Source organism: Ureibacillus sinduriensis BLB-1 = JCM 15800, from assembly GCF_000772955.1.
Classification (GTDB): Bacteria; Bacillota; Bacilli; order Bacillales_A; family Planococcaceae; genus Ureibacillus; species Ureibacillus sinduriensis.
Genome location: NZ_JPVO01000052.1, coordinates 1 through 57671, shown reverse-complemented (window position 1 = coordinate 57671; position 57671 = coordinate 1). Strand labels below are relative to the sequence as shown.

At 36.1% G+C, this 57671-nt stretch carries 58 protein-coding genes, 3 pseudogenes and 1 other annotated feature (1 of these 62 running past the window's edge); of the genes and pseudogenes, 37 read left to right on the top strand and 24 right to left on the bottom strand.

Features of this window, described 5'->3' with window-relative positions; genetic code table 11:
• Positions 1–1708 carry the 5' portion of a leucine--tRNA ligase gene (leuS, locus tag CD33_RS11940; RefSeq protein WP_036201082.1) on the bottom strand. 710 nt of this gene lie to the left of the window's left edge, so only the first 1708 of its 2418 coding nucleotides appear in the window; the start codon lies at positions 1706–1708; its stop codon lies off the left edge, out of view.
• A gap of 41 nt (positions 1709–1749) precedes the next feature.
• Positions 1750–1973, bottom strand: a binding site (T-box leader).
• Between the two features lie 429 nt (positions 1974–2402).
• Here leuS and CD33_RS11935 point away from each other — a divergent pair.
• Entirely contained in the window at positions 2403–3641 is a 1239-nt protein-coding gene (locus tag CD33_RS11935; protein WP_036201080.1) for an IS110 family RNA-guided transposase, read from the top strand.
• A 178-nt stretch (positions 3642–3819) separates the two neighbouring features.
• Here the strand turns inward: CD33_RS11935 and CD33_RS19490 are convergent, their stop codons facing one another.
• The 3 genes from CD33_RS19490 to CD33_RS11920 form a co-directional block, all read right to left on the bottom strand.
• The gene (locus tag CD33_RS19490; RefSeq protein WP_156967310.1) at positions 3820–4047 is read right to left on the bottom strand and encodes a hypothetical protein; all 228 of its coding nucleotides are present in this window, start codon (positions 4045–4047) and stop codon (positions 3820–3822) included.
• Positions 4048–4516: 469 nt separating this feature from the next.
• Positions 4517–4711 carry a hypothetical protein gene (locus tag CD33_RS11925; RefSeq protein ID WP_036201078.1) on the bottom strand — a complete coding sequence of 65 codons (195 nt, stop codon included), beginning with the start codon at positions 4709–4711 and terminating at the stop codon, positions 4517–4519.
• 246 nt (positions 4712–4957) lie between these two features.
• Entirely contained in the window at positions 4958–5953 is a 996-nt protein-coding gene (locus CD33_RS11920) for a DGQHR domain-containing protein (RefSeq protein WP_036201077.1), read from the bottom strand.
• Positions 5954–6090: 137 nt separating this feature from the next.
• Between CD33_RS11920 and CD33_RS11915 the strand changes: the two genes are divergently transcribed.
• The 11 genes from CD33_RS11915 (at position 6091) to CD33_RS11865 (ending at position 15610) form a co-directional block, all read left to right on the top strand.
• Positions 6091–6444, top strand: coding sequence for a helix-turn-helix domain-containing protein (locus CD33_RS11915; protein ID WP_036201075.1), 354 nt, complete (start codon positions 6091–6093; stop codon positions 6442–6444).
• A gap of 128 nt (positions 6445–6572) precedes the next feature.
• The gene (locus CD33_RS11910) at positions 6573–7757 is read left to right on the top strand and encodes a hypothetical protein (RefSeq protein ID WP_036201074.1); all 1185 of its coding nucleotides are present in this window, start codon (positions 6573–6575) and stop codon (positions 7755–7757) included.
• Positions 7723–8310 carry a hypothetical protein gene (locus CD33_RS11905; protein WP_036201073.1) on the top strand — a complete coding sequence of 196 codons (588 nt, stop codon included), beginning with the start codon at positions 7723–7725 and terminating at the stop codon, positions 8308–8310. Before CD33_RS11910 ends, CD33_RS11905 begins: the two co-directional genes overlap by 35 nt.
• Positions 8310–8924: a hypothetical protein gene (locus CD33_RS11900; protein WP_036201072.1), complete on the top strand. Its 615-nt coding sequence runs from the start codon at positions 8310–8312 to the stop codon at positions 8922–8924. Before CD33_RS11905 ends, CD33_RS11900 begins: the two co-directional genes overlap by 1 nt.
• Positions 8925–9085: 161 nt before the next feature.
• Positions 9086–9814, top strand: a complete 729-nt coding sequence (locus CD33_RS11895; RefSeq protein WP_084591338.1) for a DUF72 domain-containing protein — start codon at positions 9086–9088, stop codon at positions 9812–9814.
• A complete protein-coding gene (locus CD33_RS11890) occupies positions 9814–10635 on the top strand; it encodes a sulfite exporter TauE/SafE family protein (RefSeq protein ID WP_036201071.1) in 822 nt (273 codons plus the stop codon). The genes CD33_RS11895 and CD33_RS11890 overlap by 1 nt, the downstream gene beginning before the upstream one ends.
• An 88-nt stretch (positions 10636–10723) precedes the next feature.
• A complete protein-coding gene (locus CD33_RS11885) occupies positions 10724–12085 on the top strand; it encodes a bifunctional metallophosphatase/5'-nucleotidase (protein ID WP_036201070.1) in 1362 nt (453 codons plus the stop codon).
• A 58-nt stretch (positions 12086–12143) separates the two neighbouring features.
• Positions 12144–13247, top strand: coding sequence for an HD-GYP domain-containing protein (locus CD33_RS11880; protein ID WP_036201068.1), 1104 nt, complete (start codon positions 12144–12146; stop codon positions 13245–13247).
• A 42-nt stretch (positions 13248–13289) separates the two neighbouring features.
• Positions 13290–14075, top strand: coding sequence for a sporulation protein YunB (yunB, locus tag CD33_RS11875; protein ID WP_235863250.1), 786 nt, complete (start codon positions 13290–13292; stop codon positions 14073–14075).
• 219 nt (positions 14076–14294) lie between these two features.
• The gene (gene lipA / locus CD33_RS11870) at positions 14295–15215 is read left to right on the top strand and encodes a lipoyl synthase (protein WP_036201066.1); all 921 of its coding nucleotides are present in this window, start codon (positions 14295–14297) and stop codon (positions 15213–15215) included.
• 44 nt (positions 15216–15259) lie between these two features.
• On the top strand, positions 15260–15610 hold the full coding sequence (locus CD33_RS11865; RefSeq protein WP_036201064.1) for a YutD family protein: 351 nt from the start codon (positions 15260–15262) through the stop codon (positions 15608–15610).
• 123 nt (positions 15611–15733) lie between these two features.
• On the opposite strand, the gene CD33_RS11860 is transcribed toward CD33_RS11865, so the two are convergent.
• Positions 15734–16000, bottom strand: coding sequence for a DUF3055 domain-containing protein (locus CD33_RS11860; RefSeq protein WP_036201062.1), 267 nt, complete (start codon positions 15998–16000; stop codon positions 15734–15736).
• Positions 16001–16086: 86 nt separating this feature from the next.
• Between CD33_RS11860 and CD33_RS11855 the strand changes: the two genes are divergently transcribed.
• Together CD33_RS11855 and CD33_RS11850 are read left to right on the top strand one after the other, a co-directional pair.
• Complete coding sequence (locus tag CD33_RS11855) at positions 16087–16548, top strand: DUF86 domain-containing protein (RefSeq protein ID WP_036201060.1); 462 nt, start codon at positions 16087–16089, stop codon at positions 16546–16548.
• Positions 16535–17293, top strand: coding sequence for a TIGR01457 family HAD-type hydrolase (locus tag CD33_RS11850; RefSeq protein WP_036201058.1), 759 nt, complete (start codon positions 16535–16537; stop codon positions 17291–17293). The genes CD33_RS11855 and CD33_RS11850 overlap by 14 nt, the downstream gene beginning before the upstream one ends.
• A 59-nt stretch (positions 17294–17352) precedes the next feature.
• Here the strand turns inward: CD33_RS11850 and CD33_RS11845 are convergent, their stop codons facing one another.
• Positions 17353–17589, bottom strand: coding sequence for a YuzB family protein (locus CD33_RS11845; protein WP_036201056.1), 237 nt, complete (start codon positions 17587–17589; stop codon positions 17353–17355).
• 193 nt (positions 17590–17782) lie between these two features.
• On the opposite strand from CD33_RS11845, the gene CD33_RS11840 reads away from it, so the two are divergent.
• Positions 17783–18856, top strand: a complete 1074-nt coding sequence (locus tag CD33_RS11840) for an NAD(P)/FAD-dependent oxidoreductase (RefSeq protein ID WP_036201054.1) — start codon at positions 17783–17785, stop codon at positions 18854–18856.
• A gap of 112 nt (positions 18857–18968) precedes the next feature.
• Here CD33_RS11840 and CD33_RS11835 read toward each other — a convergent pair whose 3' ends face one another.
• On the bottom strand, positions 18969–19298 hold the full coding sequence (locus tag CD33_RS11835; protein WP_036201051.1) for a YuzD family protein: 330 nt from the start codon (positions 19296–19298) through the stop codon (positions 18969–18971).
• A gap of 82 nt (positions 19299–19380) precedes the next feature.
• On the opposite strand from CD33_RS11835, the gene CD33_RS11830 reads away from it, so the two are divergent.
• A complete protein-coding gene (locus tag CD33_RS11830) occupies positions 19381–19617 on the top strand; it encodes a NifU family protein (RefSeq protein ID WP_036201050.1) in 237 nt (78 codons plus the stop codon).
• Positions 19618–19880: 263 nt separating this feature from the next.
• Here CD33_RS11830 and CD33_RS11825 read toward each other — a convergent pair whose 3' ends face one another.
• Positions 19881–20582, bottom strand: coding sequence for a DUF2225 domain-containing protein (locus CD33_RS11825; RefSeq protein WP_036201048.1), 702 nt, complete (start codon positions 20580–20582; stop codon positions 19881–19883).
• Positions 20583–20798: 216 nt separating this feature from the next.
• Between CD33_RS11825 and CD33_RS11820 the strand changes: the two genes are divergently transcribed.
• The 4 genes from CD33_RS11820 to CD33_RS11805 all read left to right on the top strand — a co-directional run bounded on the left by CD33_RS11820 (position 20799) and on the right by CD33_RS11805 (position 25047).
• Complete coding sequence (locus CD33_RS11820; protein ID WP_036201047.1) at positions 20799–21173, top strand: HesB/IscA family protein; 375 nt, start codon at positions 20799–20801, stop codon at positions 21171–21173.
• A gap of 172 nt (positions 21174–21345) precedes the next feature.
• Entirely contained in the window at positions 21346–22374 is a 1029-nt protein-coding gene (locus tag CD33_RS11815) for a tyrosine-type recombinase/integrase (protein ID WP_036201046.1), read from the top strand.
• Positions 22375–22533: 159 nt separating this feature from the next.
• Positions 22534–23103 carry a recombinase family protein gene (locus tag CD33_RS11810; RefSeq protein WP_036201045.1) on the top strand — a complete coding sequence of 190 codons (570 nt, stop codon included), beginning with the start codon at positions 22534–22536 and terminating at the stop codon, positions 23101–23103.
• Positions 23104–23949: 846 nt separating this feature from the next.
• Positions 23950–25047 (top strand): hypothetical protein, encoded by a 1098-nt coding sequence (locus tag CD33_RS11805; RefSeq protein WP_036201043.1) that lies wholly within the window; start codon positions 23950–23952, stop codon positions 25045–25047.
• Between the two features lie 290 nt (positions 25048–25337).
• Here CD33_RS11805 and CD33_RS20940 read toward each other — a convergent pair.
• A pseudogene (locus CD33_RS20940) lies at positions 25338–25424 on the bottom strand (hypothetical protein); the annotation flags it as partial.
• 140 nt (positions 25425–25564) lie between these two features.
• On the opposite strand from CD33_RS20940, the gene CD33_RS11800 reads away from it, so the two are divergent.
• The 6 genes and pseudogenes from CD33_RS11800 (at position 25565) to CD33_RS11780 (ending at position 31729) form a co-directional block, all read left to right on the top strand.
• Positions 25565–25864, top strand: coding sequence for a hypothetical protein (locus CD33_RS11800; RefSeq protein ID WP_036201042.1), 300 nt, complete (start codon positions 25565–25567; stop codon positions 25862–25864).
• Between the two features lie 565 nt (positions 25865–26429).
• Positions 26430–28277, top strand: a complete 1848-nt coding sequence (locus CD33_RS11795; protein WP_036201041.1) for a DUF262 domain-containing protein — start codon at positions 26430–26432, stop codon at positions 28275–28277.
• 468 nt (positions 28278–28745) lie between these two features.
• On the top strand, positions 28746–29942 hold the full coding sequence (locus CD33_RS19480) for a putative phage abortive infection protein (protein WP_052130189.1): 1197 nt from the start codon (positions 28746–28748) through the stop codon (positions 29940–29942).
• Positions 29943–30469: 527 nt separating this feature from the next.
• Positions 30470–30571 (top strand): annotated as a pseudogene (locus CD33_RS20725) (iron-sulfur cluster assembly accessory protein); the annotation flags it as partial.
• Between the two features lie 140 nt (positions 30572–30711).
• Positions 30712–31209 (top strand): NUDIX domain-containing protein, encoded by a 498-nt coding sequence (locus CD33_RS11785; RefSeq protein ID WP_036201039.1) that lies wholly within the window; start codon positions 30712–30714, stop codon positions 31207–31209.
• 190 nt (positions 31210–31399) lie between these two features.
• A complete protein-coding gene (locus CD33_RS11780) occupies positions 31400–31729 on the top strand; it encodes a YuiB family protein (protein WP_036201038.1) in 330 nt (109 codons plus the stop codon).
• Between the two features lie 157 nt (positions 31730–31886).
• Here CD33_RS11780 and CD33_RS11775 read toward each other — a convergent pair whose 3' ends face one another.
• On the bottom strand, positions 31887–32363 hold the full coding sequence (locus CD33_RS11775; RefSeq protein ID WP_036201036.1) for a divergent PAP2 family protein: 477 nt from the start codon (positions 32361–32363) through the stop codon (positions 31887–31889).
• 235 nt (positions 32364–32598) lie between these two features.
• Between CD33_RS11775 and CD33_RS11770 the strand changes: the two genes are divergently transcribed.
• A complete protein-coding gene (locus tag CD33_RS11770; RefSeq protein ID WP_036201035.1) occupies positions 32599–34107 on the top strand; it encodes a leucyl aminopeptidase in 1509 nt (502 codons plus the stop codon).
• Between the two features lie 97 nt (positions 34108–34204).
• On the top strand, positions 34205–34432 hold the full coding sequence (locus tag CD33_RS19885; RefSeq protein WP_309299202.1) for a hypothetical protein: 228 nt from the start codon (positions 34205–34207) through the stop codon (positions 34430–34432).
• Positions 34433–34486: 54 nt separating this feature from the next.
• Here the strand turns inward: CD33_RS19885 and mnhG are convergent, their stop codons facing one another.
• Genes mnhG through CD33_RS11735 form a run of 7 tightly spaced genes read right to left on the bottom strand, consistent with a single transcriptional unit; the run spans position 34487 to position 40251 of the window.
• Positions 34487–34855 carry a monovalent cation/H(+) antiporter subunit G gene (gene mnhG, locus CD33_RS11765; RefSeq protein ID WP_036201034.1) on the bottom strand — a complete coding sequence of 123 codons (369 nt, stop codon included), beginning with the start codon at positions 34853–34855 and terminating at the stop codon, positions 34487–34489.
• The gene (locus tag CD33_RS11760; protein WP_036201032.1) at positions 34839–35120 is read right to left on the bottom strand and encodes a Na(+)/H(+) antiporter subunit F1; all 282 of its coding nucleotides are present in this window, start codon (positions 35118–35120) and stop codon (positions 34839–34841) included. Before CD33_RS11760 ends, mnhG begins: the two co-directional genes overlap by 17 nt.
• Complete coding sequence (locus tag CD33_RS11755; RefSeq protein WP_036201031.1) at positions 35117–35596, bottom strand: Na+/H+ antiporter subunit E; 480 nt, start codon at positions 35594–35596, stop codon at positions 35117–35119. Before CD33_RS11755 ends, CD33_RS11760 begins: the two co-directional genes overlap by 4 nt.
• On the bottom strand, positions 35597–37087 hold the full coding sequence (locus CD33_RS11750; protein WP_036201030.1) for a Na+/H+ antiporter subunit D: 1491 nt from the start codon (positions 37085–37087) through the stop codon (positions 35597–35599).
• Entirely contained in the window at positions 37080–37421 is a 342-nt protein-coding gene (locus tag CD33_RS11745) for a Na(+)/H(+) antiporter subunit C (RefSeq protein WP_036201029.1), read from the bottom strand. The genes CD33_RS11750 and CD33_RS11745 overlap by 8 nt, the downstream gene beginning before the upstream one ends.
• Positions 37421–37843, bottom strand: coding sequence for a Na(+)/H(+) antiporter subunit B (locus CD33_RS11740; protein ID WP_036201028.1), 423 nt, complete (start codon positions 37841–37843; stop codon positions 37421–37423). The genes CD33_RS11745 and CD33_RS11740 overlap by 1 nt, the downstream gene beginning before the upstream one ends.
• A complete protein-coding gene (locus CD33_RS11735) occupies positions 37840–40251 on the bottom strand; it encodes a Na+/H+ antiporter subunit A (protein WP_036201026.1) in 2412 nt (803 codons plus the stop codon). Before CD33_RS11735 ends, CD33_RS11740 begins: the two co-directional genes overlap by 4 nt.
• A 170-nt stretch (positions 40252–40421) precedes the next feature.
• On the opposite strand from CD33_RS11735, the gene CD33_RS11730 reads away from it, so the two are divergent.
• Complete coding sequence (locus tag CD33_RS11730) at positions 40422–40985, top strand: DUF5366 family protein (RefSeq protein ID WP_036201025.1); 564 nt, start codon at positions 40422–40424, stop codon at positions 40983–40985.
• Positions 40986–41137: 152 nt separating this feature from the next.
• On the opposite strand, the pseudogene CD33_RS11725 reads toward CD33_RS11730, so the two are convergent.
• The 3 genes and pseudogenes from CD33_RS11725 to CD33_RS11715 form a co-directional block, all read right to left on the bottom strand.
• A pseudogene (locus tag CD33_RS11725) lies at positions 41138–42143 on the bottom strand (IS1182 family transposase); the annotation flags it as partial.
• Positions 42144–42498: 355 nt separating this feature from the next.
• A complete protein-coding gene (locus tag CD33_RS11720; RefSeq protein ID WP_036201024.1) occupies positions 42499–44346 on the bottom strand; it encodes a transglycosylase domain-containing protein in 1848 nt (615 codons plus the stop codon).
• Positions 44347–44450: 104 nt separating this feature from the next.
• Complete coding sequence (locus tag CD33_RS11715) at positions 44451–45668, bottom strand: MFS transporter (RefSeq protein WP_036201266.1); 1218 nt, start codon at positions 45666–45668, stop codon at positions 44451–44453.
• 225 nt (positions 45669–45893) lie between these two features.
• On the opposite strand from CD33_RS11715, the gene CD33_RS11710 reads away from it, so the two are divergent.
• Both CD33_RS11710 and CD33_RS11705 read left to right on the top strand, forming a co-directional pair.
• Positions 45894–46481, top strand: coding sequence for a peptidylprolyl isomerase (locus CD33_RS11710; RefSeq protein ID WP_036201023.1), 588 nt, complete (start codon positions 45894–45896; stop codon positions 46479–46481).
• Between the two features lie 22 nt (positions 46482–46503).
• Positions 46504–46725 (top strand): hypothetical protein, encoded by a 222-nt coding sequence (locus CD33_RS11705; protein WP_036201022.1) that lies wholly within the window; start codon positions 46504–46506, stop codon positions 46723–46725.
• 115 nt (positions 46726–46840) lie between these two features.
• On the opposite strand, the gene CD33_RS11700 is transcribed toward CD33_RS11705, so the two are convergent.
• On the bottom strand, positions 46841–48022 hold the full coding sequence (locus CD33_RS11700) for a MalY/PatB family protein (RefSeq protein ID WP_036201021.1): 1182 nt from the start codon (positions 48020–48022) through the stop codon (positions 46841–46843).
• A gap of 74 nt (positions 48023–48096) precedes the next feature.
• Here CD33_RS11700 and CD33_RS11695 point away from each other — a divergent pair, with 74 nt between their 5' ends.
• On the top strand, positions 48097–48357 hold the full coding sequence (locus CD33_RS11695; protein ID WP_176400076.1) for a DUF1871 family protein: 261 nt from the start codon (positions 48097–48099) through the stop codon (positions 48355–48357).
• A gap of 162 nt (positions 48358–48519) precedes the next feature.
• On the opposite strand, the gene CD33_RS11690 is transcribed toward CD33_RS11695, so the two are convergent.
• Entirely contained in the window at positions 48520–48732 is a 213-nt protein-coding gene (locus CD33_RS11690) for a helix-turn-helix domain-containing protein (RefSeq protein ID WP_373906695.1), read from the bottom strand.
• 237 nt (positions 48733–48969) lie between these two features.
• Between CD33_RS11690 and yugI the strand changes: the two genes are divergently transcribed.
• The 4 genes from yugI (at position 48970) to CD33_RS11670 (ending at position 54631) form a co-directional block, all read left to right on the top strand.
• Positions 48970–49341 carry a S1 domain-containing post-transcriptional regulator GSP13 gene (gene yugI, locus CD33_RS11685; protein WP_036201019.1) on the top strand — a complete coding sequence of 124 codons (372 nt, stop codon included), beginning with the start codon at positions 48970–48972 and terminating at the stop codon, positions 49339–49341.
• A 980-nt stretch (positions 49342–50321) separates the two neighbouring features.
• A complete protein-coding gene (gene pruA, locus CD33_RS11680) occupies positions 50322–51869 on the top strand; it encodes an L-glutamate gamma-semialdehyde dehydrogenase (RefSeq protein WP_036201018.1) in 1548 nt (515 codons plus the stop codon).
• Between the two features lie 238 nt (positions 51870–52107).
• A complete protein-coding gene (locus tag CD33_RS11675; protein WP_036201017.1) occupies positions 52108–53352 on the top strand; it encodes a Glu/Leu/Phe/Val family dehydrogenase in 1245 nt (414 codons plus the stop codon).
• 115 nt (positions 53353–53467) lie between these two features.
• Positions 53468–54631 carry an iron-containing alcohol dehydrogenase gene (locus tag CD33_RS11670; protein WP_036201016.1) on the top strand — a complete coding sequence of 388 codons (1164 nt, stop codon included), beginning with the start codon at positions 53468–53470 and terminating at the stop codon, positions 54629–54631.
• A 43-nt stretch (positions 54632–54674) separates the two neighbouring features.
• On the opposite strand, the gene CD33_RS11665 is transcribed toward CD33_RS11670, so the two are convergent.
• Both CD33_RS11665 and CD33_RS11660 read right to left on the bottom strand, forming a co-directional pair.
• Positions 54675–55676 carry a cation diffusion facilitator family transporter gene (locus tag CD33_RS11665; protein ID WP_052130188.1) on the bottom strand — a complete coding sequence of 334 codons (1002 nt, stop codon included), beginning with the start codon at positions 55674–55676 and terminating at the stop codon, positions 54675–54677.
• A 12-nt stretch (positions 55677–55688) separates the two neighbouring features.
• The gene (locus CD33_RS11660) at positions 55689–56414 is read right to left on the bottom strand and encodes an MgtC/SapB family protein (protein WP_036201014.1); all 726 of its coding nucleotides are present in this window, start codon (positions 56412–56414) and stop codon (positions 55689–55691) included.
• A 113-nt stretch (positions 56415–56527) separates the two neighbouring features.
• On the opposite strand from CD33_RS11660, the gene CD33_RS11655 reads away from it, so the two are divergent.
• Entirely contained in the window at positions 56528–57439 is a 912-nt protein-coding gene (locus tag CD33_RS11655) for a DMT family transporter (protein ID WP_036201262.1), read from the top strand.
• The last annotated feature ends 232 nt before the right edge of the window (positions 57440–57671 follow it).

The window sequence follows — 57671 nt, the reverse complement described above, 5'->3', positions numbered from 1 at the left end:
TCATTCCTTGATTATATAACTTTTGAAAAGGCTCTTTTGTTTCCACTACACCAATATCATAAAGTACTTTATGCCAAAAGCGAGCGTATAGTAAGTGAAGTACAGCATGCTCCACCCCACCGATATACATATCAACAGGCAACCATTCTTTTAAAAGTTCTTTATCTGCTATTGCAGAGTGATTATGTGGATCTATATAGCGTAAATAATACCAACACGAACCAGCCCATTGGGGCATTGTATTAGTTTCACGACGACCTTTCATACCTGTATCTGGATCGACTACATTTACCCACTCGTGAATATTGGCCAATGGTGATTCACCAGTACCCGAAGGATGAATATCATCTGTTTCTGGTAACATTAACGGTAATTCCTCTTCAGGAACAGTTGACATCGTTCCATCTTCCCAGTGAATTATAGGGATTGGTTCACCCCAGTAACGCTGGCGCGAGAATAACCAGTCTCGCAAACGATAGGAAACTTTCTTTTCACCCACATTATTTTCTTCTAGCCATTGAATTGCTTTAGTAATTCCCTCTTCTTTATCTAATCCGTTTAAGAAATCTGAATTAATGTGCAGCCCATCACCTGTGAACGCCTCTTTCTCTAGATTGCCTCCTTCTAAGACAGGCAAGATTCCAAGATTGAACTCTATTGCGAATTCATAATCACGTTCATCATGTGCAGGTACAGCCATAATTGCTCCAGTTCCATAAGAAGCTAATACATAATCAGCAATCCAAATTGGCACTTCTTTTCCGTTGATAGGATTTACTGCATAACTGCCTGTAAATACACCTGTTTTAACCTTAGCTAAATCTGTACGTTCTAAATCGGATTTTAAAGAAACTTGCTCTAAATAAGTTTCAACTGCCTCTTTTTGTTCTGGAGCTGTAATATCAGCTGCTAATTTATGCTCAGGAGCTAAAATCACGTAGGTTACGCCAAATAAAGTATCTGGACGAGTTGTAAAAACGTTAAACTGTTTATCGTAATCCTTCACTTTAAAAGTAATTTCAGCACCTTCAGAACGACCAATCCAATTTCTTTGAATCTCTTTTAAACTCTCTGGCCAATCTAAATCCTCTAAATCTTCAAGTAATCGATCTGCGTAGTCTGTAATTCGTAGCATCCATTGTTTCATAGGTTTTTTTACAACAGGGTAATCCCCACGTTCACTTTTACCATCTATCACTTCTTCGTTTGCTAATACAGTTCCTAATTCTTCACACCAATTGACCGAAACTTCGTCCATATAAGCTAAACCTTTTTTATAAAGCTTTAAGAAAATCCATTGTGTCCATTTATAATAATTAGGGTCTGTTGTATTTACTTCTCGATCCCAATCATAAGAGAATCCTAAACTTTTAATTTGACGTCGGTAAGTATCAATATTTTGTTTCGTTATTGTTTTAGGATGTTGTTTATTTTGCATAGCAAATTGTTCAGCTGGTAAACCAAATGCATCCCATCCCATTGTGTGCAGCACGTTAAAGCCTTGCATGCGTTTCATACGAGCTACAACATCTGTTGCCGTATAGCCTTTCGGATGTCCGACATGTAATCCTGAACCTGACGGATAAGGAAACATATCCAAAATATAATATTTAGATTTTGTGTTGTCATAAGCGTCTGTAGCAAATATCTTATTTCTTTCCCAATAATCTCTCCACTTTTTTTCGATTTTTATAAATTCATTTGTCATACAATCAACTCCCTTATAAAAAATAAAAAACTCCGTCTCATAAAAGAGACGAAGTTTGAATTCGCGTTACCACTCTAATTAGCTTTAAAAAGCTCACTCTGCAGGATTTTTATAATCCTCACTGATAACGGCAGCAACCGTTTGTGCCTACTTTTTTCAACACAAATACTCATGGACGAGTTGGGGAACTTATTCGCTGTTTTTCACCAACCAACAGCTCTCTATACAATAAGTTATCCTTAATACTTCCAGTCATCATATGGAAAATTTAGTTAAAAAAATAATAGCCGAAGGAGGCAATTTTGTAAAGTTATAATTTTAAATAATGTGAAAATTATTTCCTTTTTTAATAAAATAAATAATCTATTAAGAGTTCTAGTTAATTCAAGTATTTACCCACACTAGTTTCGACTATACATGATTATTCAATAAAAGCGCCCGATCGTAATATAAGGTTAGCCAGATTTTTCTGGTTGACCTTTTTCTTTTAGGTCTTATTATAACGGTAGTCGGGGTAGAACGTAGCGCCCGTGGGACTCGATCCCGTCAGCAAAACTGTTCACCCCCTACTTGTATAAGCATGTTTCGAGCTGGTTGGGACAAGGATCCCGTTTAACAAGCGAACCTATGATATTACAAGCAGCTTTAGGGGTTACCGACTAATTTATAGTTTCTTAGAGGAGGAGATTTCATTATGAATCCAGTCGTTGGTCTGGATGTTTCAAAAGGAGAAAGTCAGGTTCAAGCCTTTTTGGATAAAGGTCAGCCTTATCGTAAGAGCTTTAGTATTAAACATACTCTTGATGGTTTAGGAAGTTTACTAGAATTTCTAAGGGATATTGAGAAATTGGCTGCTGGAAAGCAACCTTCGGTTATTTTAGAATCTACAGGCCAGTACCATATGCCTGTCATTCAATTTTTGGAGGAGCAGCAATATGTCTATATTATTGTTAATCCACTTATCTCTCATCGGGCCAGAAGTACAAATTTACGAAAGGTAAAGACAGATGCGATTGATGCCTATCGTCTATGTGAATTGTATTATAAGGAAGAGTTAGAACCATACAAAAAAAGAGGAATCCAACTCTTAAATCTTCGTAATCTCACGAGACAACAAGAAACGATATCAAGCACAGCTGCCCAAACCAAATTACAGCTACAATCGATTTTAGATCAGGTATTTCCTGAATATAGAGGTGTCTTTGGGAATCTCTATTCAAAAATTTCGTTACAGATTCTATCAATCTTCCCAACCTCCAAAGAGGTTTTAAGTGTTAGCGAATCAGATCTTACTAATAAAATTGCGGAATTATGTACAACCCGTTCAGAAAAATGGGCAAAAGAAAAAGCAATTAAATTGAGAGAAGCTGCATTACGTAATCCATTTCAAAACAACTTGTACCAAAGCCATATCTTTAACCTAAGAATGTTTATTAACATTGTTCTTCAATATCAAGAGCATTTATCAAAGCTAGCAACAGAAATTGATGCGCTCGCTAAAGAAATTGAAGAATATGAGATAATCCAGTCTATCCCTGGTGTTGGAGAAAAGATTGCGGCAACAATCATCTCTGAAATTGGAGAGATAGAGCGGTTTAATCATCCTAAAAAGCTAGTAGCATTCGCTGGAATAGATCCTAGCGTTTACTCTTCAGGTAGATTTACTGCTTCCATAAATCGCATAACCAAAAGAGGTTCTAGCAGGTTAAGGCAAGCATTGTTTATGGCTGTACAATGCGGTATAAGAGATGCACGTAAGCAAAAAACAAGTGATGAAATACTCCCTAGAAATAAGAAATTAAGAGAGTTCTACGATAAAAAACGAGAAGAAGGAAAACCTTTTAGAGTAGCAATAATTGCTTGTGCTAATAAGCTTTTACATTGGATTTATGCTCTACTAAAAAGGAAAATGCCCTTCCAAAATACGGCTTAAAAATCATATCTAAGAATATAAAACAAAACCTTCCAATCTTATAAAGGAAGGCTTATTTGGTATACCCTTTTTTAGTATATCATGTAGGTTTTATATTTTTTATTGAAAAATCTTGACAACTATTAGCTGGTTTTGTTGAAGATTGTTATTAACTAAACACTTGTTAGTTAAAGAGATATTATAACTTTAACACTTCAATATCTCTGAAGCGAATTATTATGGTTGTATTAGAAGCAAGCAATATCTCGTGGCAAAGGTATTCACTATCATAAGCTGTTAATTCATCGGCCATCCAATCATCTATACCTCTTTTACCATCAAATGCTATTTCGTAGCTATTAGTATAAGTATTTCTTTGAATGTCATAATCCATAGCGAATTTATTTACACCTATCCATTTAACCAAGTATTTCTCACCACTTGAGTGCAATAAATGTACTTCAATTAAAGTAGGGTCATTTTCCTCCTTTTCCATATCAGGATTAGATTTATTTTTAACTTTAAGTGAAAAATGTGGGAATCGTGAAAGGAATCAGAAGAAAAAAACATATATGCATCATTATGAATGCGTGACTTTATTTGCTTTAATTGGTCCAAATATCCGTTCATATCATTTACATCATCTGTGAAAAACTTCATTTATCTCCCTCATTCATACTTCATTTTTGTTTAGGTAAGCAGTCTTGTCCTATTACTTCGAGTAAAAAATCAGTACATTTCCACTTCTAATTTTAAACAAAGATATCAAGATTTTGAATCAACAAAATATGTTTCTAATCATTAAAAGATTACAATTTCTACTTAAGAATTGCGTCCTATAATTGAATAAAGATTAGCTTCTATTAGCTAGTTTTAATACAAGAATAACTATCCGTTTATTTTATAAGGAATACTCTCAAAAGTTCTTTACTAATATCCTCTTCTATTTCCTCATCTACGTCTGTTATCACTTCAATTTCAATGCCATCGTGATATGGAAACCTTAGAACTTCTGTAATGATTAGTTTAAGTTCATCTATAATTTCAATATCACTGCTAAATGGTAGGCCATTATTAGACATATGCTGCATTTAATCATTGGACTACTTTTGAATTTTTTTCCGATGTTCAATATCAATCACTTCACTCGAACTAGCGTGTTATCGTTTATGTTTGTTCTTAATGCAAGAATCTACCATACTGAAAAGAAACAAGATATTTAGTGCAATGTTACTTATTATATAAATTTAATGGTTCTAATTACCTTTGTAAAATTTGTAATATTATTAATATAAAGTATGTGCAATAATTTATTAGATTTCCCTATATCAATAAAATTACCCTTTTATACAATTTAAAATGTCGCTTGCTAGCATATTGGCTCCAGGTAACCCCTTAATATATTTTAAATCCCCATTCGAAGACCAATCAATTTCGGTTAAATTTACTAATATACTTGCTATTTTAGCCGAGTCTGGTTGCTGAGATTTAACAATAAAATTATCATTAATTATTTTGTTTCCAGCAATAGCTAATCCGTATAAACAAGTTATATGAGTTAAACGATATAACTTGTTATCTTCCCATTCTTCTGAGAATAATTCTTTGATTAAATTAAAGTAAAATAGTGCTAAGTTAAGCTTCTTTTCTTTTGATAGATTCTCTAGCTCTGATTTCTTAGTTAAAAATTTTACTATATTATATAGATTCTGAAGCGTTATATTTTTCTCTTTAGTTCTTTTTCCAATCAAAGTACCCTTACTGAAAAAAGGACTTTCCGGTTTTAAAATTAAATTTGTAGCAACCCAGCTAATTTCATCATTATTTCTATTAAGATAACGACTTAAAGAGGTACCTATCCCTTTTGCTTTAGTGTTAATTACATCAAATAATTTGATTTCTTCATCATCATCTAAATAGTGAAAAGCTAAAAAAGGTACATTTAATGTGCTGTCTGTCTCTTTTATATACTGCCTAATGCCACCTAACCTATGTTGTCCATCCATTAAAGCTGCTTTCTTTTTACAAATTAATCTTCCGTAATTTGGACGGTTATTATCATATGCATGAAATTCCCAATGTCCTGCTGCATTTAATAAAATTGGAGAGTAAAGTGCATCTTCTCCTTGTGATAAATAATTTGCAAAGTCATTACATCTTTTTTTATCAATAGGACGTTGATAGCCTTTTCCAGAAGGATCATTAAATAGTTTTGAATATGAAAAATTTATTGCTACCTGAGATGACACGAAGCCCTGATAAGAGACTCGACCTCTCATTTTTGACTGTATTACATTTTCTATTGCTATATTTGAAGGTAAGACATTACTCATAGTAAATGATTTCTCCTTATTAAAAATTTGATACCAAAAAATTATATAACTTATAAGTTCATAAATCAATAAAAGTTATATTATATGTATCTGTGATGCTTTTGAAACCTCACATAATCTTAAAGTGAGGTGATTTAATGGATACTTTAGTTAAATTAGTTGGTTTAAATATAAAAGATATTAGAAAATCTAAAAAAATGACTCAAGAAGAATTGGCAGAAAAATGTGGCCTTCAAACATCTTATTTAGCAGGTGTTGAAAGAGGTGACAGAAATATAACCTTACAAACTCTTGGAAAAATTATATCTGGCCTTCAAATAACCCCATCATGTGTTTTTAACTTTCAAAAGTTAGATACTAACGAAAAGCATTTTGAGAAAGAAGAGTTGATCTCAATATTATTTACTTTAATAGAAAATAAAAATCATGATGAAATACGCTTAATACTAAACATTGCTAAGGAGATATTTAATATTTATAAAAAAAAATAAGAAACAGCTTGTAATTTAGCAATATCAGGCTGTTTCTTTTTTTGCTTTTACAAATATTCCAAATAAAGGATATAATAATAAAAACGGAAATGTTAATAAAATAGTAAATGTAGCTAGGAGTACATCGAGTGGAAGAATTATTACGAACATATAGAAGCCCGATATTAAGGAATTTTGAAATAAAAAGTGTACTTAATACCATATTACCCAGTCATATTCCAGATTATTTTAAAAAACTGAGAGCTATTACAGATACAGGGAATAGTTGGGAAAAGATATCAAGGGTTTTGGATACAAATATGGTTGAATTTCCAGAAAGTGATAAAGCTATAGAAAGCATGTTGTTTGAAAAGTTGTTTTTTGAAGTTCAAGATCATGTTCATCTATATCATTTTGAAAGTGAAATCGATGCTGATGAATTTGTAAGTAGATTTGAAGACGAAGTATATATAAATAGACCTCTGAATGCAATAGTGTTACCTAATGAAAAAGTAATTTCAATGAGAAAAGATGGAAATACCATCTTGTTTTTATATCGTTTTGAAACAATTAAGCTTGGTGGTGATGAGCAAAATGCAAATTTCTATGTACCATTTTTATTAGATTTTGAAAATAGTATTTTGCAAATAAGATTAAGAAAACATTACCTATCAAAATCATCTGCTAATCATATTGCATTGTTAGATGAGTTAAAGAATTTTATAAATAATCTAGATGGTGATCTTTCAATTTCAGAATATAATGAGTCTACCGTACATAGTCTACTCTACAATATTTTTAAAGAAGAATCGGAAAATGCAGAAGAAATTATAAAGCAACATATGAAGGATCATTTAACAGAAGGAGAAATTGATAGGAAGATCCTTACGTTTTTAAAGGATGAGCTGTATATGGAAGAACCAGAACTTTATTCTGAACGAGTAAAATCAGCATATTATCAAGATTTGTCCCTACATTTAAATCCTACTGAATTTTATAATGGTTTTATATTTGCCTTTACTTTTTTAGATAAAAACTTTATAAGATCATCAACTAGAAATCCTAAAAGAGATCCAATATATAATTCAAAAGTTTATTGGAATTTAAAAGATTTAATCCATGAGTATGAAGAAGTAAGTGAGTTATCTTGTTTTTGGAAATTTGAAGAGGAAGATTTTGAAAAGGTACCAGAAGGAGAAGACTTTCTTTTTGTAGAAGTATCATTAAGAGAAAGGTATGGATCTATAGAAATCCACTATTACAATAGTCCATCTGAAAAAAGGAGAGTTAAAGAAAAATATGTTCACTCAAGAATTGGAAAGTATCTATTATAAAAAACCTCAACTTAATGAAATAATTCCATTTTATGAGTTGTCTCCTCAAATCGAACTTTTCTTAAATGAAGAAGTTAGACTTGGGGCTCGTAACCTAAATCCTTATAGATTTTCATTAAGGTTTGCTCATGAGCCGAAGGATGTCATTAACTTGTTTGTAGCATTCTCCTCTGAAAATGGGCCATTAATGAGATTATATAGATGTGAGTGTATTGATTGTGAACAAATGCTTATTTTAAATGATGAAGAATTAAAAGAATTTAAATGTTATAATTGTGGATCTACTGGTAATTTAGAGTTAAAAGATTTCCTTGATAATGTAAAAGTTATATTTGAAATAAAAGAGAAGTATATTAAGGATGTTAAAGCGCGTTTAAAAGAGCAAGCCTCTTCTGATGCTTCTAAAAAGAATACTAAATCAGAAGAGGCTATAAAGGGAGAAGTTTCATTGAAAGATGTTTTTGATTTAAATGCGGTTGGATCAGATAATGAGTTGCTTGAAATTGAAAAATCAGTGATGCATAAAATAACTTTTGGTTTGACATCGATATAATGAAAATACTATCTAATTCAATTTTCACACTAGCTATTATCTTATTTTTTACCGCATTAACAATAAGTTTTATTATAATCCAAATAGTAATACATAAAAGTCTAATCATTGATCAAAGCAATGTAAATATTTTCGATTTATTATTAAGAGCCTCACTTTCTCTTATAGGTAGTTCGTTATCAGGTTTTATTGCTTTCTTTATCTTCTTTCTTGGAGACAAAAAAAAGGAAAAGGAAAAAGTTCTGAATGAAAAAAAATTATTAGCTCAAATTTTGGGGGAAGTAGAAAATAATTTAAAAATTTATAGACAAATGTTAAATATTTTTCATGAAACTCCAATAGAAAGTTTAGTTGATTTATTACATCAAGAAAATAGCAAGATAAAAGAAGCGTTATTGATTTATTATACAAAACTTGATTTTTCTATAATTAATGCAAATTTAAAGGATATAAATGAAAATGATTATTTAAATAATATTGAAATTTGGAGAAAACAAAAAATAATTTATGATTATTTAGACCTTTTATTAACAAATATACAACATAAAGAAAATTCAAACTTAATACTTGAGTTAATTAAAAAAGAGATTGTACAATTAACTAGCAATAAATAATGCCCTATTTGGGCATTTTTTTATAATTAGGGTAATTAGGGTCAAATAAAATTGTTTAAAAATTAAAATTTAGCCCATTAATAATGGGTAAAATTGAAATAATGTTAATAGGACAAGGATTTAGGGTTTTTACCCATGTTAAAATGGTCCTATAACTTAGGATCCCTTCACAGCAAAATATTGAGAAATGGGTACATGAAACACCCGACTCTTTTGAATTTATCATAAAAGCATATCAAGGGATGACAGGTCACTTAAGAGATGACAATCCCTACGAAACACGCGACGAAATGTTTGAAGCCTTTAGACAGTGTGCGAATGCTTTTCGTAGTGCGGGTAAATTGGCAATGATTTTGGTACAGTTTCCACCTTGGTTTGATTGTTCGGCGAAAAATGTTCAATATATTCGGTATGTTAAACAACAACAGTTGGGAGACTTTCCGGTTGCCATCGAATTCCGCAATAGAACTTGGTATAGCAATGATAGAAAGCATGAAACAATCAATTTTTTGGCAGAACTAGGGTTTATACACACTGTCTGTGATGAACCGCAGGCAGGCGTAGGTTCGGTTCCCTTTGTTGCAGAAGTGACGAATGACAAGGCGCTTGTTAGAATACATGGCCGAAACGTATATGGGTGGCGCAATTCCGGGTCGACGGAAAATTGGAGAGAGGTTCGTTTTCTATACGATTATAATGAAGAAGAACTAACGGATTTAGCAAACAAAATCAAAAATCTAGAAAAGCGTTGTAAAGATATATATATCCTGTTTAATAATAATTCCGGTCACCATGCGGCGAATAATGCTAAGACATTACAACAAATGTTGGAAATTGATTTTGATGGACTTTCTCCAAAGCAACTCGATTTATTTGGAGGAGAATTTTAATGGAGTACATATTATTGGCGATCATTGCATTAGCTTCAGGTATATTAGGTTCCCTTGTAGGACTGGGGGGAGGGGTTATTCTAATTCCTGCGACATTATTTGTCGGCATTAATCTCGGTTTCTTCCCGGAGATCACCCCACAAAAAGCTGTAGGGCTATCTGTTATCATGATGATTTTTATCGGTCTTTCTTCCACACTATCCTACATGAAAAACAAGCAGGTGGATTTCAAAAGCGGTTTTATCTTTTTTATAGGCAGCATCCCCGGAACGATGTTGGGGGCATGGTTGAATAGAGGATTGGATTTGCCCTCGTTTAATTTATACTTCGGAATTTTATTAGTATTTTTATCAATTTTATTATTTGTACGGGATAAGTTGAAACCGATTCAATGGTTTGTGACCCATGGCAAGAAAACAAGTTTTATCGACCAGGAGGGCAGGGAATACGTTTATGGCTATCCTATTTGGTTTGCGGTTATATTCACTTTTGTAGTCGGGTTGGTTTCCGGGCTGTTTGGAATCGGTGGAGGGTCTTTGCTAGTACCGGCAATGGTTTTATTATTCTTATTTCCACCACATATCGCTGTTGCAACATCGATGTTCAATGTATTCTTGTCTTCACTAATAAACTCTGCCAGCCATATCTATTTAGGGAATGTGCCTTGGGTTTTTACAATTCCGGTAATTATCGGTGCCTATATAGGGGCGAAAGTGGGTTCATCTTTAAATAAACGCATGCAGTCAAAAACCATTGTTTTAGTCTTGCAAATTGTCATGTTGTTAATAGGCATCCGCTCGATTATGGAAGGGCTATTTTAAGTAGGCCGCTGCATGTCGATAAATTGGTAGCAATAATGATTCATGCGGATGCAAAATTTTGCTATTACTTATGGGGGAGGTGATCGATTTGCTTGAGACAATTCATATTTTTCATACCAATGACTTACATAGCCATTTTGAATATTGGCAACGAATGCAAGACTATATCAAGACTCAACGTCTTGAATTTGCAAAAGCTGGTGAGCCAAGTTTTTTATTTGATATAGGAGATCATCTCGACCGATCGAATATTTATACGGAAGCCACACTTGGCAAGGGGAATGTCCAATTACTGAACGAAGCACAATATGATGTTGTGACGATTGGGAATAACGAAGGAATCACTTTATCTTTTGAAGATTTACATTCACTATATGACGAGGCCAATTTTGAAGTTGTCGTGGGGAACATTGAGCCCATTAAAGGAAGTAAACCAAATTGGCTAAAACCTTATACAATTTTACAAACGAATTATGGAACAAAAATAGGGGTTATTGGGGCAACGGCTATCTATGAAGTATTCTACAAAGAGCTGAACTGGCACATTATTGAGCCGAGGCAGGTCATTGTGCAGTTGGCGCATCAGTTAAGAGACGAAGTAGATATTCTCGTATGCTTGTCCCATTTGGGCATTTCAGAAGATGAGCTATTAGCGAATGAATGCCCAATTATCGATATCATTTTTGGATCACATACCCATCATCTATTGGAAGAAGGAAAGTTAGTCAATAATGTACTATTAACGGGCTGCAGCAAGTTTGGACGCTATACGGGCCATTTAACGCTGCTTTTTGACCATACGACGAGAAATTTAGTGAGCAAGAAGGAAAAGGTGATTGAAAATGGCATCCTGCCTGAAAAAGAGGGGGAAGCATTATTTATAGCAAGGCTCGCAGAACAAGGGAAACAGCTCCTGCAAACCCCAATCTTTGAAACGAACAAAAGCTACAATAAAGAGTGGTTCCATTATTCACAGTTATCCAATCTTTTCGCAGAAGCAGTCCTTGATTTCACAGATGCGGATTGTACGATGTTTAATGCAGGCATCCTGCTGGATAGTTTAAAAAAAGGTATAATTACCAACTATGATATTCATAAAATTTTGCCGCATCCGATAAATATATGTGTTATCGAATTATCGGGGAGTGAATTGAAAGAAGTGTATATACAAGCTCAAAATGAACAATGGCCAAACTTTGAATTAAAAGGTCTGGGATTTAGAGGGTCAATTTTTGGGAAAATGCTTACTTATCAATTTTCAATGAATAAACAAAGAGAGCTCATAGTCGGCGGTGAAGTCGTCGAATTGGAGCGACATTACAAACTAGCAACTTTGGATATGTTCACTTTCGGGTACTTCTTTCCGAACTTCAAATATGCTAAGAAAAAATACTATTTGCCATTATTTTTGAGGGATATTCTGATTGAATATGGAAAAAAACTAATTTAATTCATTATAATTATCAAAAGAGGATGTATTTCAAACACAGGAATTGAGGTAAAAATGAATGCGTTTAATATCAATCAATGTGCTTAAAACTGGAATGGTAATCGGCAGAACGATTTCGAGCGAAGCTGGCCTTCCTTTAATACAAAAAGATGTTATTGTAACAGAAGGTCTAATTAGTAGACTAAAACAATTAGGCATCCAATATGTGTATATTAAGGACAAAATTTCGGAAGGGATTGAAGTCGAGGAAACTGTCCCGATGGCTGTAAGAAGGAAAGCAGTCAAGCAAATTACAGATGCTTTTTATAAAATAAAAGGGATGGATTCCAAGTCCGCTTCCTTTGTTATTGAAAAGCAATCAAAAGAAATAAACAAATTAGTGGATGATTTATTAAACTCCATTTTAAATAGTGAAGAAGTTCTAGTGGTCCTATCGGATACATTGCTATACGATGAATATATTTACCAGCATTCATTCCAGGTGACATTGTATTCGCTGGCAATCGCAAAAGAAATGGGCTATTCAGAGAGCGACCTAAGAACAATCGGAATAGGTGCGTTATTGCATGATGTCGGGAAAATGATAACGCCGGCGGAGATTTTGTTTAAACCGGGCCGCTTAACAGCTGAAGAATTTGAACTGATGAAACAACATGCACGATCTGGATTCGATATTTTAAGAAATTTACATACTGTCTCTCTACTTGTCGCTCACTGTGCATTCCAGCACCATGAACGGTTGGATGGCAGCGGATATCCGCGGGCGCTTGTAGATTATGAGATTCATCCATATGCGAAAATAATTGCCGTCGCCGACGTATTCGATGCAGTTACGTCAAACCGTGTCTATCGGAAGAAAATGGTGCCAAGTGAGGGAATCGCCATCATCGAAGCAGGCAGAGGGACGATGTTTGATGCGAAAGTGGTTGATGCATTGAAACAGAGTGTTGTCCATTATCCTAATGGTACTATATTGTTATTGGCAGACGGTCGTCGTGGAGTTGTTACTGAACAAAATAACGATCATTCAGCTTTGCCGATGTTGCGTATTTTTGAAGAGGATAATCAGTTATTGGAAGATACATATATACTTAATTTGAGTGAAGCACCAAATGCGGCGATTGAAAAAGTTGATACCGAATATATTTTGGAAGTTGAATAGTTATCTTCTCCTGTTCATAAATTGGAGCAGGAGGAGATTTTTTTGCTTTCTCGTCGTCCAAAGAGAATGATGTTTTCTGGAGTGAAGAAGCGTAAAAAACGAAAACTGTCCAATAGGTTTACGTTATTCGCGATTAGCTTTGCGATCGGTATTTCGTTATTCCTATACATATTGAATGAACGCTTGATGCCGACATATGTTCAATATGCAGAAGTGCAAACAGAGAAAATTGCAGCACATGTAGTGAGTAAAGCCATTAATTCAAGAACATCCAGCGTATTAGACGTAAATGAAATTATAGAAGATTTACCTTCCGAATCAGATTATATGGTAACTACAAAATTCAATACCGAGATTATAAACCAAGTTCGCGCAGAAACAACGGCATTGGTAAAGGAACATCTGGAATTAGCGGAACAGGGAGACCTATCCCAACTACCGGACCTCGAAAATGTGGAATATGATATAAGGGAAATCCAAAAAGGGGACGGCATCGTCTTTTTCGTTCCGATTGCCCAAGCCCTCAATCTTCCCTTACTCGGAAACTTGGGTCCGAGAGTGCCTATCCGTTTTCATATCATCGGGAATGTAGCGAGTGATGTGAAAACGTCCATTTCGGAGTTTGGCATAAACAATGCCAAAGTGGAAGTGAATATTGATTTGAAAGTAAATGTACAAATAATTATCCCATTCGCCAGTCAACAATCTACCGTACAGCAAACTATCCCAGTGGCCATTGGTCTAGTGCGTGGCCAAGTGCCTCATATTTACACGAACGGAGCTGATGGGGCACAGCCTTCTATAGAGGTCCCTATACCAATGAATTAATGGTAAGTAGTTTATTGTATCCGATTATCTGGTAACTTAACGAAAGTTAGTTGTTTTCGATTGTAATAATATGTTACATTGTCAACAGAATGTGTAATTTTTGTTAAGCGAAATAGGAAAAAAGTGAATTTCCAATTTTGCAAAAGTACAACTAAGGCTGATCGCTTCACGTACTTTCGATAAGCCAAGTTTTCTAAAATTGATAGGGGATGAATAGCAATGACAAGTAAACCTGCCAACGAGAAAGAGCAAATCTTACGAAAACCCGAATGGTTAAAAATTAAACTAAATACGAACGATGAATATAAAGGCTTAAAAAAATTAATGCGTGAGAAAAACTTGCACACAGTTTGTGAAGAAGCACGTTGTCCGAATATTCACGAATGCTGGGGCGAGCGAAGAACAGCGACGATGATGATTCTCGGGGATGTTTGTACACGAGCGTGCCGTTTTTGTGCAGTGAAGACAGGCCTTCCAAATGAATTGGATTTAGCAGAACCGGAACGTGTTGCAGATTCTGTTGAAATAATGAATTTAAAACATGTTGTTATTACAATGGTTGCACGCGATGATTTAAAAGATGGCGGCGCCGGTGTATTAGCTGAAACAGTGCGGGCAATACGTCGAAAAACACCACAGACATCAGTGGAAGTATTGCCTTCGGATTTAGGTGGTCTGGAAGAAAACTTGAAATTGTTGATGGATGCAAGACCGGATATTTTAAACCATAATATTGAAACGGTTCGTCGCTTAACGCCGAGAGTTCGTGCACGTGCAAAATACGAGCGTTCATTGGAATTTTTAAGAAAAGCGAAGGAAATGCAGCCGGACATTCCTACAAAATCATCTTTAATGATCGGTTTAGGGGAAGAATGGGATGAAATTATAGAAGTAATGGATGATTTAAGAGCCAACAACGTTGATATCATGACAATTGGCCAGTATCTGCAACCATCGAAAAAACATTTACCCGTGAAAAAATACTATTCACCAATAGAATTTGGAAAACTTCGAAAAATCGCCATGGAGAAAGGCTTTAAACATTGTGAGGCTGGTCCGTTAGTCCGCAGTAGTTATCATGCAGACGAACAAGTGAATGAAGCAACAAAAACAAGACAATTACAAGCTGAAGAAGTATAAAAAATAAATCAATTTTTTTGGATTTTAAGATAGGAGGAGTTTCGATGATTATAGCCGAGGGATATACCTATGAAATTATCGAAAATGTCCGAGAGGGTTTTAAAGAGGATGCTTTCTTAGCTAGATATTCAGATATCCTGACAAAGTACGATTATATCGTTGGTGATTGGGGATATGGCCAACTTCGTCTTAAAGGGTTTTTTGAAGACAAAAATCAAAAAGCAACTTTTGATACGAGAATAAGTACTTTAGAAGATTATTTATATGAGTATTGTAATTTTGGCTGTGCCTATTTCATCCTTCGAAAAACAGGAAAAGCGCCGAAACAATTAGAGTCATCAACTTCCAGTGTGGGAGAAGCTATCCCGGAAACAACTGCGGAAGTCGAGAACTAATCTTAAGGGGCAGGGAAGTCAGCAGGTTTATAACCTTAATGATATGGAACGTTGGCATTGCGCTGAAGAAGCAGTAAACGTAATAAAAAGGACACTCGATGAGATTTCATCAAGTGTCCCTTTTTATGCCAATAGCTCATTTAAATAGTCACGTAAATCTTCCGCTTCTTCCTCTGTCTTATTAAAGACATGCTCCAAGTATCCAGGTTCCTCTACGTCGTCTGGACCGATAATGGCAAAGCGGCCCATCTGCATATCCAGAACAAGCACTTTTCCAAAAAAACGGGAGGATTGCATAATCGCTAAATCATAGCGCAACTTCTTGCCGGTAAAGCTGACAAATCTAGTTTTTGACTCTTCTACATCATCATATAAGAAAAAACGCTCCATATTGTATAAGACCCCTTCCAATTCTATAGAATATGTTACTATATAAGAGAAATAACTATCAACTATTAATAATGGGGGAACCATTTATGTATTTTGTCGATCGTAATAAAATTTCAGTAACTTTAAAACATCTTGACGAGCTGATTTCAATTTTTGAAAAAGAGGAAAATTGGTTACAAAATGATATTACAGTCCTAGCTTTGCAACGTATTGGCCATAATACGATGGAAGCGTTGATGGATGTTGGTAACTTAATCATTGATGGGTTCATTATGCGTGACCCAGGGAGCTATGAAGATATAATCGATATCTTGGTGGATGAAAAAGTGATTTCAGACGAGATGGAAGAGCCATTTAAAGAGGTTGTAGGACTGCGTAAAATGATCGTGAGGGAATTTGTGCAGGTAGATAACGAATATGTTCTGAAAGTGCTTACAAACAATATGCAGGCCATTAAACAGTTCTCTTCCCTTGTTATGAATTATCTAGAAAACGAACTCGGCCCTGTTTCAGCATTTTTGCCGGCGAACGCTAATGAAGAAGTATAAAGCTTACTGTTTTGATTTGGATGGAACTGTTTATCGTGGGAAAAAGGGGATTGATTCAGCTATCCGTTTTATCCACCAACTAGAGGAGGAACAGTTGGACTATTTTTTTGTAACGAATAATTCATCAAAAACACCGGAACAACTTCAAAAAGTTCTGGCTGATATAGGGATTGACACCCCTGCAAATCGAATTTATTCGAGTGCTTTGGCAACAGCAAAATACGTTGTGCAGCACTTTAAGGAAGCCAAAATTTTTATGATCGGTTCAGATGGAATTCGTACCGCACTAGAGGCGGAAGGGTTGGATCTGGTGGATACGGATGAAGCACGCCCTGACGTAGTGGTAATGGGGATTGACCGAACAATTGATTATATGAAGTTGGTCAAAGCTTCCCTTGCTTTACAAACAGGGGCAAAATTGATCGGGACTAATGAAGATATTCGTTTTCCATCCGAACTAGGGTTTATTCCTGGGAACGGATCTTTTGTAAATTTAGTAGCGAACGTGGCACAGGTGGAACCTGTTTTTGTAGGGAAACCTTCGCCGGTCATGTTGGAAGTGATCCAGCAGGAGTATGGCTTTGAAAAGGAAGAGATGGTCATGATTGGGGACAATTATGATACGGATATATTATGTGGAATCCGGTTTGGTTGTGATACGATACATGTGAATACCGGGGTAGTCAAAACAGAGATCGTTTTGCAAAAGGACCAAAAGCCTACATATTGTATTGAAGAGTTGTAAGTGTCTACAAAAAAGTTCCGCATACAAATTGTGTGCGGAACTTTTTATATGATAAACCCCTAAAAAAGCGGGTTTTCTTCAATATATTGATAAATCTTTTTTGTTAATTCTTCAGGTGTATCGGCTTCTACGATATCACCATTAACAAGTGCATATAAATTTTGGTCGCATAGTGAACAATAACTTAGGCACCCGTATTCAAGAACATCAATGTCTGGATCGTTTTCTAGAATATCATAAGTCTCTTGAGCACCGTTTGCTAGATTACTAATACAAAATTCTACTAATGGATTCACGCCGTTGTCACCTCACAATGACATGCTACTCTGTTTTTTAGTTTTCGTCAATAAATGAGTTTTTGTGAAACTTTTCACAAAAATTTCCCTAAAGATATTGTGAAATATCTCACAATAAGTTATACTCTTTATGGATAAATTGTGAACGATTTTCACCTGATACAAATCAACAATAGATATAGGGGAGTATTATATGAGAAAACTAGTTTTGCTAGGTGGAGGATACGGAAATATGCGTATATTGTTACGCTTATTGCCTAATAACTTTCCAGAAGACACAATTATTACTTTAGTTGACCGAACACCACATCACAGCTTGAAAACGGAATTCTATGCATTGGCGGCTGGTACAACAACAGATAAAAATGTTCGCGTTAATTTTCCGGAACATGAGCGACTTAAACGAGTGTATGGAGAAATTACAAAAATTGACCGAAAAGAAAAGGTCGTATATTTGGAAGATGGCCAAACAGTTTCTTATGATGACTTAGTAATCGGCCTTGGCTGTGAAGATGACTATCATAATGTGCCTGGAGCAGAGGAAAACAGTTATAGTATTCAAACAATCGCAAAGTCACGCTCAACGTTTGAAACTCTTTGCGGTCTGCCGCCGGGTTCCGTAGTGGGGATCGTCGGTGCCGGACTGAGTGGAATTGAGCTGGCAAGTGAGTTGCGTGAAAGCCGTTCAGATTTGAAAATAAAATTATTTGACCGCTCTGCACGTATTTTACGTGATTTCCCTGAAAAACTAAGTAACTATGTAAAGGCTTGGTTTGTTAAACATGATGTAGAAGTAATTGCGGAATCGAACATTACGAAAGTAGAACCAACACGCCTGCACAATCACGAAGAAGTAATCGAGGTAGATGCAGTAGTTTGGACAGCCGGCGTACAGCCAGTTAAAATTGTTCGAGAAATGGACGCAGAAAAAGATCGAAAAGGCCGTCCGATTGTCAACAAATATTTCCATCTGAATGATGATGAAAATGTTTTTGTAGTTGGAGACTGTGCTTCTTCGGATCTGCCTGCGAGTGCACAGCTGGCTGAAGAGCAGGCTGAACGTATCGTAAAAGTGTTAACCAAACGATGGAGAAACGAACCACTTCCAGAAACAATGCCGCCCATTAAATTAAAAGGCTTTATGGGCTCTTTAGGGAAGAAGCAAGGCTTTGTACATTTAGCGGATACAACTGTTACGGGACGTATTGCACGCTTAATGAAATCAGGTCTTTTATGGATGTACAAACGTCAAAATGATTCTCAATAACAACAAATAATTTTCAATTAACTGAAGCATAATAAATAACTACAAAATCTCTATGAACTTGTTGGTTTAAGCTGAACGGTCCAATAGAGATTTTGTTTATTTTCGAGTGATTTTATTCAGCGGCAGAAAACCCATGTTTTTCCAGAGTTGAGAATATTGGTTGGATTTGTATATAGCCTTCACCGACTACGTTACCGTTGATCAGAACGAGCGGGTAGAAAAATTCATCATTTTGAATACGCTCCGCCCATTCTTTATCAACTTCGTTTTCTAAAGGTTGTTCTATATCGATATAACGAATAGAGAAGGAATCCTTCGGGTATTTCCGGCTAATCGCAGCTTGTAGCCATTCATATGTATCTTTCGATGATGGTGCATTGACACAGCTTGCACAGATTACTTCAGTACCATAAACTTCGATGATGGGATTATTTTCTTTCATAGGATCACCTTTCTTAAACTCAAATTATGGATTTTTTTCTTTCTTCACATTATAATTATTTTAATGAAAGGAGTCGAGGGAAATGACAGAATTAGAACAAAAAGAACAAGTACAAGAAGTTTTAGATAAATTACGTCCTTTTTTACTTCGCGATGGAGGAGACTGCGAATTAGTTGACGTAGAAGACGGAATCGTACGTCTACGCCTATTAGGTGCTTGCGGCAGCTGCCCAAGTTCTACAATCACACTAAAAGCGGGTATTGAACGTGCTCTTTTAGAAGAAGTCCCAGGTATCGTAGAAGTGGAACAAGTCTTCTAATAAAATATGCCAATAAAGTTCGATTCGGAAAACAACATGGTTGTATTCCAGAATCGGGCTTTTTATTTATTAGAAGGGTTAAACAATATATTGAATTAGGGTTTGTCAAAAACCAAAGGGGAGCTAAAGCTTTTATTTATTATATTTTGTGCTTCTTCTATGAAGAGGTACTTCAGGGGATAATTAGGCACGCGCCCACCTAAACGTGCCATAATTGAAAAATGCCTCAAAAGGAAGCAACCTCCTTCTGAGACATTCTATAATTATACAGCTGTAGCTCTCACTTTTTCGCGTTCTTCGCGCACCAATTGCCATTGTTCTTTCGCCATGTCAATTAACTTTGCCTCTCCGCCAATATGTTGACTTTCAATAATTTTGGAGTAATAGCGTGTTGCCATCTCTAAATCGCCAGTTCGTCTTGATAGTTCAGCAATCATATAGATTACACGCGTACTAGACATTTGAGTGGATGCATAGTCTTCAGTTGAATACGATTCGGTATATTGATCGCGCGCTAGTTTGAGGAACCGTTGTTCTTGGTTCGCATTTTGAAGTTTGCGGTACATCCAAGCGATTCGTAGGGCAAGTCCGGCGAGTGTAACAAATTTCTCTTTCTTGATTGTCCCGCACACAAAAGCCAATTTATAAGTTTCCAATGCTTGGGTAAGTGAACGTTCCTTATGGTAGCTTCGTTGAACCCATCTTGTTGAAATTTGTTGGGAGATTTGCTCTTTCACACCAGGAGCGAAGTATTTTGAGAAATCTTCCGTAAAAGAAAAACCACAATGTTCGCAAACAAAAACATTATAATAAAAAGCGGGCACAGAAGATTCAGAATATATTGGGCAAAAATCCGTATCTGTACTGTCGATTTTAACTAATTTGGAACGAATTTTTGTAGTAGAAAAACTTTTATTGCAGCATAGACACTCAACTTTTTTCTCATAGAAAGGTGATAATTCCATACAATTAGACCCCTTTCAAAGCTTTATTTTTAAGACTATTATATCATTTAATTTTTAGAAAGTAGTGAATATATTTTACTATTTATCGCATAGCAAGCATTTATAATATATCTTTGACAAAAGGAATGAATGTGGATAAACCGAGCTTGCAAGTACACATATCTTTCTTTTTATGGTGTACCTTGATATGATATAGGTAGAAGGAAGGTGAATGGGATGACAAGTGAAAAGAAAGTAATTGAATTAACTGAAGCGGCTTCGATTCGTGTTAAAGAGATGCAAAATCATAACGAAGAAGAAGGCTCTTTTTTGCGTGTAACAATTCATGGTGGTGGCTGTAGCGGTCTTTCGTATGGCATGAATTTCGACCAAACCCCTGGTGAAGAAGATTATTTAGATGAGCAACACGGTTTGAAAATTCTTGTTTCCCGAGAAGACGCACCAATCTTGATGGGAACGAAAATTGATTACAAACAATCCTTAATGGGCGGCGGTTTCACCATCGACAATCCAAACGCCATCGCTTCATGCGGTTGCGGAACTTCATTCAGAACGGCCAAAGTTGAAGGTACGCCAGAGGTTTGTGAATAACAACGATAAAATAGAAGGTAATTAGGGATTGTGAATTACAGTAGAAATCGGCGTGTACACAATCCTTTAAATGTATAATAACAACCCTAAAATGTACTGAAAAGGGTTGTGAATAACAAGTCTCTTTGATTGTGATGTTGCAAAACATGACTAATTGAGGAGGCTTTTTTGTATGGAATTAAAGAAAAGAAAACGTACAGCAATTGGAAAAATGAGTCTTGAGAAGGACTATCCGAAGATTGATTTTGAACAAGCTATTGATTTTGTAATTGCGGGTAAAAGTGCGGAAGGGCTTAGACCTCGAACATTACGTGATTACAAAAAAGACTGGGGATACTTTGTTAATTGGCTCAATGAAAACTATGAGATAGAGTACATTGATGAACTCACACCACAAATCTTTAGGGATTACATTAATTACTTAAAATATGATGCTAAGAAGTATGAAGGGCATAAATTTATTAAGGAAGAACAAGGAATTGGACTTGCTGACACAACCATAAATATTCGTCTTAGAGTTTACAGAGCGATGTTTAATTTTCTTGAGAGAGAAGAATTAATAGCATATAACCCAATGGACTCTGTTAGGCTTTTAAAGCAAGATATAGACCTCACAAACTGCTTCACTGATGAAGAGGTCAAAGAACTTTTTAAACAACCAAATCAACGTGATTATGTTGGGTTCAGAGATTATGTTGCAATGAATTTACTTCTTGATTCTGGGATTAGAGCAAATGAGCTATTGAGTCTCAGAGCAAATGATATAGATTTTCAAACACGATTTATAACTTTACAAGGGGAGGTTAACAAAAACCGTAAGCCTCGTATTATACCAATATCCGCTCATACAGTAAAACTGCTGTTACAGTTAATAGGGGAAAATAAGAAACATTTCACAACAGATAGGATTTTTTTATCTCAGTGGGGTGAGCCTCTTGGTCAAAACCAATTTAATAAGAGGTTGAAATACTATGCAGATAAAGTAGGCATTGAAGGAAAGAAAGTCACAGCACACGTTTACCGTCATACTTGGGCTAAGAATATGACTCTTAATGGTTGTGATGCCTTTACACTTCAAAAGATGGGCGGATGGAGTGATATTAGAACTATGAGAAGATACATTCAAATGGATATCGATGATTTAAGAAAGTCACATGATAACTTTTCGCCAGTGATGAATTTACTCAATAAAAAGAAATAGAAAGTAACTACTGTGACAATTCATTGAGTAATTAGTTTCAAGATAAGCCAAAGTGGTGTCATAACTTTTGAGATATGAGAACGATTATTAGATTCAGTTTTTATAAGGTGCTAGATGGTGCCAGAACTAAGTGTCTTTAGAGGAAGGAAGGGGTTTAAAATGAAAGTATACGGATATGCTCGTGTATCAACTTTAGGACAAGATTTAGAAAGTCAATTACATGCACTAAAAAACGAAGGGGCAATCGTTATATACAAAGAGAAGTTTACGGGAACTAGGACAGATAGACCACAATTTAATGAACTACTTAGTTCATTAAATGAAGGGGATAAACTAATAGTAACCAAGTTAGATAGATTAGCCCGTAATACTAAGGAAGGAATTGAAGTGATTGAATCACTTTTTTCAAAAGGTGTAAGAGTGCATGTATTAAATATTGGGTTGCTCGAAGATACAACAATGGGAAGATTTTTCTTACAAACATTATTAGCTGTTGCGGAAATGGAACGCAACTTAATTATTGAACGTACGCAAGAGGGGAAAGTGATAGCTAGAAGTAGAGAAGGATATCGTGAAGGGCGAAAACCAACCTATACAAAGAAACAATTAGATCATGCTTTAGAATTGCTAAAAACTCATTCCTATAACCAAGTTGTTGAGTTAACGGGTATTAGTAAAAGTACATTGATAAGAAATGTTAAAAAGAAAAAAGAGAATGAGGTAATATAAATTAAGACTTAGATTTGGGTGGGCAAAGAAAAAAGTGTTGAATGAGATACTAATAATAGATGATGTTTTATTAAATAATGCATGTGCGACTACGTAAAATCGTAGTCGCTTTTTCTAATGGGGGGAATGGATTACAGTAATTTGGTTCTATGTCGTTATAAATTTTGAGAGAATACTCTTATGTGTATTCTCCAATTAAAAATAATTACGATAACGAAAAGTAATTATGATAATAAGATTAAAACTTTATCTAGAGTAATTCAAAATATTAGTAAAGTGAACAAAAAAGTTGTTAATTTTGTGCCATTTTTTATGAAAATATGAGAAGTGTGTGATTTTCAGATTATTATGTATAGATATATATGGAAGTTTTTTTTGAAAATAGAAAATGAAGTAAATAGTATAGAATTAAAAATGAATATTATGTCCTCTTTTTACTCCTCACTTTTGGTGGGAGTTTTGTGCATTTGATAAATTTTGTGTACGTTGAAGCCAAAAATATAGAAAAATTAAAGTGAAAAACAGTATTAAGTATGAGGGCGATTAAACTCCAGTAATGAGTTGGAGTTTTCTTTTCTATTATCTGTTGTTAACAATTGTAGGTATATTTTATTAATTATGTTTTTGGTTGATATATTTAAGTAATTGTTTTAAGAGAAGTTAACTTATAGAAAGGGGGCGATTTAATTACTGTAGAAAATAATTCTTATTGTTAATCAAATTCCTACTTTAATCGAGAAAAATCTAGGGACAAACTAAAGGAAAAAAGAAATGGCTTAATCGTAAAAGATTAAGTCATTTTTTATTGTTAATTTTTAATTATGTCAAATATAAGGAGTATAAAAAGTGGCAAAAAAAAATCAGGCATTCTTTAATAGAATACAATTACAAAATGAAATTTTTAATGTTGGAAAGCATGAACATAAAGTATTTATGCCAAATGAAATTTTTACTGAACTAAAAGGATATGAAAATGATGAAGGAGTTTTTGTCGAAGGATTTTATGATAAAGAAGGGAGAAAGATAAATGAATTTAAATCTTCTACACATATCGCATTTGCTTATGCTTATGTGTATCTTTCACATTACATGTACCGATATTGTAAGTACTATACTTTATGGAATAATAGTTTAGATGGAAACAAATCAATAGATGAAAGTATGATTAAAAGGATTTTAGGTTTTCCTTCTAAATCAAATTCCTACTCATATATCACTAAAAAAGGCGGTATTCTTGATAGATTAGGATATATTAGAAAAGAAAGTGATAGACCACTTGAATGTATTCTACATGAACATATGATTACAAATGGGGTGTGGGAGATTAATCACTTTGTTATGACAAGTGAATATCCAGAGAATTATGGTAATAGTAAAAATAGAAAAATTAACTTTCCTGTTAAAGCATTTTATAGAGGAGTATGGGCAGAAGAAGATGGATATAATAACGGTACTTTTTGGGAAATAGAAAACACACATATGATTGATATTGATATTTTTATGTATTGCATGGCAGATAAAGATTTAGGTGTTGAAGCGTTTTATATGTATAGTTTTCTATTATACCAAAATGATAAATTTAAAAAGGGATTTACATGTTCAATTGAAAATTTAGTATCAGTGACGGGATTAACAGTAGAAATTGTAAAAAAACAATTAAGAAATCTTGAAAAAAGAAATATGATTACCAATAATCACATGCCATTTTGTAAAGATAAACCAGAGGGGAAAAAAACAAAAGCAAATACTTACGGTGTGAAAAATTTTGGAGGGTTTTCAAAAAGTTTTATTGAGTGGAATGTTATTCCTAAACAAAGAAAGTTAAGTGCAAAACAGTACGAAGAAGAAATTGGTTTTATTGTAGATGATATAGATGAGAAAAATGATGAAACAAATTTAAGTAGAGGTAGAGATTTAGTCTTAGAAGAGAGTCCATTTGAATAAAAATATTTGTTTAAAATTTAATGATATTAAAAAACCGCTTTTAGACGCACTTATATAATAAATTAATAATATAGAAAAAGTATAAATATATTTATATTATATATTAAATAAGTGCGTCCTAAAAAAGGTTTTTATATTTATAAACTTTTCAAAAGGCAACTGGATATATAATAGTAAATGAAATCGAAGTTTAAATCATAGTGTATTTAATTTAAGTCCAGTCTTATTGGTTTAAGTAGGAAGCCTTTAGTGGGTAATATTTATTCGTTCTTTTCTAAATTACAAGTAGATCATAATGCTTGTATGTTTGATTCCAATTCATCTCCAACTAATTTAAATGGAATAATATGATCAAAATGCGCATTGCTCAATGTAACTTTAGAATGGCATTAGATACAACCGTGTTGTTGATTTACTAAAAAAACGATAGTTCTAGGTTAATTGTTAGACAAAAATAACATTAATTGTTAAAGTGATAGTACTCCAGTGATCTTAAATTAGAAAGGATTGATTTGGTATGGGTTTAACTAAGAATATGATGCTAGAGTTTCAAGAAGCTGAATTAAATGAATACGAGGAATTGAAAGATTCAGACTTAAACGGAAAAATAGAAAATATAAATGATGAAATAACAGCTTACTACGAAGATATTCAAGAACAATTAGAGAATCTTCTAAGTAATGACATTGAAGATGAGTTTGAAAAAGATATTCTAACTGGATCGGTAGAAGAAATTACAAAACTAGCTATTAGTAAGAACGAGTTATTAGAAAAAATCGCACGTTTGGAAGAATTAGGAAGAAAATTTAATAAATAGTTATAGAAGCACTCCTATGTGCTTTTAGACGTCGACTAAATACCTTCAGATTGTTCTCATTCTGAAGGTATTTTGTAATCATTGATAGGTTGTTTACTGTATACCACATGCTTATCTTTTGTATCTACAAAGACACGTTCAATTGTTTCTTTATGTTCTGTACTGATTAATATTTTTCAGCTCTGATTCAAGAATTCTGTTCCCTTGAATCTACTCTCGTATTTTATAACAAAGTGAAAATAAAGGGCACTTTGTCAGTGAAGGTGTAACCTAATATAAACTTGTATTTTTGTGTTGTATACAGTCTGAGATCAGTATATAAGTATAATTAGTTTTTTTCAGGGGCACTAGTGTAAACTGCTAATTTATAATTTACATTTGTACTAAATAAAATCTAAGTTTTATTTAGTATAATTTATAGAATGAATAATAGGTATTGTTGGAATAAACTCCTTAGATTAAGGAGCTAATATTTTGTCACTATAGCCTTCATACTAAACAGATGTTTTAAAAGTCGATATGCTATAATATTAAAAGATTAGATAAGTTTAAGAGAGGAATTAATATGATTAAAAATGGTATTAGCTCAGAGCTATTAAATATAAAGTCTTTTTTATCAGATGACTCATATAAGTTTTTGATCCCCGATTTTCAAAGGGATTTTGTATGGGGACAAGAGGAAGTACAACAATTACTAGATGATTTATCCGAAGATACTAATGGTTTTACATTAGGCGAAGATGACCTAGAAGGATATTTATTAGGAAATATCGTATTAATTAAACCAACAGATAATGAACGTTATCTAGTAGTCGACGGGCAGCAACGTCTTACTACAACAACGTTAATTTGTAAATCATTAGAGGAAATTGTTGAAGCCAAAATAACTTCATCTCAAAATGCAAAAGAAATAAAAAAATGGCAGATGAAACTAAATGACATAGTTCAATCATATGCAATTTTGGATAACGACGATGAAATTAAGGATTGTAAATTAATACATGATGTTGCACTAAATTTTGGTAAGGTGTATAAAAATATACTCTATAATAAACAGTATGATGTAAAACTAGAGTCTGATTCGAAAATAGAGGAAGTCTATACAACAGCAAAAGATTATTTAGAAGAATTAAGTGATGATCAATTGAAAAATTTCATTTCTTATTTTAAAAGTAGAGTCTACTTCATTGTTACTGTATCAACGAGTTATAACAAAGCGTTTCAATTATTTGAAGTACTTAATGATAGAGGGAGAAGTTTAGAACCACTTGATTTAGTGAAAAATTTGTTCCTTAAGACTATCTCTAAAGACATTAATAGAAAAGATGATGTAGAAGAGTTTAATAATGATTGGAATGAATTTATTTCTAATCTCCAGTTGAGCCCAAAAAGTAAAATATCATCTTCAACTTTCCTAAAACATTACATAATTGGTAAATATGCAGAAAATATAAAAAAGGATATTGTATACGATTACTTTGAAACTAAGAAGCTTACTAGCATTGAAATATTTGAATTAGTAAAAGATTTAAAGAGTGTCTCTAAGACGTACTCTGAAATTGAAAAAGGAAATTATAAAATCTTCTTAGATGATCATAACATGTTTATCATTTTTAAACTTTTTAATATTAAGCAGTTACATTCTTTATTAATCCCTTTTTACCAGGGAGATATAAAAGTAAAGGAACAGGTCTTAGACCTTGGAGTAAGACTTGGAGCGTCTGTTTTATTCTCATTTACACAAATGAATTTTATCGAAAGTACTCTTCCAACAATTTTACAAAATTATTTTTCAGAAATTCAAAACGGAAAATCTACTGAGGATGCTTATAAAAAACTTGATATAGAAGCCAAAAAGATAATTCTAAGTAAATCTACTGATATTAAACAAATACTTCCATTAAGAAAATTAGAAAATGCCAATGGAAGTTTGTCTAAAAAGGCATCTGTAATTTTAAAGTTTATTGAATTATATTTACATGGTAATAGTTTAGTAATTGTGCCAGCGAAAAAACAGAAAATTACTGTTGAGCATATTTTATCTAAAGAGGTAATTTTTGATAAAGATATTACTGAAGCTGGTTTTATGTCAGTTGAGGATTTTAAAGATCATAAGAACCTTATTGGAAACTTAACTTTACTTTATAATAATGAAAATTCGAGTTTAGGAAATAAAAAGTTTGAAGATAAGATAAAATTGTATTCAGATCAAGATTTTATTATCACTCAAAGAATTGCAAAAGATTTGTTGTCCACAACAAAAGGTGGTATTAATGCAAAATTAGTTGCCTTAGTAAACGAAAAAGAAAGTAAGTATGCACCCAATATTAAGGGACATTTTGATAAAGATTCAATTAAAGATCGCTCTTCTAGAATAGCGGATTTAATATACGATTTAGTCAATCAAAAATAATTAATTAATATTAGGATATTGTGAAGGAGATAACCCTCTTAGATAGTATCTTTTAATAATATAAAGAAAAGCCACATTCTAAATAGAACGTGGCTTTTCTTTATGTTATTAAGTAGAAATTATATTTTAGAAAATTCCATTTGAGTTAATTTGTGTACTGTCATTTTGTTGGTTCATGGTTTTATGAAGGTAAAGATTATTTTTTAATAGGTACTATTATATTTCTACCTAATATAAGAATTGTTTATTTAATTTCATCTCCTCTTCTTAATTTAAACCGTTACCGACATGAAGGTGTATATGTCAACAGTGGAAAGAAAGACAAATGGAATGATATAAAACTACTAGTCGAAATGTAGTTTTAATAGTAAAATCATATTATTATGGTATAATTTGGTTCGTGAAAGTTTGATATTATTAGGTAATCAATTTAATTTTAATTACTTCTGGAGTATATCGAGGTGGAAAATGTATATTGTTAACGGTCTGCTAATTTTTATAGTCATTATTATTGTTTATTTTTATATTAATTTTGAAACAGAAAAAGATGTTAGTAAAAATAATAAAGAATTTGATGGTTGGATTAAAACTGCTGTTATTTCTGTTGGTCTTGGAGGATTGTTATTAATTACATTAATAGCTCTGAATGACACTAGTTTTGAATTTCTTCTGAATAAGCTCAAGGGAATGGGGGAAATAGGTGATGTTATAGGAGGTTCTACAGTTGCATTTTTCAATTTCGGTAGTTTTTTAATATTAATGGCGACATTTAAAGTACAGCAAAAAGAGCTTTCTTTGCAAAGAAACGAATTAATTCAAGCTAGAAAAGAATATGCAATAACTAATCAGACACTAAAAAAGCAACAATTTGAAACTACTTTTTTTCATATGGTTGGATTACATCATCAGATTTTATCTGATATGTCATTAGATGAAAAGGAATCAAGAGAATTAATTAAAAATTTATTTTTTGAGTTTAAGTTTAAATCTCATAAAGCATTTATAGAATATAAACTTAATAATGAATTAAGTTATGAACAAATTAAAATAATGTATGAAGAGATTAGTGTAAGTGATTTTGAAAATGACATTAAAGTGAAGATGGGATTAAATACATATTACATTGACGCTTATTTATCAGAACTAAATAACAATCCTAATTCTGATAGAGTACCTTATAATTTCAAAGAGTTTTACGAGGAACATTTAAAAACGGATGAACATTTATTAAAAGATAATCTAGAAGAAGTAAAAAATCGAATACTAAAGGCAGTTGTTAAGGGAAGATATTTTAGTCCTTACTTTAATACGATCAAAAATAAAGAAAAATGGAATTCAACTAAAATTCATAGGTATACAAAGTTTTATACAAAATATGAATATTTAATTGGACACTATTATAGAAATTTGTATAGAATAATTAAATTTATTAATGAAACAGAACTATTAGAAAAGGAAGAACGTAAAGAATATAGAGGGATATTAAGAGCCCAATTGTCTTCTTATGAGCTGATGATGTTATTTTATAATGTAATGTATTCAGAAAAAGGTAAGAGGTTTAAAGATCAGTTAAAAGGTCTAAACTTTTTCGATAATCATTTATTAGAGAATGAATGGATATGGTTAGACGATGAAGAAAAGATTGTAGAGCTAGAAAATGTATAATTCAAATTCAAAATAAGAGTGAAAACTGCGCAAATTTAGGATTTTCATGGATGGAGACTGAATTGTATAGATTACTGAGTTGAGTTTAATAGTTCGTACCATACCTTAGTCTTGTATAAATTGCTCCATTGTAAAGTCTCCTTCAAATATTAAAAGTTAATTATAGTTAATAAAAGAATGAAAAGATAGTTGAGTTGTTAATAAAAGAGAAAAAGACTGTAAAAGTTAAAATTACTATCACTATCTTTCTAACAACTGAAAATGAAATCGGTGTATTCCAATTATGTGAAGTCCCAAGAGAATCTGTTAATCAATTCTCTTTTTATTTTGTTCTGATAAAATTTTAGGGATCTCCTTAATTTTAGAATAGATAAAAATAGATTAAATGTGAAAGTTAGGGTACAATTAAGTCAGCGATATACACAATCATAGAGACATGGGATTCACAACCCACTCTGTGATTCATAATCCCTTAAAATCTCAATAAACGCTGATATAACAACCTTTTAATCGAAGGATGATACAGTGGCGGTTTCACCATCGACAATCCAAACGCCATCGCTTCATGTGGCTGTGGTACTTCATTTAGAACGGCCAAAGTTGAAGGTACGCCAGAGGTTTGTGAATAACATATATTTGCACGAACGATTTATTGAGCACCTCCTAAAGGATCTAAGCCCCTTTAGGAGGTTTTTTTCTTTTCTTAAAAATGATAAGTTAAGCGTAGACTAATTAGAAGTGCCCAAGAAATGGAACAAGGGGGATAAGAATGAAAAAGGATCGTGGGAAGGTTTGGCTCGGAGTTGCGGGCATCGTTATTAATGAAGAAGGAAAATGGCTCGTGGTTAAAAAGAAGTACAGCGGCCTAAAAGGGATGTGGTCATTGCCGGCTGGATTTGTTCAGTATGGTGAAACGGCAGATGAAGCGGTTGTCAGAGAGGTAGGGGAAGAAACTGGAATCCAGTGTGAAGTGACAGGATTAATAGGCTTCCGTACTGGCGTCATACGAGGAGAAATCAGCGATAACATGGCTATTTTCTGTTGCAGGCCAACAAGTGAAAGACAAAACATCCTTATACAGGAGATGGAATTGTCAGATGCCCGGTGGCTAACAGTGGAAGAGATTGCAGCAAGCGGCGAAGCTTCTGTCATGCTGGAGGAAATGGCGTGTCATGAGTTGGTTCAGCATCAACTATATAAAAAAGACGGCATAAATCCAGGGGATATTTTCGAATACTCGGCGTATCGATTATTTTACAATAAATAGGGAAAACGGGATATTCCCGAATTACTTGAAACAAAATAAACCACCAAACATTCCGGCAATTATATGACTTGCTTCATTCGATCGCCAGCATCGATTTCTAGTATTTGCACTGGTAGCAACTGCATTTATATTTGAAAGGAGTCCTTTTATCATGTAAACTAATGAGAGGAAAACGGAGGTTATACATAAAATGAGTGATTCAGTTTCGTTAGTTCAATTAATCATCTCAGTCGTACTTTTCTTCGTCATGTTTTTTGGAATCGGTTTCTTATTAAACATGTTGCTGCGTATGACTTGGTTAATGGCTATTGTTTACCCGATCGTGGTTATATTTATTATCGATGAAGTAAGTTTTCTAGATTATATTTTCAAAGCAAATACCGCTTTCCCAGCACTTATGGACAAGCTTCAAGCATTGCAAGTTGTAGATATCTCCATCCTTATAGGTGGTTTTGCAGGAGCTATCGTGGCTGGAATTGTAATGATTTATCTTCGAAAAGCAGGATACCGTATGTTCTAAGTGAAAAACACCTCGATTGAGTAATAGTTACGGTGATGATTTCTATGGGTGTAACATTGAATACGTATATTTTTAATCAGCAAAAAAACTGACTCGCAAAGGGTCAGTTTTTTTTATCATCGTAAAAATCTCAAACAATACTATATCGATAAATCCATTATACAAATAAATTATAAAATAAAATGGAGATGAGAATGCCGGTTAATGCCCCCATGAATACTTCACTTGGTTTGTGTCCCAACAATGTTTTTAGCTCTTTCATTTTTTCATCTTCATTTTTTTCCGGCCAATGTTTTACCTCGTTGAAAAAGACGGTTAGTTCATTGCGTATGCGATTGATAATTACAGCATGCTGTCCTGCCTGGTAACGTACCCCGGTGGCATCATACATGACTATACAGGCAAACATGGCCGCAACTGCAAAGATAGGGGAGTCAAGGCCCGTTTCAAACCCTACTGCCGTCGCAAGACTCGTTACGGCAGCCGAATGGGAACTTGGCATACCACCTGTAGAAGTCATCAGGGACCAATCTAATTTTTTTGTAGCAATTAAATGAATAGGCACTTTTACAAATTGTGCAAACAGTATGGAGAAAATGGATAAAAGTATTGGTGTATTTTGAAGGAGTGCCAAAACAAACAATCCCTACCTTTCTTAAGCTTTGTCTAAAGTATAGCATATCCGAACTGGCTGATTTCAATTTATAATCGATTCGTAATTTGAAATATTCGATAAATAGCAATTTCTTTACTATAATGTATATATATTCATTCAGGGGAAAATCGTTAATGCAGTGAATAGAATGAAGAATCTCACCAAAGATGCAAGTACATAAACAATGAAGTGGATTAGATGGAGGGAAATTGAAATGAAAATTGTAAAAGAACAGAAAACCTTTGAACAAGTTAATACAGAATTACTGATCGTCGGTGTTCAAAAAAATTGCGATCATATAAATGGATGGAAGGACTTCGTTTCATTCTATGGCGAAAATGTGGAAGATTGGATTCGTACTTGTGATATAGATACAGACCGAAAAAAAATAACGAAAATCCCTTATACTGGTGAAAACAAACATCTGAAGCGTGTACTTTTCGTAGGTTTGGGTGATACAAAAACTTTAACGGAGAATGAGTTAAGAGAAACTTTTGGAATAGTCGGGAAGCAATTACGAGCTTTAAAAGTAAATGAATTCTCCATTTGGCTGGAATCATTTACGGCAAGCCCTATCGATGAACAGACAATCGCCTTTTTATTTGCAGAAGGTGCCGGTATGGGATTCTATCAAACACCGAACTATAAAACGACATCCAATGAAGTTGATGTATATATGGATGCTGTTCATTTTGTAACAAATGCGGATATCGACGAGATAGCGGCAGCCTATGAAGTAGGAAAAATTTATGCGGATTCTGTGAATGAAGCACGTAATCTAGTAAATCTACCTCCAAATTTATTGACAGCAACGGAGCTTGGCAATTACGCGGAAAAGTTGGCGAAGCAATATGATTTTGAAATTGAAATTTTGACAAAGTCCGAGTTGGAAGAGCTAGGTATGGGAGGTATTTTAAGTGTCAATAAAGGATCTGTTGAAGAACCTCGATTAATAACAATTAAGTACCAAGCTACTGAAAAATGGGAAGATGTTATAGGACTGGTCGGCAAGGGAGTAACTTACGATACTGGCGGTTATTCAATCAAACCGAAAACGGGCATGGTTGGCATGAAAGGCGATATGGGTGGTGCAGCAGCTGTCCTGGGAGCGATGAAAATCATCGGGGAAGTTCGACCAAATAAAAATGTTGTAGCCGTGATTGGATCGACAGACAACATGATTTCAGGGGAGGCTTTCAAACCGGATGATGTCATTACAATGTATAACGGGAAAACGGTGGAAGTATTGAATACCGATGCTGAAGGCCGCCTTGTGTTGGCGGATGCTGTCACTTATGCAAAGCAACAAGGGGCAAATTACTTGATTGATGTAGCCACATTGACTGGCGGTGTAATTACAGCACTGGGCTTTGACAAAACGGGATCTTTAACGAATAATGAAGAGTTTTTCGATGCATTTATCGAGTCTAGTATTGAAACGGGTGAATTTGTTTGGGGAATGCCTTTAACTGAAAAGGATAAGAAGCGAATTCGTAAATCGGATGTTGCGGATCTAAATAATTCACCAGGCAGTGATGGGCATATGATCTTTGGTGGAGGCTTTGTTGGAGAGTTTGTTGAAAATACGCCATGGATTCATCTGGATATTGCCGGAACATCGGGTGCTTCCAGCGCTCATGATTTAGGTCCAAAAGGCGCAACGGGGGTCATGGTCAGAACTCTCGCAACATTTGTTGAAAGATTGGGCGAACAAAACAAGTAAATATCCTACTACTAAGAACTTTAAGTCTAGTGGGCATATAGCATACCTTTCTTATCATTTCTAACATAAGTTATTAGTGAAAAGGAGGTAGATGTTATTGGTAAATTATTATGGTGGTTATGGTGGATATGGCGGTGGATTTTCTGAATTTGGATATCCGTTTATCGGGGGATTCTTGGGAGGTCTACTTGGAAACGTAATCGTACCTGATAATAGAGGTTACGGTAGACCTTATCCTTATCCGTACCAGCCTTATCCATACTATTCCTACCCAAGATATAACCGTTACCCGCACAGACGTGGTCCTTACAGAAGATACTATTAAATAAAAGAAGCGCGAACAATGAAAAATCGCGCTTCTTTTTTCTATGGAATAAAATTACTTGAGATTTTGTTCTTTTTTCATACGTTCAATTTCCGGCTTTAAATCATCCCGTCCTGTACCAGCCCAAGGTTTAACACCTGCTATATACGAAGAACGACTCATGATATGTGCACCGACAGGACCTGTAATGAATAGGAATAATATGCCCAATAGTATGGTCGGGTTGAAATGATTCTCATTCAGCCAAAAGTGGAAGAATACCCCGAGCAATATACACATTACACCTAAAGTAGAGCTTTTTGACGCCGCATGTGCACGTGTATAAAGATCAGGTAGGCGAATTAAGCCAATCGCCGCGACCACAAGGAAGAGCAATCCACACAATATAAGGAAAACAACTAAAACGTTAGCGAGAATTGTCACGGGTAATGATGTCTCCTTTCTCTATAAATTTAGAGAAGGCAATGGTACCAATGAAAGATAGTATCGCCAATAATAATATAATCTCCAAAAAGTAGCTTGTATCGATAAGCATTGAAAATAAACCTACCAGACAGATTAGGGAAACGCCGATGGTATCGAGGGCGACTACTCGGTCAGAAGGGGTTGGACCCTTCACGAGACGATAGACAAGGGCAACGATGGATAAGACAACAATAACAATGGCTGCCCAGAGAAAATAGGTCATGAACGGCTCACCTCCAATATCGCTTTTTCGAATGAATTTTTAATGGAATCAATGGTCTCATCAATATCATTGCTATCAATAACATGTATGAATAACGATTTTGAATCGTCTGAAACATGGACAACGACTGTACCTGGCGTTAACGTTATTAAACTTGATAGAAGAGTGATCTCCCATTCCTCCGTCAACTTTGTTTCATATTTGAAAAAGGCTGGCTGCAATTCGAGTTTCGGTTTAAGTACAAGTGTTAAAACAGATACATTCGCCAATATCAACTCTTTTATAAAAAGAACCGAGAGTTTAATTACCGCCCATACACGATCAATATAAAGCCTGGACTTAAAGAATTTGCGCAAAGCGACTATCACAACAAGCCCCAAGAGATAACCGATTATAAACCGAGATACAGAATAATTAGAGGATAAAAACATCCACAAAAAGGCTAAAAATAGATTTAGTAAAATTTGAAAGGACATTTAATTTCCTCCTTTCATAACCGCATCTGTATAGATGGATGGGTCGAATAGGATTTTCGCTGCATCGCCCATGAACGGTGTCAGCCATTCTGTGCCTATACCGTAGAAAATGGATAGCACAACTAAAAATGCAGTCGGTATAAAGAGGCCATTAAATTTGGACTTCTCTACATTGCTGGAGAGTTGTCCTTCCACGCCCCAAAATGCATAAATAAAGATGCGCATCGCGGAAAGTAGGACAATGATACTGGATGCGAGTACTAAGAGGGTTGACCATGTATTGCCGGCTTCAAAACCTCCTTGTACGATTAGAAGCTTTCCAATAAATCCGCTTAATGGTGGAACCCCGACTAACCCGAATGCTGCAATCAGGTAGAACCAGCCTAGTGCCGGATAGGTTTTCATCAGGCCGCCCATTTTTCGCAAGTTGGTAGTGCCCGTTACATAAATCACGATCCCGATCAACATAAATAATGCCGCTTTTATGATCATGTCATGTATTAAATAGAAAATAGCGCCTTCCAATCCGGCCTCATTCATTTGTGCGACACCAAATAATATGACACCGACCGCAATAACAATGTTATAAATAATAATTTGTTTCACATCAAAGTGAGCAAGCGCCCCAATACAACCTGCCACGATCGTAAGGATAGCTAGTATAAGCAGTAGCTCGTGTGTATAGGATAAGTCATGTGTAAAGAATAACGTATATGTACGTGTAATAGCGTAAACACCGACTTTGGTAAGCAGCGCACCAAATAGAGCAAGTACCGGGATTGGCGGTGCCGAATAGGCACTAGGTAACCAGAAATAGAGTGGGAATATCGCTGCTTTCATTCCGAATACTAGCAAGAATAGAACAGCAATCACTGTAAGAATGCCTGGTTGATTGATTTCTGCAATTTTCAATGAAATATCAGCCATATTTAAAGTCCCGACAACAGAATACAGATACGCAACGGTAATAACAAAAAGAGCAGAAGAAATGACATTGACCAAAATATACTTAATAGATTCGCGCAATTGTGCTTTTTCTCCACCAAGCACAATCAACAAATAAGAAGCCATCAATAACACTTCAAAAAATACAAACAAGTTGAAAATATCACCTGTCGTAAATGCCCCGTTGACCCCCGTGATTATAAACATGATCCCGGGGTAATAGAAGAACTGTTCGCGCTTTCTCCCTATTGATGCGAACCCATACCATACGATAAACATGGCAAGTACCAAAGTTGTCAGTACGAGAAGTGCGGACATCATATCAGAAACCATTGTTATGCCGAATGGTGCCGGCCAGTTGCCAAAAGTAACGATCTGTGGACCGTTTTCACGTACATTCAAAACAAGCCCGGCTGCACAAAGAATTGAAAGTACAAGCCCAAAGATGGTCATAATCCGCTGATAAGCAATTTTCTTTTGCCCAAACATCAAGATCATCGCGAAGAAAAATGGAATGATAATCGGCAATAAAAGAAAGTTATTCATTGTCCTCACTTCCTTTCATTAATGTCATATCATCTGTTTTTAGTTCATGGTAAGCACGATAGGCAAGTACTAAAAAGAAAGCCGTGACACCAAAACTAATAACAATCGCTGTCAAGATCAAAGCCTGTGGCAGCGGGTCGACGAAGTCTGTCACGCCCTCGCTTAAAACAGGGGGTGCACTGCCCTTGAAACTGCCCATCGTCAGAATCAGCAAGTGGGCTCCGTGACTCAATAAACCGGTTCCAATAATTATCCGGAGAAGACTGCGGGATAAAATCAAATAGATTGCGGCCATAAATAGAAAGCCACAAACAAATGCCATAACTATTTCCATTATTCATCCTCCCCAATTGTTTGAATAATGGTCATCGTCACACCAACAACAACCAAATAAACACCTAAATCGAATAAAGCTGCGGTATGAAGGGATGTCTTTCCTAAAATAGGCAAATTATAATAATCGAAGTAATGTGTGAAAAACGGCTTTCCGGCAAACATGGAGATGGCAGCTGTCCCTAAAGCCAGGATCAGGCCGCTTGCCACCATATAAATATAATTGATCGGCAGGATGGTCTGAACCGTTTTTAAGTCAAATGCAACAATCAGCAACACAATGGCACTTGCCGTCACCAAGCCTCCAACAAATCCTCCACCGGGTGTATAATGGCCGGCGAAGAAAATGTGAACAGCATAGAAGAAAATCATGAAAAAGACGAGTTTCGCAGTGAACTGGATAATGACATCATTTGTTTTCATAGTTTTTCTCCTTTTCTGCTCAAGCGGAGCTTAATCATTCCGAAAATAGCAATTCCTGCAATGGAAAGTACAGCGATTTCGAAAAGTGTATCAAATCCCCGATAATCTACTAAAATAACATTTACAATATTTCCACCGCCAGCTAGTGAATAGACAGTTTCCTTGTAATACTCGGAAATCGAACCAATCAATTTTTGTGAATGGGCTGATAGAGCAACTAGTGTCACCATTGCACCGACTGCTATAGAGACAAAAGCTCTACCGAATCTAAAGCGAGTGCGTTCTTCTTCCTTTTTGTACTTTGGTAAGTGGTAAAAGGCAAGCAAAAACAGCGCAACCGAAATTGTTTCAATAACCAGCTGTGTGAGCGCTAAATCGGGTGCGTTAAACATGACAAAGAACAGCGATACCGTGTACCCGACCAATCCCAACGACACAATGGAAGTAATCCTCGATTTTGCAAAAACTGTCGCAATCGTTCCTATCACTAAAACGATGATCAAGATAATCTGGTAAACGCGGATGGGAGTTGCACCAACCAGGGTTACTTTAAATGCATCCTGGATAAATAGCGTTGCAATTACACTGATTGAAATTGCCCCGAGCATATAGCTTAAGTAACGTCGGATGGAACCCGTCATATATAATCCGGAAAATCCTCCAACCCATCGATCAAATAATTCATAGATAATAAAGTCATATAAATTATTCAACGTTAGTTTTGAAGGGAATAGATTGTACACCTTTTGCCACTTGGAAAGTGTTAAAAATAAAATAAGTCCAAGAGCTATAATGCCGATCGTCATAAGCAGTTCGGTCGTGATATGGCCATGCCAAGCAGCAACATGGATATCTATTTGCCCCGGGCTACTGTAAAGGAAAGGCTGAATGGCCATGACAGCCGGTTTAATAAAGGAATCGGCCACCACATTCGGTATGAAAAATAGCACAACGACAAGTGCTGCCAATATTACCGGAGAGATTAACATGCCGACGGGTGCCTCATGCGGTTTATGAGGTAAGCGATCAACCTGTCCTTTTCCTGTAAATGTTTTAAATACAAAGTAAAAACTATAAATAAAAGTGAATACACTGGCAATCCAAGCAATGATCGGGAATAAAATTCCCCATGTCGTGAAATTGAATAATTCAAATTCCGTAATGGACAGCATTGCTGTCAAAAACATTTCCTTGCTTAAGAAGCCATTAAAAGGAGGGAGGCCGGCCATGGAAAAACTGCCTATTAAAGCAACCGTGAAGCTGACCGGCATAATACTCATCAAGCCGCCAAGCTTCCGGATATCACGAGTGCCTGTTTCATGGTCGACAATACCTGCTATCATAAATAAGCTACCTTTAAAGGTTGCATGATTGATCAGATGGAAAATTGCTGCAAAGGCTGCATACTTGAAAATTGTATCCTGTGCTCCATCGACATGGAAGGCGATGGCCCCGACTCCAAGCAAAGACATAATGAGGCCAAGTTGACTGACGGTCGAAAAGGCAAGAATTCCTTTTAGATCCGTCTGTTTCAGTGCAAAGAAAGAACCCCAGGTTAACGTTAGTAAACCTATTCCTGTTACTAACCAAATCCAAATTTCCGAACTTGCAAATATAGGTGTGAAACGCGCTACTAAATAAATCCCGGCTTTCACCATTGTTGCCGAGTGAAGGTAGGCACTGACAGGTGTTGGCGCTTCCATTGCATCTGGCAACCAAATGTAGAATGGGAACTGGGCAGACTTTGTAAACGCACCCAAAAGAATCAAGATAAGTGCAACTGCAAAAAGATCATTTGTTGCGATTTCCGCAGCTTGACCAATCAATTCCCGAATGGAGAAGGTATCCCCCATAATTGATAATAGAACAAATCCGCCAAGCATCATCATGCCGCCAGCAACTGTAATCATCATTGATTTCAATGCACCGAAACGGGATTTATCACGATTGTTCCAATATCCAATTAATAAAAATGAGGATATCGAAGTTAACTCCCAGAATAAATAGAGTGTCATCATGTTGTCTGATTGAACGACACCGAGCATGGCACACATAAACATTAAAAGATAGATATAAAAGTTATGAAGTTGCTCTTTTGTACGATCTAAATAGAAAATCGAATAAAGAACGACAAGAGCCCCTATGCCCGAGATAAGAATAGAAAATAACAAGCTTAACCCATCAAGGTACGACACGAATGAAATGCCGAGTGATGGAATCCAATCTAACTGCGCAATTACTGAATCCCCCTTGGAGATTGTGGGTACAAACATTGCATAGTAAATAACTAGAAAGATTGGTACAACTAAAACGAACCATCCAGTATGTATTGAACTGATTTTCTTAAAGAAGAAAGGCATGAAAAGCGCAGCTAGTAGTGGAATAAAAATACATAGTACTTGAAACAAAAATAATCCCCCCTTCAGAATAAAAATAACAAATTAATCCCTTGATTAATCAGATTATACCATTTATTATGCTTGTTTTCACTCGGGTGTAGATAGTATGAGCTTGATACGATTAATATTTACCCGTTATTATAAATAGGAAGAAAAAAATAAGTTTCGAGGAAATTGTCATGAAAAATCCATATTTGTATGGTTATTTGCCTTTATTTTCAGTTATTTTATTTAGTTTAACCTACGGGATATACTTGGTGGGTGAATCATTGGAATTATTAACAGCGATAGGCGTCTATACCGGAATGCGTGAGTTTTTGACGGATATCGAGTTGCGTCTATTGTTATTAAGTGTATTTGCACTTTGTTTTTTTATGCTATTTTCGGCGTTGAAATTGATTGGGGAGACGATTCATGAAGTAGGCATGCTATTATTTTCAAAGGATAATACTGGTGAGATGATCGGGGTTGCCAGAGGCGGCTACCTAATCTTTTTCTTTGGCTCATTGCTGTCAATCTTCGGAATACAGTCAATCCTTATTTTGCTCTGTGTATTTGCTTTAACCATTTTTAGTTATTTTACCTTTCACATTTACAAGATGAGTCGTTTTTTGACTTTACCGGGAACGATAGGGCTGATTTTCTTTGAAATTCTCATGTGGGCGATATTTATAACATTCATTTGTTATGTAGTGTTAAAGCTTTATAACGGTCTATTGGCAAGTTTACCTTTTACAAATTAAAAAAGAGGCGAGACTTATAACAAGTCACGCCTCAGATTATCGACAAAAGACCTTCAGAATGGTCTCATTCTGAAGGTCTTTTGTATTTTTAGAGGACTTTTGGGTATTTTACAATCTTATCGTAAGGAAAAGTACTCTACGAGTATTCTTATTTAGACCATTTCTGGAGCTTGCCATGTCCAATTGGCAAGCTTCTTTAAATTCATGGCAGCAAAAGTAAGCATCGCCTGCATGGACAATTTTTTTATCCCACGTAGGGTTGTCCATCGCATACCATGCTTTTCTTTGGCATCCGCAAAGACACGTTCAATCGTTTCTTTACGTCTTGCATATATTTGTTTGATCTCGTTTTGATGACGAAGATGATCCGCTTCCTCTACATGCTCTGCCCAAATATGACGCTCAATGATTTTCCGGTGATCCTTACTATTCGTACATTGAGTAAGCAAAGGACAGGTTGCACATTGAGAAGGATTCGATTTGTATTGGCGTTTACCTTCTTTAGTGGTAGTCGAATATTTAAGAACTTGCCCTTTACGGACAAAGGTAACAATCATAGTACTCGTCATATACATAATCGTGTTTCCGTAAAAATCCATCCTTCGTTTTTGGACGTGTATAAGGAAGTGCAGGTTGAATCTCTTGGTCAAATAAGAATTTAGTAATCGCAGGAGTTTTATAAGCAGCATCGGCAGCAACAGCAAGTGGCTTTTTCACTTTTTCCATAATCTTTTCAACAAGTGGCTGAAGCATATGACTATCATGAACATTCCCAGGTGTCACAATCGATCCAAGTATAAATCCATAACGATCAGCTGCAGCATGGAATGAATAAGCAAACTGTTTCGTTCTTTCATCTTTTACATAGTATCCACTTTCAGGATCTGTCGTACTTTGCTTAATTTCCTTCACTTCTTCTTTTTCAAATTTATCAGGTGAAAATGGCTTCTTCCCATGATCCATACGATCTTGATTCAACTCTTCTTGAAGTTTGGCTTCATATGCACGAGTCTCTTTACGGACAATCTTCTTTTCGAATTTCCGTTTATTCGGGCCCGTTTTACCATGGGGTGAATCGATGAAAACATGATCAGCACCAAGTAATCCTTTATCTGCAATTTCTTTAAGAATACAATGGAAAATCTGTTTCATTAAGTTGATTTTTCTTTCATCTATCCATTCACCTCAACCTATTATTTAGAAAGTAGTTGATTGTAGTGTAGGCGGCGACTCCTGCGGGACAAGCGTGACGGCCGATACCCCGCAGGAGCACAGCGACGAGGAGGATTGGCCCACGCCCGCGGAAAGCGTCCGCCGAAACGGAAATCAACTAACTCTATTTTCAAAAGCAATTAATTTTATTTTATAAGAAAAAAGACTGTAGGCAAACTCGAAAATTCGAGTTTGTCTACAGTCTGAAAGAGGCGAGACTTATAAAAGTCACGCCTCTTTTCTTTACGTGGATGGGATCGATAGGGAAAACTTTCACCCTCTTTTTAGGGAAGGTCTTTTTCTAATCCATTATCGTGTTAAAAATTTCAAAATGAATTTTATCATCCTGCAAGGATTGCATTGAAGCAGGGTTATCATAGCCGATCCAAACAGCGCCAGTATATTCATTTGTCATTCCGGCAATCCAAAAATCCTTATAGTCATTGGTTGTTCCGGTCTTTGCACCGACATAGGAAGAATTTAGTAAGATTCCTTTTCCGGTTCCGCTTGTCACGACATCATGCAATAACGAACGCATATTATTTACGGTTTGCAATGACCAAACCGTCTCTTTTGCAGTCGGCCAACTATATAGAACATTGCCGCTTGAATCGGTGACATTCCGGATACTCCTTGCTTTTATATAAGTTCCATCTATAAAGCTTGTATAGGCATCCGCCATTTCAAGAGTTGTAACGCCATATGAAAGACCACCCAATCCTGCTGCAAAGGTTTTATCTTCTGGAACCAGTGATTGGAAGTTGAATTTCTCGATATACGAAAAGGCGGTTTCAAGGCCTATCTCATTCAATAACCGCAGTGCAGAAGTGTTATAGCTATGCTTGAAAGCTGTGGAAATCGAAACATTGCCATAATCCCCACCACCATAATTTTGTGGGCAAAAGTGATCAACACAATACCGACCACCGCTCACATAGGATCTTGGCGAGTAATTGGTTGTTTCGAAAAGTGGTCCATAAACAATTAAAGGTTTAAAAGCAGATCCAGGTTGGCGGACTGCTTGATAAGCCCGATGAAAGTCATATTTCTTGTAGGCTTTGCCGCCGTATACACTTACAATTTCTCTAGTTGGATTATCGATGACGACTGAACTGCTCTGCAGCGGGCCGTTCCCCAAAATAGCTTCGATTTTTTGTTCATCTAGTTGTTGCTTTTCCGCGTCTAGTGCTGTATGTATGGAGATGCCGGAAAGAAGTAGCTGTTCAACTTTGGCGTCAATCTCTTCCTCGATTTTACTTTTTTCATCTTCTGATTTAGTGCTATCAAGCTGTTGACGGTAACCATCAGAAAAAGCAACTAGTTCCTTGAATTCTGCTAGTACAAACGTACTGTAGGCAGGCTGCTCCTGCTTCTTTACCTTTGGTTTTAACATAATTTCTTCTTGCTTAAAGTTTGCGGCTTCTTCCAAGGAGATGATTTCGTTTTCAGCAAGGATATCCAATAAACGTTCTTGTCTTGCTTTTGTATTGGAAAAGTTTTTTAATGGGTCATACAGTGATGGGTTATTAGGAATCGCCGCTATGAATGCCATCTGTGGGATGCTTAACTCTGCTAACGGCTTTTGAAAATAATAGGTTGCAGCTGCGTTTATTCCATAAACTTGATTGCCAAAATAGATTTCGTTTAAATACATCTCAAAAATTTCCTCTTTTGCGTACATTTGCTCGAGCTCGTAAGCGAAGAATAGTTCGGTCAATTTACGTTCATAAGTTTGCTCCGCCGATAAATAGCGCATCCGTACTAGCTGCTGCGTAATTGTACTCCCACCTTGTTCAATCGAACCTTGGGCATTCACCACTAATGCACGGGTAAGGGCACTTACATTAAAACCGATGTGTGTGTAAAACTCTTTATCCTCACTCAATAGATAGATTTGTTTAATTATTTCCGGGATAGCTTCCAATTGTACCGGCTGCCGCCATTCCACATATTCTTCACTGAATACTTTCCCATCCCGGTCGAACATCGTTACAGGAAGGGGATTAATCTTTTCAGGTGGCTGTATATTACGTTGAATGGTATCCCCGTAGTCTTTGGCTGCGGTATATTCTTCAAGTATTTTATCGCCAAATAGCACCAGTAATGGGAAACAACAAAGGATCAGTAAGAAACCCATAATTTGTCTCATTTAGATTCCTCCAATAAATTCAAGCACTCCAAAAGAATAGCACAATTCCAAATAAAAAAGGAGGTCCACTATAGCTGGCAGACCTCCTTTTCATGATGCAAAATCTATATATGACTTTTTAATACATCCTCGAAATACTTTTTCGGAAGCTTTTGGATGATGAATATGATGATGGCGGCAATAAGAAATAGGAACCCGGTCGAATAGAAAACTGCGGAAATAGTTGCGAAACCACTTATAAAACCGCCTAATACAGGACCAATTATATTTCCTAGAAAGCGGAAACTCTGATTATATCCCATGACTTCGCCTTGGATTTCGACCGGCGCTTCCCGGCGAATTAAAGCTGTAACGATTGGAATCAAGCCCCCGGAAAAGATGCCCAGCAAAAATCTTAGGACGATCAATTGCCAAAGTGAGGTGACAAAGGCTTGGGGTACAATGAAAAACACACTGATGAACAATAAAGACATCAGCACTTTTTCATAGCCGACATTATCGGCTAATTTACCGAAAAATCGTCCAATCAAAATATTACCGACCCCTGCTGCACTAAAAGTAATACCGGCTAGCATAGCAACTTGTTCCGAGGTAGTTAAATGGGAAACATATAAGGATAATAACGGCTGTATACTAAAGTTTCCAATTTGTATTAATGAGGCTACGAACATAGTGCTTAATATAAGTGGATGATGAAATAATGCCCATAGAATGTTCTTTCTTGAATAAAGGGTACTTTTTTCTTTACGGATGATTTCGGGTTCGTGGATACCGAAAATAATGATAATTGCCGCTACCGCAATAGCAATGGAAGTGTAGATGAAAGTAAAATTGAACCCGATGGCATCGGCTAAAGTCCCCCCAATGACGGGACCGAAAAGAGAACCGCCCACACTCCCAATCTGCAGCGTCCCCAGCGTTTTCCCAGCAATATTCTTTGGTGTATGTTTACTGATAAATGCCATTGATGTAGGGATGAATCCGGTAACTACCCCCATAAAAATGCGCAAGATGAAAAATTGTATAACGTTTTCCACGTAACCCATTAAAAAGATGCTCAGCGCAATGCCGAAACAGTTAATGATCATAATCGGTTTATAGCCATATTTGTCGGCAATTCGCCCCCATATCGGAGACATGATGAAGGCAGTCACAAATGTTGCCGCAAAAATCAGACCTGCCCATTTTTGGACATAGCTTTCGGAAAAGTTCCCAAAGGTTTCAATATAAAGGGATAAAAAGGGCATAATCATCGTCATCGAACTTGCGACGATAAAATTTGATATTAAGATAATAATAAAATTGTGTTTTCGGTTATTCACTTCAATCACATTCTTCCTAGCATTGTTTTTTCATCTTAATGATGAATTTCAAAATATTTTCACAATAATGTCAAGTATAACTTACTTCGATATCCGAAGGAAGTGCGTAAAGTATATTAGCGGAAAATTTAAAAGTTCTATGTTAAACTGTAACGAGGTGTCAAATGGTAATCTTCTATTTAAGATATACCCCAAAATCACATTTTTAATAAAGGAGCGATATTAATGTTTCCACAATTAACAAAAGAATTAAACCCAGGTGAAGTACTAGTTGAAATGAATACAACTTTAGGTGCGATAAAAATCAAGTTATTCCCAGAGCATGCGCCAAAAACTGTAGAAAACTTTTTAGGGCATGCCAAATCAGGTTACTATAACGGCATCATTTTCCACCGTGTAATAACTGATTTCATGATCCAAGGTGGGGATCCAACCGGTACGGGTATGGGTGGCCAATCAATATGGGGCGACTCTTTTGAAGATGAGTTCAGTGAAAGCCTATTCAATCTACGCGGAGCACTTTCAATGGCGAACGCTGGTCCAAACACAAATGGTTCCCAGTTTTTCATCGTTCAAATGGAACATACTCCGAATAACATGATTGCACAGATGGAGCAAGCGAAGTACCCAAAAGAAATTATCGAGGAATATGCAAAAGTTGGAGGCACTCCTTGGTTGGACTTTAAACACACAGTATTCGGACATGTTGTAGAGGGAATGGACATTGTTGACAAAATTGCGAACGTTGACAAAGATATGCGCGACAAACCGTTGGAAGATGTTAAGATAGAATCGATTAATATTATCGAATAACTATTAGAAAGAAGAGTGAAAAATGAGTATCCTTTATGCAGGATTCCTATATTTCCCAGAGGATAAGTCATCATATATTCCGGCCGCAATGGAATTTTTAGCAATTATGATTTTGTGCTTGCTGGTGTTCATGTTGGTGAAACGTGTTTCTAAAAAAGAAGAGCTTAAAGCAAAAGCGTTGGAAGAATATGTTTTGAGCAAACAGCATGACACGGTGCATAAAACAGATTCATTGCGAAAATAATATGCACACCCGTTTCAATAGAAAAAAGGCTGACTCAAAAGATACACTTTTGGTCAGCTTTTTTTATTTGAATTTACTTCCCTAGGCAATTTTGATTTTTCGTTATTTTCTTCTATTATACTAAAGCTTTTTTAAATCGTTCAATGCCATCTTTTACCGTCTCAAGTGGGCACGCGACGTTCATGCGCAAGAAGCCTCTGCCCGCTTCACTGTATTTAGTGCCTGGTTCGATTGCAAGTTTGCCTTTTTCTAGTAGACGATGCATCATTTCACTTTCGGAGAATCCAGTTCCTCGATAGTCAATCCAAATGAGATATGTGGATTGAGGCTTCGATACTTTGATTCCATCAAGTTTGTTTAACTCTTCCACAACAACATCCATATTGGATGACACATATGCGATCATGGCATCTACCCAATCATCGCCCTTTTCATAGGCAGCTTTGACAGCTGCAGCAGCTAGAACGTTCAAATCATCGCGGCCGTGTGCCAGCTTATCTGCATTTAACTTTGCACGCAACTCTTTGTCCGGGACTACCATAATGGCTGCATGCACACCGGCAATATTGAATGTTTTTGTTGGAGCGATACATGTTATGATTTTCGCTTTCTCGGCATCCTTCACTGTTAAGGTAGGGATATGCTTATAGCCATCAAAAACTATATCGGCGTGAATTTCATCGGAAATCAGCAGCACATCGTATTGGATACAGAGCTGAACAAGCTGTTCCAAGTCTTCTCTTGTCCAGACAACACCACCGGGATTGTGGGGGCTGCAAAGGACATATACTTTGACACCGTCTCTGAATTGCTCCTCGAGTGCGGTGAAGTCAAACTTCATACTGTGATTGTCAAGAACTAGATCACATTCCACCACTTTACGGTCTTGAGCCTTTGGAATGCTGAAAAATGCAGGGTAGACTGGTGTGGAGATGCAAATTTTATCTCCAGGTTTTGTAAATGTTTCAATAATCGTTCCCAGCGCTGGTACAACACCTTGATGGAACATTAAAGTATTTGGATCGATATGCCAGCTATGGCGGCGTTCAAACCAAGCAACAATGGCATTTTTGCATTCATCACTTACATAGGAATAACCAAATATCGGGTGATCCAAGCGTTCTTTAATGGCATCGGAAACTACCTGAGGTATTGCAAAATCCATATCGGCTACCCACATTGGCAGAATATCCGAGGCGTCTTCCACATTATATTGCAGTTTTAGCCGCTCTTTGAATTGATCCCATTTAAGGCTGCCCGTATTTTTGCGATCAAACAATTCATCAAAGTTATACAAAAATATCCCTCATTTCTTTTTCTAACTATGTATTATATAATAGCATACGAAAATGTGAAAATAGGGTGAAAACTTTGGATAATATATTAATGAACAAAGCGGCGATTAAAATTTTGGAAGAATGGGATCCGTTCAAAATAGGTGAAGATAGCTATGACACCGAAACAGCTGATGTAGTAGCCGCACTTCAAGCAATAGATGATCCTAGCAAACTCGCAAAAGTTATTCAACAAGTTTACGAGCATTCGTTTGAACAGTGGATACCTTTTGAAAAATGTGTGGAAATTTCATATAAATTAATAGCAATCAAGTTTGAAGCAAAATGTATCGTATAAAAGAAAGTGAAGCATCGCCTGTTGTGAATGGAAAAAAAGGATTTCCTTATAGTGAAGGGATTGAACCCAACTGTAGATTGTTCTAAAGTTGCGGCAGCCTCACTAATAGGAAATCCTTTTCGATTTTATATTGATTGTTTTTATTGTCATGTTGCTTACATTCTATGACTGGATGCCATCCATTAAATTTGACGCAGGTACTTCCAAAGCTGTTGAGAGCTTTAAAATCGTTTGCACCGAAGGGATGAGTTCGCCCTTTTCATATTGAGCTAATTTTTCTACCCCCACTTGTACTTTTTTCGATAAATCTTCAAGGGACCAATCTCTTTCTTCTCTTAAAAACTTTAATTGCTCATGGAATTTCTGTTTCAACATAAACACGCCCTTTCATTTTTTACCAACAGTTCTCACATTATATTTTATTATATAACTTATGTTCATGATTTGCCTAAAATATCCAATGTTTTATTTCAAGCTCTTTTTATGAATGATGATTTTCAGTAATTTTTGAATTACTTAGTTATGCGTTAGGGTGAATCTTTGTTCACTAACTGGACATATGTTATAATTTAACATGACATTTACGTAGATATAGAAAGTAGGAACTGTTTTATGACAAAAAAATACGAAGTAGGTGAAGTTGTAACCGGTAAGGTAACTGGAATACAGCCTTATGGGGCGTTTGTTGCTTTGGATGAGGAATCACAGGGTCTAGTTCATATTTCAGAAATTACGTATGGATATGTAAAGGATGTTGCAGATTTTTTAAAAGTGGGCGACGAGATACAGGTGAAAATTTTAGACATCGATGAAAAATCCGAGAAAATTAGCTTATCTAGGCGTGCTTTGCAAGAAGCACCACCACTAAAGAAAAAAGACCAACCAAGAAAAACCTTGCAAGATCGGGTAGATGAAAATGACGCGGATGGTTTTAAATCGTTAAAAGACAAACTACAACATTGGATTGAACAGTCTGGACATTAAATTGACGGAGGGCAGGTGCATACTGTTCTCCGTTCGTGCTTTGGACAAACGTTTCCATCCAGCCCTTGTTGGATCGGTCATCGCATAGGGAAACCAGCAATCAATCCGGGACTGTCAGAAACTCCTTTTGTAGACGGACTTGGATGTTTTTACTTCTATATGAATACTTTTAGTATATAAGGCAAAGTTGTTGATTCAGCTTTGCCTTCACTTATGTAAAATGGGGGGGCAGACATACTGCCCTCTTTTTTATTTTGGTGTTTTATTTACTTGCCAAGTTTGCGAAGTCTATCTTGAAAGGTTTCAGTAACAGTTTCATTTTATCTATTGTTGATGCTCCTTATTTGATGTGAATTTTTTGCGTTATGGCTAAAGGTCATTCACAAGGGCCAACATATCTTCGTTACATGTACCAAAGGAGGTATATAAATTGCCATTGATGCAAAATAATAATAAAAAAAGACCAATGTCGATAATTTCATTTTAAGTGAATTCGATCTTCTCAAAGATTTTTGATTTTCAAAAGAGAGTCCGTTTAAAATCAGAAGTTATTGTTGCCGGAAAGGATATGGAAAAGCTTGATTCCTTCATAATGAATGAAATTTTATTAGTCTTCAATTTAACCACATTTCATTCAGACTAGTTTGCAGCACACGTAACAGGGTAATATCATTATGTCCAAAGGCAAATAAATTAAAATGAAACAAGTTGGAATAATGTTCATACTCTAATCTCCAATTTTTTCTGTTTAATTTTTGCACTGGATGTTCGGCTTTTTTTCTCCGAGGAATACGTGTTCAGTGGCAAACTTTAAAGAATGAATGACTTGGTTTGAATGCCATATCCAGTTTGATTTATGTGGAAACAGAAGCATTCTTTTGCAAATTGCTAGAAATATGAAGAAGTGCAAATATTTTTGCACTTATGAATTTCAAGCCAAGCACGCACTATAAGCGTATCTATATTAAGGAGGATTATTAATGATTCCGTACAAAAGTGAGCCACTAACCGATTTCTCGGTGGAGCAACATCGCAATGCATATTTGGATGCTTTAAAAAAGGTTGAAAGTGAACTTGGAAAAGAGTACCCATTAATTATCGGGGGAGAACGAGTTACAACTGATCAAAAAATCGTTTCCTATAACCCTGCAAATACGTCCGAAGTCGTTGGCTCAGTGTCCAAGGCCAATCAAGAGTTAGCTGAAAAAGCGATGCAAGTTGCTGATTCAACATTCAATAGTTGGAAAAAAGTCAACCCTGTTATGCGTGCAGAGGTTCTTTTCAAAGCTGCCGCAATTGTTCGGCGCCGTAAGTTTGAACTTTCTGCATGGTTGACAAAAGAGGCTGGTAAAAACTGGGTTCAAGCTGATGTAGATATCGCTGAAGGTATCGACTTCCTAGAATTCTATGGCCGCCAAATGCTGGAACTTGCACAAGGCAAACCGTTAGTACAAAATCAAAATCAAATCAATAAATATACGTACATCCCACTCGGTGTTGGCGTTGTAATTTCTCCATGGAATTTCCCATTTGCAATTATGCTTGGAACTACTGTAGCTGCTGTTGTTACTGGTAACACAGTTTTATTAAAACCTGCTTCCACAACTCCGGTGATAGCTTATAAATTCATGGAAATCATGGAAGAAGCGGGTCTTCCGGCCGGTGTAATCAATTACATTCCTGGTTCAGGTGCAGAAGTCGGGGATTACCTAGTTGATCACCCACGTACACGTTTCATCAGTTTCACAGGTTCCCGTGATGTCGGTTTACGCATTAATCAGCGTGCCTCTGTCTTAAATGAGGGACAAATCTGGATCAAACGTGTAATCGCTGAAATGGGTGGCAAAGATACGATTGTAGTGGATGACAATGCTGATCTCGAATTAGCTGCTCAATCTATTGTAACAAGTGCATTTGGATTCAGTGGCCAAAAATGTTCAGCATGTTCCCGTGCAGTAGTCGTTGGGGACGAGGCATACGAGACGGTACTAAATCGTGTTGTCGAGTTGACTAACGAATTAGTGATGGGCGATCCAACCAATGAAGAAACTTACATCGGTCCAGTCAACGATGCTGGAGCATTTAAGAAAATCACGGAGTACATTGAAATTGGAAAAGGCGAAGGCCGCCTGGTTGCAGGCGGTACTGCTGATGATTCGAAAGGTTACTTTATCAGCCCTACAATCTTTGCGGATGTCGATCCGAATGCACGCATCATGCAAGAGGAAATTTTCGGACCTGTTCTTGCGTTCGCAAAAGCAAACGATTTCGATGAGGCAATTGACATTGCGAACAATACTGTTTATGGCTTAACTGGTGCTGTATTATCAACTAATCGTTTCCATTTGGAGAAAGCTCGCGAAGAATTCCATGTAGGAAATCTATACTTTAACCGCGGATGTACTGCTGCCACTGTTGGATACCAGCCATTCGGTGGATTCAACATGTCAGGTACGGATTCAAAAGCAGGTGGTCCAGATTATTTAACACTTCACATGCAAGCGAAATCCGTATCCGAAGCTTTATAATTCAGTAAAAACAAAAGCAGGCGTTTTTGGCGCCTGCTTTTTTCACAAAGCCCATTTGTTAAATGTTATTGAGCATATTTTTATAGAAAATGATAATAAATTAATAATATTTTTTGATTTATCTGATTAAAAAGGTTCATTCTTAAATGAGGCGATTTTATTAGCCAATTAAGTTTTAAAGTATGTTACAATGTTTGCGATATTAATAATAATTACTATTTCTAAAGAGGCGAAAATGATGGCTGAAAATTTAAATCTTTTTACATCAACTCAAGATGTAATAAAAGACGCGTTGAATAAACTCGGTTACGATGAAGCGATGTATGATTTGTTAAAAGAACCACTTCGTATGTTACATGTGCGCATCCCGGTTAAAATGGATGATGGTACAACTAAAGTATTTACTGCATACCGCGCGCAGCACAATGATGCAGTTGGACCGACAAAAGGTGGGGTCCGTTTCCATCCGATGGTAAGCGAAGATGAAGTTAAAGCGCTTTCAATGTGGATGACGTTAAAATGTGGAATCGTCGATCTGCCTTATGGCGGAGGTAAGGGTGGCATTATTTGCGACCCGCGCCAAATGTCAATGGGGGAACTTGAACGTTTAAGTCGAGGATATGTTCGTGCCATTTCGCAAATCGTTGGGCCGACAAAGGATATCCCTGCTCCTGATGTATTTACAAATGCCCAAATTATGGCATGGATGATGGATGAGTATAGTCGAATGGATGAATTTAATTCACCAGGCTTCATCACAGGCAAACCAATCGTTCTTGGTGGTTCCCAAGGCCGAGATCGTGCAACGGCGGAAGGGGTTACAATTGTTATTCAAGAAGCCGCAAAAAAACGTAATATCGATATTAAAGGCGCCCGCGTTGTCATTCAAGGGTTCGGAAATGCAGGCAGCTTCTTGGCGAAATTCATGAGCGATTTAGGAGCAAAGGTTATTGGCATTTCCGATGCATACGGTGCGTTAACTGATCCAAACGGTTTGGATATTGATTATCTACTTGATCGTCGAGATAGCTTCGGTACAGTCACAACTCTTTTTGAAAATACGATTACAAACCAAGAATTACTAGAACTTGATTGTGATATTCTAGTTCCCGCGGCGATAGAAAACCAAATTACAGCGGAAAATGCATACGATATTAAAGCAAGCATCGTCGTAGAAGCTGCAAATGGACCGACAACTGCAGAAGCAACTAAAATATTAACAGATCGCGGTATCTTACTAGTGCCTGACGTCTTGGCATCTGCTGGTGGAGTTACGGTATCTTACTTCGAATGGGTACAAAACAACCAAGGCTATTATTGGACGGCAGAAGAAGTGCGTGAGAAATTATATAGAAAAATGGTAGATGCATTTGAAAATGTTTATACTACTGCAACTACTAGAAACATCAATATGCGCCTAGCAGCATACATGGTTGGTGTAAGACGCACTGCAGAAGCATCCCGCTTCCGTGGCTGGGTATAATGATCAATAAGCAGTGCAGATAAAAGGTATATTGCGTTTGTATCTGATAAAATGGGCTATGTAAAGACTATTCTTTACATAGCTTTTTTCATTACTTAAAAAGGGGAGTCATCATTTGAATAAATTTACGTTTTACAACCCAGTACGTCTGCACTTTGGAAAAGGTGAAATTGAAAAATTAAAGCAGGAGCTACCTCAATATGGCCGAAATATTTTAGTTGTTTACGGCGGAGGCAGCATTAAGCAAAATGGTCTCTATAATGAGGCAATGTCCATTCTGGAAGAATTAAATATGAATGTGTTTGAAATAAGTGGCGTTGAGCCAAACCCTCGAGTGGAAACTGCTCGAAAAGGAATAGAAATTTGCAAGAAAGAATCAATTGATTTTGTGTTGGCCATTGGAGGCGGTTCTGTAATAGACTGTTCCAAATTGATTGTAGCCGGTGCAAAAGTGGACGAAGATGCCTGGAATATTGTCACTAAGAAGACAAATGTAGTGGATGCGCTTCCTTTGGGAACAATCCTGACACTAGCGGCAACTGGCTCAGAAATGAATTCAGGTTCAGTAATTTCAAATGAGGAGACACAGGAAAAGTATGGCTGGGGTCATCCTCTCGTTTTCCCTAAATTCTCTATACTTGATCCGACGTATACAGTTACTGTTCCTAAAAACCATACTGTATATGGAATGGTTGACATTATGTCGCACGTATTCGAACAATACTTCCATGATGCTGAAAATACTCCAATTACAGATGAAATGTGCGAAGGGGTATTGCGGACAGTCATCAATACCGCTCCAAAATTAATGAATGATCTGGAAAATTACGACCTGCGCGAGACAATTTTATTAGCTGGTACAATTGGGTTGAATGGTTTCCTATCCATAGGTTCTCGTGGCGATTGGGCAACGCATAATATTGAGCACTCTGTGTCGGCTGTCTATGATATTCCGCATGGCGGTGGTTTGGCTATCATTTTCCCGAATTGGATGAAACACAGTTTAACAGTGAACCCTGAAAGATTTGCTGGCTTAGCAACACGCGTGTTTAATGTTGACCCAGAAGGTAAAACGGTGGAAGAAGTTGCAACAGAAGGCATCGAACGGTTAAGAGAATTCTGGAATTCGATTGGAGCTCCAAGTCGATTGGCTGATTATGACATCGATGACTCCCAACTAGATGTTCTTGTAGAAAAATCAATGGTAAATGGATCGTTCGGCAGATTTAAAACTCTGCAAGCCGAAGATGTCCGAACTATTTTGGAAATGTCTTTATAATAGAAGGAAGAAACCCTTGTGCCAAAAGCACAAGGGTTTTTAATTATGGTTTATTGACTTCGTCGTCGAGAATTTTAGTACCTTTCAAGTGGTGTTTCCACTCCGTCTTGCCATCTTCTTCATCAAACGATAACGTGACTTTCGTTACATTTTTTTGACTCATGATAAGTTGAATTAAATGATCGCGGACATCATCCAAATAGGCAAGAGACTGATTTGGATCAGTTTCCGCAACGAGCTCAACGTGCAAAAATTCGCCTTCCTTTACTACTTCCAAACTTCTAATATCTGTTACATGAGGATCTTCCATAACAAGGTTGCCGATATGAATGTGCATTTCTTCATCTGTTTCTCCGATTGCTCCACGGGCGTTATCAAGGAAGACTTTACCCACAACATAAAACATCATAATACCGATAATCATTGATACTAAACCTTCCAGTGCATGAAACCCTGTAAAATAGGCAATGACAATAGCCAGGAATGCAAGAAGATTACCGCTTGTTGCCACTAAATCCTCCATCCAGACCAGTTTGGTTGCCGGTTTGGCGCGGTTCAGAAAGGCGATGGATCTTGGAATCGACATAATTCCAGCTTTTTCTTCTCCTGCCTCGTGCAGAACTTCTTTTGCCGCTTTATGCAATACAAATGCTTCGAGAATAAAGCCGATTAGTAATACTCCTAGTGCAATTAGTATCCCCTCGGACTCCCCGGCAGGATGTCTAAAATGATGCCAGCCCTCTTTAACCGTTTCGTACGAGAGGATAGCAACAATCAATACGGCTCCCAAACAAACCAAGTTGACAACCCGGCCGAATCCGTTTGGAAATCTTTTTGTGGGTGCCTTTTTTGAAAGTGCTGAACCGATAAACACGAAAAATTGGTTCGCCGCATCACCAAGCGAGTGCATCATTTCGGCAAACATGGCAACATTTCCTGTGAAAAAATAAGCTACTCCTTTTATAATACCTAGAAATAAATTTACTAATGCTGCTATTAGAGATGGTTTATTCCCACCTTTTAATAATTTGAAAAATTCACCCATTACTTTCCTCCATTAGCCCAAGCTTTCAAGCTCGATTTTCTGTACATAAGATAGTGTGTGCAAAGTGCTATAAATTGATATAGTATCTGAAGTAAATAATGCTGAAAATCTTATGTCCACTTCAAATAAAGAATGGTCCGTTGCAATATGTGCATCCCTGACGCGGATATTATCAATCTCCATACCACTTTGTTCCATAAAGGAGAGAAGATTTTGTATGTTCTCCTCGTCTTTTATAACTGCTTTTACTACAAGCTCTTTCATCCGAAGCCTTTTAGGACCGATTTTCAGCAAGAATGGTGCAATCAACTCAATCCCAACCACCACAATAACAACCGTTACAAAAGCCTCTATATAAAACCCGGCCCCAACAGCTATCCCAATCCCGGCCGCCCCCCAGATCATCGCTGCAGTAGTTAGCCCCGTTATACTGTCATTCCCTTTTCTCAATATGACACCGGCACCTAGGAAGCCGATGCCGCTGACGATTTGTGCAGCTAGTCGAAGAGGATCCATCGTAATATTAATATCCTCACGGGAAGGCGTACTATACGCAGTTTCAATTGAAATAATAGTCAATAAGCAACTGAAGGTGGCTATAACTAAACTTGTTTTCAATCCAACGGGTTTCTTCTTTAATTCCCTCTCTATGCCTATAATTAAACTTAATGTCGCTGCAATAATTAGTTTAATGATTATTTCGTAAGAAAGAGTTTCGTTTAAAATGATAATATCCATTAATTCTCCCCTTTTCATGTTGATATTATTGGTTATAAATGAAACAATATGTTGTAGTCTCCTATTTTATTAATATAGCAATAGTAAAAATAATGATTAGAGGTTTGATGGTAATGGAAAAACCAAAAATACATCCATACATTCCTATTCTAATAGGTGTGATTTCGATTTCACTGTCAGCTATCTTTGTGAAGCTGGCTGAGGCGGAATCAGGGGTTATAGCATTTTATCGATTGTTATTTTCAGTATTAATCATGAGTCCATTATTTTTTTATAAGTACTCCCATGAACTAAAGGAATTAACGAAAAGGGATTGGGTCTTTTCGTCAATAGCAGGAATTTTCTTAGCCTTCCACTTTATATTGTGGTTCGAGTCCTTAAATTACACATCGGTTGCAAGTTCCACTGTTCTTGTTACCCTACAACCGCTCTTTGCATTCATCGGAACTTATTTTTTCTTTAAAGAAAAGTTGTCGGTCAAGACGATTCTTTCCGGAATCATTGCGATAATGGGGAGTTTTTTAATAAGCTGGGGAGACTTCAAAGTTAGTGGCAGTGCCCTCTATGGTGATCTGCTTGCTTTGATTGCTTGTGGTTTAATTACAGGGTACTTACTTTTTGGTCAAGATGTGCGAAAGCGTATTTCCTTAGTAACTTATACGATGGTTGTTTATTCCATAAGTACAATTTGTTTATTCTTGTATGTATTAGTAAAAGGGGAATCATTCGGACCGTACCCGCCGATGACATGGATATGGTTTTTACTACTCGCGATTATTCCGAATTTATTGGGCCATACCTTATTTAATTGGGCTGTGAAATGGGTTAGTACGAATGTGATTTCGATTGCAGTTTTATTTGAGCCGATCGGAGCGGCGGCGCTTGCATATTTTATTTTTGCCGAGAGATTAATGATAAGCCAAATTACAGGCGGTCTTATTGTAATAATTGGTATATTGCTTTTTGTTATTGATATAAAAATAATTAAAAAGTTTTTTAGAAAAATACTTGATTCTAAAAAGTAATTATAGTATATTATTACTTGTCCTTAACGACACTAACTATCTTAAAAAGTATTTTGAAATAGTGATTGACTGTAAGTTGAGGATAAGTTATAATATAAAAGTCGCTGTTGAAGGTCAATTGAAATCGTTGACATACCTTAATGTGTATGTTAACTTATAAAAGTTGCTGTAAAACAACGAAAGCCGAACCTTGAAAACTGAACAACAAAACGTTAATGATATCGTTTCTTCT

Bases quoted from the DNA above. Each gene is read 5' to 3' on its own strand.
- CD33_RS11865 (WP_036201064.1), top strand. From the start codon at position 15,260: ATGATTATAGCCGAGGGATATACCTATGAAATTATCGAAAATGTCCGA.
- CD33_RS11840 (WP_036201054.1), top strand. From the start codon at position 17,783: ATGAGAAAACTAGTTTTGCTAGGTGGAGGATACGGAAATATGCGTATA.
- CD33_RS11815 (WP_036201046.1), top strand. From the start codon at position 21,346: ATGGAATTAAAGAAAAGAAAACGTACAGCAATTGGAAAAATGAGTCTT.
- lipA (WP_036201066.1), top strand. From the start codon at position 14,295: ATGACAAGTAAACCTGCCAACGAGAAAGAGCAAATCTTACGAAAACCC.
- CD33_RS11760 (WP_036201032.1), bottom strand. From the start codon at position 35,120: ATGACCTATTTTCTCTGGGCAGCCATTGTTATTGTTGTCTTATCCATC.
- CD33_RS11770 (WP_036201035.1), top strand. From the start codon at position 32,599: ATGAAAATTGTAAAAGAACAGAAAACCTTTGAACAAGTTAATACAGAA.
- CD33_RS11755 (WP_036201031.1), bottom strand. From the start codon at position 35,596: ATGTCCTTTCAAATTTTACTAAATCTATTTTTAGCCTTTTTGTGGATG.
- CD33_RS11800 (WP_036201042.1), top strand. From the start codon at position 25,565: ATGGGTTTAACTAAGAATATGATGCTAGAGTTTCAAGAAGCTGAATTA.
- CD33_RS11660 (WP_036201014.1), bottom strand. From the start codon at position 56,414: ATGGATATTATCATTTTAAACGAAACTCTTTCTTACGAAATAATCATT.
- CD33_RS11810 (WP_036201045.1), top strand. From the start codon at position 22,534: ATGAAAGTATACGGATATGCTCGTGTATCAACTTTAGGACAAGATTTA.
- CD33_RS11730 (WP_036201025.1), top strand. From the start codon at position 40,422: ATGAAAAATCCATATTTGTATGGTTATTTGCCTTTATTTTCAGTTATT.
- CD33_RS11720 (WP_036201024.1), bottom strand. From the start codon at position 44,346: ATGAGACAAATTATGGGTTTCTTACTGATCCTTTGTTGTTTCCCATTA.
- CD33_RS11825 (WP_036201048.1), bottom strand. From the start codon at position 20,582: ATGGAATTATCACCTTTCTATGAGAAAAAAGTTGAGTGTCTATGCTGC.
- CD33_RS11665 (WP_052130188.1), bottom strand. From the start codon at position 55,676: ATGGGTGAATTTTTCAAATTATTAAAAGGTGGGAATAAACCATCTCTA.
- pruA (WP_036201018.1), top strand. From the start codon at position 50,322: ATGATTCCGTACAAAAGTGAGCCACTAACCGATTTCTCGGTGGAGCAA.
- CD33_RS11780 (WP_036201038.1), top strand. From the start codon at position 31,400: ATGAGTGATTCAGTTTCGTTAGTTCAATTAATCATCTCAGTCGTACTT.
- CD33_RS11915 (WP_036201075.1), top strand. From the start codon at position 6,091: ATGGATACTTTAGTTAAATTAGTTGGTTTAAATATAAAAGATATTAGA.
- CD33_RS11675 (WP_036201017.1), top strand. From the start codon at position 52,108: ATGGCTGAAAATTTAAATCTTTTTACATCAACTCAAGATGTAATAAAA.
- CD33_RS11655 (WP_036201262.1), top strand. From the start codon at position 56,528: ATGGAAAAACCAAAAATACATCCATACATTCCTATTCTAATAGGTGTG.
- CD33_RS11855 (WP_036201060.1), top strand. From the start codon at position 16,087: ATGTATTTTGTCGATCGTAATAAAATTTCAGTAACTTTAAAACATCTT.
- CD33_RS11745 (WP_036201029.1), bottom strand. From the start codon at position 37,421: ATGGAAATAGTTATGGCATTTGTTTGTGGCTTTCTATTTATGGCCGCA.
- CD33_RS11795 (WP_036201041.1), top strand. From the start codon at position 26,430: ATGATTAAAAATGGTATTAGCTCAGAGCTATTAAATATAAAGTCTTTT.
- CD33_RS11890 (WP_036201071.1), top strand. From the start codon at position 9,814: ATGGAGTACATATTATTGGCGATCATTGCATTAGCTTCAGGTATATTA.
- CD33_RS11830 (WP_036201050.1), top strand. From the start codon at position 19,381: ATGACAGAATTAGAACAAAAAGAACAAGTACAAGAAGTTTTAGATAAA.
- CD33_RS11850 (WP_036201058.1), top strand. From the start codon at position 16,535: ATGAAGAAGTATAAAGCTTACTGTTTTGATTTGGATGGAACTGTTTAT.
- CD33_RS11690 (WP_373906695.1), bottom strand. From the start codon at position 48,732: ATGTTGAAACAGAAATTCCATGAGCAATTAAAGTTTTTAAGAGAAGAA.
- CD33_RS19480 (WP_052130189.1), top strand. From the start codon at position 28,746: ATGTATATTGTTAACGGTCTGCTAATTTTTATAGTCATTATTATTGTT.
- CD33_RS11785 (WP_036201039.1), top strand. From the start codon at position 30,712: ATGAAAAAGGATCGTGGGAAGGTTTGGCTCGGAGTTGCGGGCATCGTT.
- CD33_RS11905 (WP_036201073.1), top strand. From the start codon at position 7,723: ATGTTCACTCAAGAATTGGAAAGTATCTATTATAAAAAACCTCAACTT.
- CD33_RS11920 (WP_036201077.1), bottom strand. From the start codon at position 5,953: ATGAGTAATGTCTTACCTTCAAATATAGCAATAGAAAATGTAATACAG.
- CD33_RS11925 (WP_036201078.1), bottom strand. From the start codon at position 4,711: ATGCAGCATATGTCTAATAATGGCCTACCATTTAGCAGTGATATTGAA.
- CD33_RS11705 (WP_036201022.1), top strand. From the start codon at position 46,504: ATGAGTATCCTTTATGCAGGATTCCTATATTTCCCAGAGGATAAGTCA.
- CD33_RS11880 (WP_036201068.1), top strand. From the start codon at position 12,144: ATGCGTTTAATATCAATCAATGTGCTTAAAACTGGAATGGTAATCGGC.
- CD33_RS11860 (WP_036201062.1), bottom strand. From the start codon at position 16,000: ATGGAGCGTTTTTTCTTATATGATGATGTAGAAGAGTCAAAAACTAGA.
- CD33_RS11835 (WP_036201051.1), bottom strand. From the start codon at position 19,298: ATGAAAGAAAATAATCCCATCATCGAAGTTTATGGTACTGAAGTAATC.
- CD33_RS11740 (WP_036201028.1), bottom strand. From the start codon at position 37,843: ATGAAAACAAATGATGTCATTATCCAGTTCACTGCGAAACTCGTCTTT.
- CD33_RS11900 (WP_036201072.1), top strand. From the start codon at position 8,310: ATGAAAATACTATCTAATTCAATTTTCACACTAGCTATTATCTTATTT.
- yugI (WP_036201019.1), top strand. From the start codon at position 48,970: ATGACAAAAAAATACGAAGTAGGTGAAGTTGTAACCGGTAAGGTAACT.
- CD33_RS11820 (WP_036201047.1), top strand. From the start codon at position 20,799: ATGACAAGTGAAAAGAAAGTAATTGAATTAACTGAAGCGGCTTCGATT.
- CD33_RS11750 (WP_036201030.1), bottom strand. From the start codon at position 37,087: ATGAATAACTTTCTTTTATTGCCGATTATCATTCCATTTTTCTTCGCG.
- CD33_RS11710 (WP_036201023.1), top strand. From the start codon at position 45,894: ATGTTTCCACAATTAACAAAAGAATTAAACCCAGGTGAAGTACTAGTT.
- CD33_RS11935 (WP_036201080.1), top strand. From the start codon at position 2,403: ATGAATCCAGTCGTTGGTCTGGATGTTTCAAAAGGAGAAAGTCAGGTT.